The 57,082-nt window shown below is 45.0% G+C and carries 58 protein-coding genes, 9 tRNA genes and 1 other RNA gene (1 of these 68 cut by a window edge); 28 read left to right on the plus strand and 40 right to left on the minus strand.

From position 1 onward, the window contains the following. Window positions 1–73 precede the first annotated feature (73 nt). The 13 genes from AB4583_RS17580 to mutY all read right to left on the minus strand — a co-directional run bounded on the left by AB4583_RS17580 (window position 74) and on the right by mutY (window position 5,951). Window positions 74–149 (minus strand) — tRNA-Asn (locus tag AB4583_RS17580). A gap of 29 nt (window positions 150–178) precedes the next feature. Further along, window positions 179–254: transfer RNA gene (locus tag AB4583_RS17585), tRNA-Thr, on the minus strand. Window positions 255–290: 36 nt separating this feature from the next. Then, window positions 291–366: transfer RNA gene (locus AB4583_RS17590), tRNA-Asn, on the minus strand. Between the two features lie 24 nt (window positions 367–390). Continuing rightward, window positions 391–466, minus strand: a tRNA-Thr gene (locus tag AB4583_RS17595). 56 nt (window positions 467–522) lie between these two features. Then, window positions 523–598 (minus strand) — tRNA-Phe (locus AB4583_RS17600). 235 nt (window positions 599–833) lie between these two features. Next, window positions 834–2,459 carry a methyl-accepting chemotaxis protein gene (locus tag AB4583_RS17605; protein WP_372118557.1) on the minus strand — a complete coding sequence of 542 codons (1,626 nt, stop codon included), beginning with the start codon at window positions 2,457–2,459 and terminating at the stop codon, window positions 834–836. Window positions 2,460–2,841: 382 nt separating this feature from the next. Then, window positions 2,842–2,917, minus strand: a tRNA-Asn gene (locus AB4583_RS17610). A 56-nt stretch (window positions 2,918–2,973) separates the two neighbouring features. Further along, window positions 2,974–3,049 (minus strand) — tRNA-Phe (locus AB4583_RS17615). 7 nt (window positions 3,050–3,056) lie between these two features. Further along, a tRNA-Thr gene (locus tag AB4583_RS17620) sits at window positions 3,057–3,132 on the minus strand. 74 nt (window positions 3,133–3,206) lie between these two features. Then, window positions 3,207–3,282: transfer RNA gene (locus tag AB4583_RS17625), tRNA-Phe, on the minus strand. A 103-nt stretch (window positions 3,283–3,385) separates the two neighbouring features. Beyond that, window positions 3,386–4,519, minus strand: a complete 1,134-nt coding sequence (gene mltC, locus AB4583_RS17630) for a membrane-bound lytic murein transglycosylase MltC (RefSeq protein WP_017062252.1) — start codon at window positions 4,517–4,519, stop codon at window positions 3,386–3,388. 69 nt (window positions 4,520–4,588) lie between these two features. After that, window positions 4,589–4,861, minus strand: coding sequence for an oxidative damage protection protein (locus tag AB4583_RS17635; protein WP_010435637.1), 273 nt, complete (start codon window positions 4,859–4,861; stop codon window positions 4,589–4,591). Between the two features lie 28 nt (window positions 4,862–4,889). Then, window positions 4,890–5,951, minus strand: coding sequence for an A/G-specific adenine glycosylase (gene mutY, locus AB4583_RS17640; protein ID WP_372118560.1), 1,062 nt, complete (start codon window positions 5,949–5,951; stop codon window positions 4,890–4,892). A gap of 165 nt (window positions 5,952–6,116) precedes the next feature. Between mutY and trmB the strand changes: the two genes are divergently transcribed. Beyond that, on the plus strand, window positions 6,117–6,836 hold the full coding sequence (gene trmB / locus AB4583_RS17645; RefSeq protein ID WP_017062250.1) for a tRNA (guanosine(46)-N7)-methyltransferase TrmB: 720 nt from the start codon (window positions 6,117–6,119) through the stop codon (window positions 6,834–6,836). A gap of 349 nt (window positions 6,837–7,185) precedes the next feature. Beyond that, window positions 7,186–8,106 carry a glutaminase B gene (glsB, locus tag AB4583_RS17650; protein WP_017062249.1) on the plus strand — a complete coding sequence of 307 codons (921 nt, stop codon included), beginning with the start codon at window positions 7,186–7,188 and terminating at the stop codon, window positions 8,104–8,106. A gap of 145 nt (window positions 8,107–8,251) precedes the next feature. On the opposite strand, the gene hemW is transcribed toward glsB, so the two are convergent. The 7 genes from hemW to AB4583_RS17685 all read right to left on the minus strand — a co-directional run bounded on the left by hemW (window position 8,252) and on the right by AB4583_RS17685 (window position 13,083). After that, entirely contained in the window at window positions 8,252–9,439 is a 1,188-nt protein-coding gene (hemW, locus tag AB4583_RS17655; RefSeq protein WP_017062248.1) for a radical SAM family heme chaperone HemW, read from the minus strand. Then, window positions 9,439–10,038 carry an XTP/dITP diphosphatase gene (locus tag AB4583_RS17660; RefSeq protein ID WP_372051297.1) on the minus strand — a complete coding sequence of 200 codons (600 nt, stop codon included), beginning with the start codon at window positions 10,036–10,038 and terminating at the stop codon, window positions 9,439–9,441. The genes hemW and AB4583_RS17660 overlap by 1 nt, the downstream gene beginning before the upstream one ends. A 48-nt stretch (window positions 10,039–10,086) precedes the next feature. After that, complete coding sequence (locus AB4583_RS17665) at window positions 10,087–10,518, minus strand: DUF4426 domain-containing protein (RefSeq protein ID WP_171762404.1); 432 nt, start codon at window positions 10,516–10,518, stop codon at window positions 10,087–10,089. Window positions 10,519–10,546: 28 nt separating this feature from the next. After that, entirely contained in the window at window positions 10,547–10,837 is a 291-nt protein-coding gene (gene yggU, locus AB4583_RS17670; protein WP_372118564.1) for a DUF167 family protein YggU, read from the minus strand. Window positions 10,838–10,866: 29 nt separating this feature from the next. Further along, window positions 10,867–11,424, minus strand: coding sequence for a YggT family protein (locus tag AB4583_RS17675; RefSeq protein ID WP_017069592.1), 558 nt, complete (start codon window positions 11,422–11,424; stop codon window positions 10,867–10,869). 57 nt (window positions 11,425–11,481) lie between these two features. Further along, a complete protein-coding gene (proC, locus tag AB4583_RS17680) occupies window positions 11,482–12,300 on the minus strand; it encodes a pyrroline-5-carboxylate reductase (protein WP_372118566.1) in 819 nt (272 codons plus the stop codon). A 78-nt stretch (window positions 12,301–12,378) separates the two neighbouring features. Beyond that, window positions 12,379–13,083 carry a YggS family pyridoxal phosphate-dependent enzyme gene (locus tag AB4583_RS17685; protein ID WP_372118569.1) on the minus strand — a complete coding sequence of 235 codons (705 nt, stop codon included), beginning with the start codon at window positions 13,081–13,083 and terminating at the stop codon, window positions 12,379–12,381. Window positions 13,084–13,109: 26 nt separating this feature from the next. Between AB4583_RS17685 and AB4583_RS17690 the strand changes: the two genes are divergently transcribed. Next, a complete protein-coding gene (locus AB4583_RS17690) occupies window positions 13,110–14,147 on the plus strand; it encodes a type IV pilus twitching motility protein PilT (protein ID WP_017062242.1) in 1,038 nt (345 codons plus the stop codon). 14 nt (window positions 14,148–14,161) lie between these two features. Continuing rightward, a complete protein-coding gene (locus AB4583_RS17695; RefSeq protein ID WP_017062241.1) occupies window positions 14,162–15,271 on the plus strand; it encodes a PilT/PilU family type 4a pilus ATPase in 1,110 nt (369 codons plus the stop codon). Window positions 15,272–15,345: 74 nt separating this feature from the next. On the opposite strand, the gene AB4583_RS17700 is transcribed toward AB4583_RS17695, so the two are convergent. The 9 genes from AB4583_RS17700 to metK all read right to left on the minus strand — a co-directional run bounded on the left by AB4583_RS17700 (window position 15,346) and on the right by metK (window position 22,320). After that, window positions 15,346–15,483 (minus strand): hypothetical protein, encoded by a 138-nt coding sequence (locus tag AB4583_RS17700; protein ID WP_170791814.1) that lies wholly within the window; start codon window positions 15,481–15,483, stop codon window positions 15,346–15,348. Between the two features lie 99 nt (window positions 15,484–15,582). Continuing rightward, the gene (ruvX, locus tag AB4583_RS17705; RefSeq protein ID WP_017069590.1) at window positions 15,583–16,005 is read right to left on the minus strand and encodes a Holliday junction resolvase RuvX; all 423 of its coding nucleotides are present in this window, start codon (window positions 16,003–16,005) and stop codon (window positions 15,583–15,585) included. Window positions 16,006–16,065: 60 nt separating this feature from the next. Beyond that, entirely contained in the window at window positions 16,066–16,629 is a 564-nt protein-coding gene (locus AB4583_RS17710) for a YqgE/AlgH family protein (RefSeq protein ID WP_102394125.1), read from the minus strand. Between the two features lie 116 nt (window positions 16,630–16,745). Beyond that, on the minus strand, window positions 16,746–17,696 hold the full coding sequence (gshB, locus tag AB4583_RS17715) for a glutathione synthase (protein ID WP_004735482.1): 951 nt from the start codon (window positions 17,694–17,696) through the stop codon (window positions 16,746–16,748). A gap of 9 nt (window positions 17,697–17,705) precedes the next feature. Further along, on the minus strand, window positions 17,706–18,437 hold the full coding sequence (rsmE, locus tag AB4583_RS17720; RefSeq protein ID WP_017062238.1) for a 16S rRNA (uracil(1498)-N(3))-methyltransferase: 732 nt from the start codon (window positions 18,435–18,437) through the stop codon (window positions 17,706–17,708). A gap of 153 nt (window positions 18,438–18,590) precedes the next feature. Then, entirely contained in the window at window positions 18,591–19,322 is a 732-nt protein-coding gene (locus tag AB4583_RS17725; protein WP_017063198.1) for an endonuclease, read from the minus strand. Between the two features lie 96 nt (window positions 19,323–19,418). Next, on the minus strand, window positions 19,419–19,919 hold the full coding sequence (locus tag AB4583_RS17730) for a SprT family zinc-dependent metalloprotease (protein ID WP_017062236.1): 501 nt from the start codon (window positions 19,917–19,919) through the stop codon (window positions 19,419–19,421). Between the two features lie 80 nt (window positions 19,920–19,999). Further along, the gene (locus AB4583_RS17735; protein ID WP_017062235.1) at window positions 20,000–20,797 is read right to left on the minus strand and encodes a DUF2189 domain-containing protein; all 798 of its coding nucleotides are present in this window, start codon (window positions 20,795–20,797) and stop codon (window positions 20,000–20,002) included. Window positions 20,798–21,165: 368 nt separating this feature from the next. Then, entirely contained in the window at window positions 21,166–22,320 is a 1,155-nt protein-coding gene (gene metK, locus AB4583_RS17740; RefSeq protein ID WP_017062234.1) for a methionine adenosyltransferase, read from the minus strand. Between the two features lie 355 nt (window positions 22,321–22,675). On the opposite strand from metK, the gene tkt reads away from it, so the two are divergent. The 5 genes from tkt to mscS all read left to right on the plus strand — a co-directional run bounded on the left by tkt (window position 22,676) and on the right by mscS (window position 29,739). Further along, a complete protein-coding gene (tkt, locus tag AB4583_RS17745) occupies window positions 22,676–24,670 on the plus strand; it encodes a transketolase (RefSeq protein ID WP_102394120.1) in 1,995 nt (664 codons plus the stop codon). A gap of 213 nt (window positions 24,671–24,883) precedes the next feature. Beyond that, the gene (gene epd / locus AB4583_RS17750; RefSeq protein WP_032545627.1) at window positions 24,884–25,933 is read left to right on the plus strand and encodes an erythrose-4-phosphate dehydrogenase; all 1,050 of its coding nucleotides are present in this window, start codon (window positions 24,884–24,886) and stop codon (window positions 25,931–25,933) included. A gap of 166 nt (window positions 25,934–26,099) precedes the next feature. Further along, window positions 26,100–27,263 (plus strand): phosphoglycerate kinase, encoded by a 1,164-nt coding sequence (locus AB4583_RS17755; protein WP_017068708.1) that lies wholly within the window; start codon window positions 26,100–26,102, stop codon window positions 27,261–27,263. A gap of 155 nt (window positions 27,264–27,418) precedes the next feature. Then, window positions 27,419–28,495 (plus strand): class II fructose-bisphosphate aldolase, encoded by a 1,077-nt coding sequence (fbaA, locus tag AB4583_RS17760; RefSeq protein ID WP_010435694.1) that lies wholly within the window; start codon window positions 27,419–27,421, stop codon window positions 28,493–28,495. Window positions 28,496–28,872: 377 nt separating this feature from the next. Beyond that, window positions 28,873–29,739: a small-conductance mechanosensitive channel MscS gene (gene mscS / locus AB4583_RS17765; RefSeq protein WP_017063201.1), complete on the plus strand. Its 867-nt coding sequence runs from the start codon at window positions 28,873–28,875 to the stop codon at window positions 29,737–29,739. Window positions 29,740–29,835: 96 nt separating this feature from the next. Here mscS and AB4583_RS17770 read toward each other — a convergent pair whose 3' ends face one another. Next, the gene (locus AB4583_RS17770) at window positions 29,836–30,465 is read right to left on the minus strand and encodes a LysE/ArgO family amino acid transporter (RefSeq protein ID WP_017059061.1); all 630 of its coding nucleotides are present in this window, start codon (window positions 30,463–30,465) and stop codon (window positions 29,836–29,838) included. A gap of 142 nt (window positions 30,466–30,607) precedes the next feature. Here AB4583_RS17770 and AB4583_RS17775 point away from each other — a divergent pair, with 142 nt between their 5' ends. Further along, entirely contained in the window at window positions 30,608–31,504 is an 897-nt protein-coding gene (locus AB4583_RS17775; protein ID WP_372051299.1) for a LysR family transcriptional regulator ArgP, read from the plus strand. 111 nt (window positions 31,505–31,615) lie between these two features. Then, entirely contained in the window at window positions 31,616–32,329 is a 714-nt protein-coding gene (locus tag AB4583_RS17780) for an oxidative stress defense protein (RefSeq protein WP_017059059.1), read from the plus strand. Window positions 32,330–32,441: 112 nt separating this feature from the next. On the opposite strand, the gene serA is transcribed toward AB4583_RS17780, so the two are convergent. The 5 genes from serA to zapA form a co-directional block, all read right to left on the minus strand. Continuing rightward, window positions 32,442–33,671, minus strand: a complete 1,230-nt coding sequence (gene serA, locus AB4583_RS17785; RefSeq protein ID WP_017059058.1) for a phosphoglycerate dehydrogenase — start codon at window positions 33,669–33,671, stop codon at window positions 32,442–32,444. Between the two features lie 261 nt (window positions 33,672–33,932). Beyond that, window positions 33,933–34,589, minus strand: a complete 657-nt coding sequence (rpiA, locus tag AB4583_RS17790) for a ribose-5-phosphate isomerase RpiA (protein ID WP_017059057.1) — start codon at window positions 34,587–34,589, stop codon at window positions 33,933–33,935. A 102-nt stretch (window positions 34,590–34,691) separates the two neighbouring features. Then, complete coding sequence (locus AB4583_RS17795) at window positions 34,692–35,291, minus strand: 5-formyltetrahydrofolate cyclo-ligase (RefSeq protein WP_017059056.1); 600 nt, start codon at window positions 35,289–35,291, stop codon at window positions 34,692–34,694. A 6-nt stretch (window positions 35,292–35,297) separates the two neighbouring features. Further along, window positions 35,298–35,481: non-coding RNA, 6S RNA (gene ssrS / locus AB4583_RS17800), on the minus strand. Between the two features lie 11 nt (window positions 35,482–35,492). Next, entirely contained in the window at window positions 35,493–35,801 is a 309-nt protein-coding gene (gene zapA / locus AB4583_RS17805) for a cell division protein ZapA (RefSeq protein WP_004735366.1), read from the minus strand. Between the two features lie 308 nt (window positions 35,802–36,109). Between zapA and AB4583_RS17810 the strand changes: the two genes are divergently transcribed. Genes AB4583_RS17810 through AB4583_RS17820 form a run of 3 tightly spaced genes read left to right on the plus strand, consistent with a single transcriptional unit; the run spans window position 36,110 to window position 39,123 of the window. After that, the gene (locus AB4583_RS17810) at window positions 36,110–36,685 is read left to right on the plus strand and encodes a YecA family protein (RefSeq protein WP_017059055.1); all 576 of its coding nucleotides are present in this window, start codon (window positions 36,110–36,112) and stop codon (window positions 36,683–36,685) included. A gap of 24 nt (window positions 36,686–36,709) precedes the next feature. Next, window positions 36,710–37,888 carry a 2-octaprenyl-6-methoxyphenyl hydroxylase gene (ubiH, locus tag AB4583_RS17815; RefSeq protein ID WP_017059054.1) on the plus strand — a complete coding sequence of 393 codons (1,179 nt, stop codon included), beginning with the start codon at window positions 36,710–36,712 and terminating at the stop codon, window positions 37,886–37,888. Between the two features lie 11 nt (window positions 37,889–37,899). Then, window positions 37,900–39,123, plus strand: a complete 1,224-nt coding sequence (locus tag AB4583_RS17820; protein WP_017063203.1) for an FAD-dependent 2-octaprenylphenol hydroxylase — start codon at window positions 37,900–37,902, stop codon at window positions 39,121–39,123. A gap of 111 nt (window positions 39,124–39,234) precedes the next feature. On the opposite strand, the gene AB4583_RS17825 is transcribed toward AB4583_RS17820, so the two are convergent. The 3 genes from AB4583_RS17825 to ygfZ form a co-directional block, all read right to left on the minus strand. After that, entirely contained in the window at window positions 39,235–39,441 is a 207-nt protein-coding gene (locus AB4583_RS17825; RefSeq protein ID WP_009847660.1) for a DUF1107 domain-containing protein, read from the minus strand. 557 nt (window positions 39,442–39,998) lie between these two features. Beyond that, entirely contained in the window at window positions 39,999–40,460 is a 462-nt protein-coding gene (locus AB4583_RS17830) for an aminoacyl-tRNA deacylase (RefSeq protein WP_029235114.1), read from the minus strand. Window positions 40,461–40,464: 4 nt separating this feature from the next. Continuing rightward, window positions 40,465–41,436, minus strand: a complete 972-nt coding sequence (ygfZ, locus tag AB4583_RS17835; protein WP_017059051.1) for a tRNA-modifying protein YgfZ — start codon at window positions 41,434–41,436, stop codon at window positions 40,465–40,467. Between the two features lie 167 nt (window positions 41,437–41,603). Between ygfZ and AB4583_RS17840 the strand changes: the two genes are divergently transcribed. Beyond that, window positions 41,604–41,864 carry a succinate dehydrogenase assembly factor 2 gene (locus tag AB4583_RS17840; RefSeq protein ID WP_004735374.1) on the plus strand — a complete coding sequence of 87 codons (261 nt, stop codon included), beginning with the start codon at window positions 41,604–41,606 and terminating at the stop codon, window positions 41,862–41,864. Next, a complete protein-coding gene (locus tag AB4583_RS17845) occupies window positions 41,812–42,231 on the plus strand; it encodes a protein YgfX (protein ID WP_324295273.1) in 420 nt (139 codons plus the stop codon). Before AB4583_RS17840 ends, AB4583_RS17845 begins: the two co-directional genes overlap by 53 nt. Window positions 42,232–42,366: 135 nt before the next feature. Here AB4583_RS17845 and nadB read toward each other — a convergent pair whose 3' ends face one another. Beyond that, the gene (gene nadB / locus AB4583_RS17850; RefSeq protein WP_372118580.1) at window positions 42,367–43,983 is read right to left on the minus strand and encodes an L-aspartate oxidase; all 1,617 of its coding nucleotides are present in this window, start codon (window positions 43,981–43,983) and stop codon (window positions 42,367–42,369) included. 389 nt (window positions 43,984–44,372) lie between these two features. Between nadB and rpoE the strand changes: the two genes are divergently transcribed. From rpoE to acpS, 11 genes are all read left to right on the plus strand, one after another. Then, on the plus strand, window positions 44,373–44,951 hold the full coding sequence (rpoE, locus tag AB4583_RS17855) for an RNA polymerase sigma factor RpoE (RefSeq protein WP_008223963.1): 579 nt from the start codon (window positions 44,373–44,375) through the stop codon (window positions 44,949–44,951). Between the two features lie 26 nt (window positions 44,952–44,977). Then, a complete protein-coding gene (locus tag AB4583_RS17860) occupies window positions 44,978–45,601 on the plus strand; it encodes an RseA family anti-sigma factor (RefSeq protein WP_372118582.1) in 624 nt (207 codons plus the stop codon). Beyond that, a complete protein-coding gene (gene rseB / locus AB4583_RS17865) occupies window positions 45,598–46,560 on the plus strand; it encodes a sigma-E factor regulatory protein RseB (protein WP_017059047.1) in 963 nt (320 codons plus the stop codon). Before AB4583_RS17860 ends, rseB begins: the two co-directional genes overlap by 4 nt. Continuing rightward, window positions 46,557–47,027 carry a SoxR reducing system RseC family protein gene (locus AB4583_RS17870; RefSeq protein WP_017059046.1) on the plus strand — a complete coding sequence of 157 codons (471 nt, stop codon included), beginning with the start codon at window positions 46,557–46,559 and terminating at the stop codon, window positions 47,025–47,027. Before rseB ends, AB4583_RS17870 begins: the two co-directional genes overlap by 4 nt. A gap of 137 nt (window positions 47,028–47,164) precedes the next feature. Continuing rightward, entirely contained in the window at window positions 47,165–48,958 is a 1,794-nt protein-coding gene (gene lepA / locus AB4583_RS17875) for a translation elongation factor 4 (RefSeq protein ID WP_017059045.1), read from the plus strand. Between the two features lie 245 nt (window positions 48,959–49,203). Continuing rightward, a complete protein-coding gene (gene lepB / locus AB4583_RS17880) occupies window positions 49,204–50,100 on the plus strand; it encodes a signal peptidase I (protein ID WP_017068697.1) in 897 nt (298 codons plus the stop codon). A gap of 26 nt (window positions 50,101–50,126) precedes the next feature. Further along, window positions 50,127–50,804: a ribonuclease III gene (gene rnc, locus AB4583_RS17885; protein WP_017066012.1), complete on the plus strand. Its 678-nt coding sequence runs from the start codon at window positions 50,127–50,129 to the stop codon at window positions 50,802–50,804. Beyond that, the gene (era, locus tag AB4583_RS17890) at window positions 50,797–51,768 is read left to right on the plus strand and encodes a GTPase Era (RefSeq protein WP_017059042.1); all 972 of its coding nucleotides are present in this window, start codon (window positions 50,797–50,799) and stop codon (window positions 51,766–51,768) included. Before rnc ends, era begins: the two co-directional genes overlap by 8 nt. A gap of 116 nt (window positions 51,769–51,884) precedes the next feature. Then, a complete protein-coding gene (recO, locus tag AB4583_RS17895; RefSeq protein WP_019826299.1) occupies window positions 51,885–52,613 on the plus strand; it encodes a DNA repair protein RecO in 729 nt (242 codons plus the stop codon). Then, the gene (pdxJ, locus tag AB4583_RS17900) at window positions 52,610–53,347 is read left to right on the plus strand and encodes a pyridoxine 5'-phosphate synthase (protein WP_137001310.1); all 738 of its coding nucleotides are present in this window, start codon (window positions 52,610–52,612) and stop codon (window positions 53,345–53,347) included. The genes recO and pdxJ overlap by 4 nt, the downstream gene beginning before the upstream one ends. A 78-nt stretch (window positions 53,348–53,425) precedes the next feature. Next, complete coding sequence (acpS, locus tag AB4583_RS17905) at window positions 53,426–53,806, plus strand: holo-ACP synthase (protein WP_017059039.1); 381 nt, start codon at window positions 53,426–53,428, stop codon at window positions 53,804–53,806. A 125-nt stretch (window positions 53,807–53,931) separates the two neighbouring features. Here acpS and barA read toward each other — a convergent pair whose 3' ends face one another. Then, window positions 53,932–56,745 (minus strand): two-component sensor histidine kinase BarA, encoded by a 2,814-nt coding sequence (gene barA, locus AB4583_RS17910; RefSeq protein ID WP_372118587.1) that lies wholly within the window; start codon window positions 56,743–56,745, stop codon window positions 53,932–53,934. Window positions 56,746–56,910: 165 nt separating this feature from the next. On the opposite strand from barA, the gene rlmD reads away from it, so the two are divergent. Beyond that, window positions 56,911–57,082, plus strand: the 5' end (the start) of a protein-coding gene (gene rlmD / locus AB4583_RS17915) for a 23S rRNA (uracil(1939)-C(5))-methyltransferase RlmD (protein WP_372118590.1). It continues 1,148 nt past the right edge of the window; only the first 172 of its 1,320 coding nucleotides appear in the window; it begins with the start codon at window positions 56,911–56,913; its stop codon lies off the right edge, out of view.

Raw genomic sequence — 57,082 nt, forward strand, 5'->3', positions numbered from 1 at the left:
GGAATGCTCCGAAATATGCAGTTAGGATCTTTAGATGCAAAAAAGCCGCATCAATGATGCGGCTTCTTTTAATTGGCTCCCCTTGCAAGACTTGAACTTGCGACATACGGATTAACAGTCCGCCGTTCTACCAACTGAACTAAAGGGGAATTGATTGTTTAGTCTCTAATCAAGAGAATGGTGCCGACTACCGGAATCGAACTGGTGACCTACTGATTACAAGTCAGTTGCTCTACCTACTGAGCTAAGTCGGCATCATGAATCAAAAAGCTTATGCTTGATGATTAACTTGGCTCCCCTTGCAAGACTTGAACTTGCGACATACGGATTAACAGTCCGCCGTTCTACCAACTGAACTAAAGGGGAATTATTCTTAAAGCTTTAAAGAAATGGTGCCGACTACCGGAGTCGAACTGGTGACCTACTGATTACAAGTCAGTTGCTCTACCTACTGAGCTAAGTCGGCACATAATATTTCTTTGTGCTTTACTGTTGTTGTCTAAGACACCAACAAATAAATTGTGGTGCCCGGAGGCGGAATCGAACCACCGACACGAGGATTTTCAATCCTCTGCTCTACCGACTGAGCTATCCGGGCGACGAGGTGTATTAAACGTGTTTTCGCGTTCTGGGTCAACATTAAATTGCAAAAAAAGTATCGTTTGATGTTTTTCTATACTTAGTGGGTTGTTTTTGCTCATTTGGGGTGAAAAACCTAGGTCTAGCATGCCCTAAAAGATAGTAAAACTACGGTTAACTACACTGAATGGACGCCGAAATAAAAAAAGCACGTATGAAAACGTGCTTTTTTATTTGAAAATTTTCTAGGGAGTTTAGTGTTTTACTTCAAACCTATTAACCCAAGCTTCTAATTCGTTGGAAAGAGAGGCAAGAGTTTGGGTGCTGTTATGACTTTCTGTTACGACATTGCTCAGTTGGTTACCGCTCTCTTCGATCATATTGATACGCTTCGATATATCATCGCTCACCTGAGTCTGCTCAGCGGCCGCTGTTGCGATTTGATGGCTCATTGATGAAATGGACTCTAATGCGACAACAATCTGTTGTAGTGCTTCAGAGGCGTTTTGAGACTCTGTTACGGTGCTTTCACTGGTCGCGGCACACACTTCCATGGTTTGAATTGCGTTGCGAGATCCCTCTTGAAGGTTATTAATCATTAATTGGATTTCTTTTGTGCTCGATTGTGTTCTGCCTGCAAGGTTACGAACCTCATCTGCTACAACAGCAAATCCACGACCTTGTTCGCCAGCTCGAGCTGCTTCAATGGCTGCATTTAGTGCCAATAGGTTAGTTTGCTCCGCTATATCACCAATCACATCCAATACTTTTGCAATGTTGTTTACATCGTTATCTAGGTTAGCGACAGCTTCGCTTGCTGTGCCTAGTTGGCCTGCTAAGCCTTGAATGTTATCTACTGTGTTGTGAATGAGTTGTTGGGTATGCTGGCTCTGTTTGTCGGCGTCGTCGGTGTTGCGCGCGGTATCGCTAGCTGAAGCAGCTACGTTATTGGCTGAAGAGGCCATCTCGGTCATTGCTGTCGCGATCATCTCTGTTGATTGCTGTTGGGTGTCTGTCAGTTGACCAATTGACCCAGCGCGATCTTCTACGCGCTGCAGTTCGCCTCTTAATGCCAGCATTGAAGCGTCAAGGTTTGATACTAGCTCAGCCAATGACTTACTCATTTGTTGTACGGCGTGATAGATACTGCCGTCAATTGCCTGAGTTTCGAAAGAGGTTTGAATTCGACCTTGTGCTACGGCTTGTACTGCTTCTCGTACGTCTTTAGGTTCGCCGCCAAGAAGCGCTAGCATGCGTTTAATGGATACAATTAGGCTCGCCAGAATAAAACCAGCAATCACGACACAAAGGAATAGCTGCCATTGAGCAGTAGACCAAAAACGAGCGTTAACTTCATTGAACCCGATACCAGTGCCGACAACCCAACCCCAATGTGGCGTTTTCTCTGCAATAGACAGTTTTTCTTCAATCGTTCCATCTGGCAGTTTTTGTGTCCAGGTGTACTCAATGATCTCGCCAGTACGATTACCAAGTACTCTTTGGATTAGCTGCCCAACACTATTGCCGTCGCCATCTTTAAAGTCGTTAAAACTGGTTCCGTGCAGTTGAGGATCTAATGGTGTCGCGATAAACGTCATGTTCTCATCGGCTACGTAAACATATTCATTATCTTTATAGATGTTGTTGCGTAGAAGGCGAGTAGCTAGTTGCTTGGCTTGCTCTTCTTCTAGTGTGCCATCAATCGCCATTTTTTCGACTTCAGTAAGAATGCTGTATGCGCTCTTAAACAGCTCTGTTACGCGAGCTTTGTTGTCCATGTTGCTAGCAACTCTTAAGGTCCATAAGCCTGTAGCCGTCAGTGCTAGCAGGGCGATCAAGATGATGCCCGATAATAAGTAAGCTTGCGTTTTTAGTTTCATATTTCCCCGCGCAGCGATTCAATAATTAGTATTAGGTATAATTCATCGAATCTTAATCTAAGTGGTGTAAGGCAGATATTAGAAAGACATCAAAGTATGATAGGGATTAAATTTTCGAAGAAAAAAAAGTAACAGGACTTGGTTCTATTTGTTTTAATGTGAATATTAGCGGGTCATGAACTTTATAAGGCGTTGGTTCTGTTGTAGTGGATATGCTTTATAGAACTTAGAATCAACTGCTGTAGTAAGAGTACTAAAAGGAGATAACTCAATTTATCGAGACTGATTAAGAGTTAGTGAGGAGCTGATGTGTATATTGAATAGAGTTTGTTTTTGTTCACACGAAAAAAAGCCAAGTCTTTCGACTTGGCTTTCTTGAATGTGGCTCCCCTTGCAAGACTTGAACTTGCGACATACGGATTAACAGTCCGCCGTTCTACCAACTGAACTAAAGGGGAATTATTTGTGTCAACATCAGGTCTATAAAGACTATTATTTGTTAAGCACCAAATAATGGTGCCTCGAGGCGGAATCGAACCACCGACACGCGGATTTTCAATCCGCTGCTCTACCGACTGAGCTATCGAGGCAAAAGAATGGTGCCGACTACCGGAGTCGAACTGGTGACCTACTGATTACAAGTCAGTTGCTCTACCTACTGAGCTAAGTCGGCACACTAAATTCTTTATGCTTTTGTCCGTGTTGTTACTCCCTGTTAAAGAGTGTTGACACCAACAAATCAAATTGTGGTGCCCGGAGGCGGAATCGAACCACCGACACGAGGATTTTCAATCCTCTGCTCTACCGACTGAGCTATCCGGGCAACGGAGCGCTATTAAACGGATTTTCTGCATAACCGTCAACTCCTTTTTTGAAAATAATTTAAAAAACCGTTCGTTCGTTGTTTTTTTATTCAAAAGTGAGGGTTATGTTTTACCTTGGTTAAATTCTTTTTTGAATTGCGTTACTTTTTCGAGGTATCGGCGCGACTCTTTATTTGGATGCTTCTTGGTAAGCGCCCAGTAGGCTTGGCTCGGTTGCAGCGAGTTTAAGTCTTGCATTGCTCGCTTTCTGTCCTTACTGAAGGTATTGAGTACGCCACCAGTACCGCCGTTATAGGCTGAAATCATACTGTATTCAAGCGTTAATGGGTTTTTTACGTCTTTCAAATAACGATTTTTAAGGATGTAAAAGTATGCGGTGCCAGCATCAATGTTGTTTTCTGGATTGAATAAGTACTCAGGGCTTGGTTCACCAGGTTTCTTTTTGACGTGTTCAAATACATCTCGACCAGCGGTTTTAGGTACCACCTGCATAAGACCATAAGCATTAGCCCAGCTTACGGCGTACGGGTTGAAGCTACTCTCTGTCTTGATGATAGCGTAGATTAAATCTTCAGGGATGTCATAACGCTGAGACGCTCGTCGAACGATGTCGGCATATTGATAACTACGCTGGCTAGCGTGGTCGGCCACCATTGGGATTTCAACGTAGTAGGCTTTTTTAAAGTCGACTTCTTTGGTTTTTAGGTTATTCGCGATTAGGTAATCCGCAAACTGGTTCGCTCGCCAAGTCCATTGAATGGGCTTTTTTTCTTGGTCTACGACCTGATTATAGAGGAAAGGTTTGCCTTCTAGCTTGATGCTTTTAGAAGAGAATAGATCGACATGCGCCGGATCATCTGGCGTCAAAAGGGTCGTCATGATCGCATTTTTGAGATGTTTTTTCGGTTCGGTAGAGGAAACCGTTTCCACCGTTATCAGGCCTTGGCTAAAATTCACTTCTGAACGACTTAAGTAATTATCTATGTATTTCACATAGTTACTCTTACCTGCCATCTTGATTTCACTGCTACCCCAACGTTTTTGAATGTTGCCTGAAAAGCTATCTATTAATGAATCTAGCGCCCCGGTATCTTTTTCAAATTGTCCGGGTAGCTCAGCTAAATTCTTCACAAACCGGTTGGTTGGCTCGTAATTGACATCATAAATGCTTTCGACAAATTCACGGCTGCAGCCAGTTAATAACATGGCTGTTAGGAAGTAACTTAGCTTTTTCATAGTTCCTCATACAAAAATGACATCGCAGCGTTAACCATGATGTCATTAAAAATTGCTTAAATAAATGTCTTATTCGCTTGGTGGAGTATAGCCATCAATTACGACATCTTTACCTTCAAAAAGGAAGTTAACCATCTCAGTTTCAAGAAGTTTACGATGCTCAGGATCCATCATGTTTAGCTTCTTTTCATTGATAAGCATAGTTTGCTTGCTTTGCCATTGTCCCCAAGCTTCTTTAGACACGTTGTCAAAGATACGCTTACCTAAGTCACCTGGGTAAAGTTGAAAATCTAGGCCTTCAGCATCTTTTTGAAGGCGAGCACAAAATACAGTGCGGCTCATAGTGGTTCCTCTTATCGCGTTCGTTGATTCAAACGTCGTCGTTCAGTTCAAAGGGTAGGCTCTCAATAAGCTGCTTTACAGGAGCGGCTAGGCCAATTTCTTCCGGTTTTGATAAGTTATACCAGAGACCTTTAGCCCCTTCCATTATCAAATCTGGTTGTTTATCTAATTTCACTAATACTGGCGTGATATCTAAGTGGTAGTGGCTGAAAGTGTGTCTAAACGCAATCATGGTCTTGATCGAATTGGTTTGAGTGTCTTTGATCGAACGAAGATCTAGTTGATGTTCGATCTCTGCGTTTTCATTTTGAGGGAAACAAAACAATCCGCCCCAGATACCAGATTGAGGGCGCTGTTCGAGCCACACTTGGTTGTCGTGATACAGAATCACAAACCATGTGTCTTTTACTGGCTTTTCTTTCTTAGGCTTTTTGCCAGGGAAGTCGAGCTGTCTATCGAGCTTCTTGGCCTCACACATGCTTTCAATCGGGCACAAGGTGCACTTAGGCTTGCTACGGGTACAAACCATGGCACCCATGTCCATCATTGCTTGGTTGTACTTATCGACATCTTTGTTCGGAGTATGTGCTTCGGCGTGTTCCCAAAGCTGGTTTTCGACTTTCTTTTGCCCCGGCCAACCTTCAACGGCAAAACTTCTCGCAAGCGTTCGTTTTACATTGCCATCAAGAATCGCATGAGGAAGTTTATGAACCGATGATAAGACGGCTGCTGCTGTTGAGCGACCAATCCCCGGTAGCGCGTTCATCTCTTCGATAGACAGCGGAAATTCACCACCATATTGCTCAGCAACGATCTTGGCTGCTTTATGTAGATTGCGAGCTCGTGCGTAATAACCAAGCCCTGTCCATAAGTGGAGTACCTCATCTTGTTCGGCGTTCGCTAGGTCGATAACCGTTGGAAAGCGTTCTAAGAAGCGTTGGTAGTATGGAATCACCGTAGCAACCTGAGTCTGCTGAAGCATGATTTCAGATATCCAAACGGTGTAGGCGGTTTTGTTTTGTTGCCAAGGCAATTCTTTACGCCCGTAGGCGTCATACCACTTTAATATGGCGGTTGCGAAAGGAGTCACGACATGCTCTATGCTTTGCTATTATTAGAAGCGAAATTGCACCACACTTAACGTTGGATGTAAAACAGACAAATTGTGTGGGAATTTATCCACGGAAAGACTTGCACCGGAGGCAATTCTTTGGATAATCCCCGCTTTGATTAATCAATGTGCAGGCAAAAATCAATGAGTGAAGTGACCACTAACGAATATACTGAAGACGGCAAACTGGTTCGTAAGATCCGTAGCTTTGTTCGCCGCGAAGGCCGCTTAACAAAAGGCCAAGAGAACGCGATGAATGAATGTTGGCCAACAATGGGTATCGACTACAACCCAGAGCTTCTTAACTGGAAAGAAGTATTTGGCAACGATAACCCGGTTGTACTAGAGATTGGCTTCGGTATGGGTGCATCACTGGTTGAAATGGCAAAGAACGCACCTGAGAAAAACTTCTTAGGTATTGAAGTTCATAGCCCGGGTGTTGGTGCGTGTTTAGGTACAGCTCGCGATGCTGGCGTAACTAACCTGCGTGTAATGTGTCACGATGCTGTAGAAGTATTTGAACACATGATCCCAGATAGCAGCCTGCATACTCTGCAACTGTTCTTCCCTGACCCATGGCACAAAGCTCGTCACCATAAACGTCGTATCGTTAAGGCTGAGTTTGCAGAGATGGTTCGCGGCAAGCTTCAACTTGATACTGGTGTTTTCCACATGGCAACAGACTGGGAAAACTACGCAGAACATATGATTGAAGTGATGAACGTAGCTCCAGGCTTCGAAAACATCGCTGAAGATGGTGATTACATCCCTCGTCCGGATGAGCGCCCGCTAACTAAGTTTGAAGCGCGTGGCCACCGTTTAGGTCATGGTGTTTGGGACATTAAGTTCAAGCGTACTAAGTAACTTCGAATCAAATTAAGTGAAAGGTAATCCGACTTAGGGTTTAACCCCTACACTTTATGGGATTGATTAAAGCCAACATTATTGTAATGTTGGCTTTTTTGTCCTTAGGCTTTTATTTCAGTAAAGGCTTAACGACAGAAAGTAATACCAATCACAGTAAGTAAGTGATCAGAAATAGCGTAGGAAAAAGGCTTGAGAACAAGGCAGCATTTTTCGATAAGTAGTTACTCTACAATCAAAAATTCTAACGCAGTTATCGAGCATTTTAACAAGCTAGAGTGAGCAGTTATTTACTACGATTGGTATATGTTACACCCCTACAAAAATAACAATATAGAAGTAAGCGCACATGAAACCAACTCAAGCTATTTTGGCCGAGATCTTAGACGAAGTTCGTCCTTTAATTGGACAGGGAAAGGTCGCTGATTATATCCCTGCACTGGCTCGCGTATCGAACCAGAAACTGGCGATCGCGGTATACACCAATGAAGGTGAGGTGATTAAAGCAGGCGATGCTGAAGAAGCATTTTCTGTGCAATCTATTTCTAAAGCCTTGAGCCTGACGCTAGCTATGGTGCTATATAAGCCTGAAGAGATTTGGCAAAGAGTAGGCAAAGAGCCTTCTGGTCAAGCCTTTAACTCGATGATTCAGCTTGAGATGGAGTATGGTATTCCCCGCAACCCGTTCATCAATGCGGGGGCAATTGTCGTTGCAGACCTACTACAAAGCCGCTTGTCTGCGCCTAGGCACCGCTTGTTAGAGTTTGTGCGTCAGTTATCGGGTGATACTCATATTGTGTATGACAAGGTGGTAGCGGCTTCAGAAATGATGCACAGCGATCGTAATGCTGCCATTGCTTATTTGATGCGTTCATTTGGTAATTTTGAGAATGATGTTATCCCAGTTCTGAATAACTACTTCCACGCTTGTGCGCTTAAAATGACGTGTGTGGATTTGGCAAAAACCTTTAGCTATTTAGCAAACAAAGGCGTGTCGGTTCAAACCAAGAAAGAGATCATCACGCCAGTTCAAACCAAGCAGTTGAATGCTTTGCTTGCGACGTGTGGCTTGTACGATGGGGCTGGTGAGTTTGCCTACCGTGTTGGTATGCCAGGAAAATCGGGCGTTGGTGGCGGTATTATTGCTATCGTTCCTGGCGAAATGACGATTGCGGTGTGGTCTCCAGAGCTTGATCCTTCTGGCAACTCGCTCGCAGGTACTAAGGCTCTAGAGTTGCTTTCAGAGCGAATTGGTCGTTCTATTTTCTAAGAGAAAGATTCGAGCACGGACGTTGTCCTATAGAACGCTTCGCTCCGAGAGAGGGCTATAAAACAAAAAGGGTTGACCCTAAAGCCAACCCTTACGCAATGCTTCTCGAATCTCGAATCTCGAATCTCGAATCTCGAATCTCGAACTACTCGTCTTCTTCTGCCATAAAGGCTTCTAACAGATCATTGAGAAACAGCTTTCCTTTTTCAGTGATCTGCCAGTGAGTGTCGGTTTCCTTCAAGTAGCCTAGCTCTTTTGCCCATTCAATCGTTTTTTGAATCGAGTCAAAACCAAGCCCTGTCGTATCAATGAAATCCTGCTTTGGACATGCTTCCATTAACCTAAAGCGGTTCATGAAAAACTCAAAAGGGCGGTCTTCATTCGGCACTTCAAATTCATCTGATAGATAAGGTTTTACCATGTTTTGGTACGCAGCTAGATAGCCTCTAGGGTGCTTAACCTTAGTGGTACGAACAATGCGTCCATCTGTAAAGCTCAGCTTGCCATGAGAGCCACAGCCAATACCTAGATAGTCACCAAAGCGCCAGTAGTTGAGGTTATGTTGGCACTGATATCCCGGCTTGCTGTAGCCTGAAATTTCGTACTGCACATACCCTGCGTCTGCGAGCTTCTTATGGCCTAGGTCGAAGATATCCCAAAGGTCATCATCATCAGGCAGCGTTGGTGTTTTGTAATAGAACATGGTGTTAGGTTCTATTGTTAGCTGATACCAAGATAAGTGCGGAGGGTCGAGTTCTATCGCTTTATCCAAATCAGCCAACGCTTGTTCAATACTCTGATCGGGTAAGCCGTGCATTAAGTCTAAGTTGAAACTATTCAATCCAATCTTATGCGCTAAATGAGCGGCATTTACCGCTTCATCTTGACCATGAATACGCCCAAGTCTTTCCAGTTTCTCTTGCTCAAAACTTTGCACACCCACCGAGATTCGAGTAATGCCTGCCTTTTGGTAACCTGCAAAACGCTCAGCTTCGATAGTTCCCGGGTTGGCTTCCATGGTGATTTCTATTTCAGGTTTGAACGGGATGCGCTGTTCAATGCCTTGTAACAATCGGCCAATTCCTTCAGGAGAAAACAGGCTTGGGGTACCGCCACCAATAAAGATCGAATGCAGTGGGCGAGGCATACCATTGAGCTGATATTTTTCGATATCAGTATCGAGATCTTCAAGCAGTGCATCGATGTACTCTTTTTCAGGGATCTCGGCTTTCAGAGCGTGAGAGTTAAAATCACAATACGGACACTTTTGTACACACCATGGGATGTGTACATAGAGGCTAAGTGCGGGTGGTATTAGCGCTGCATTGTGCATTACAGAGCTTGCTCCTTGAGAGTCTTGAATAGTGACGCAAGCGCTTTACCACGGTGTGATAGTTGCTTCTTACGCGAAGATTCAAGCTCTGCTGAGGCGCAGTTATCTTCTGGTACAAAGAACACAGGATCGTAGCCAAAGCCATTCTCACCGTGTTCTTCAGTAAGAATACGACCTTCCCATTTACCGTGACACACTAGAGGTGTTGGATCATTCTCGTGACGCATTAGCACCAACACACAGTGGAAACGCGCAGTACGCTTTTCAGTTTCGACACCTTGCATCGCATCTAATAGTTTTTTGATGTTCTGCTTATCGGTTGCCCCTTCACCTGAGTAACGCGCTGAATAGATACCTGGCGCACCATTTAAGTAATCAACCTCTAAACCTGAGTCGTCAGCAATGGCTGGCAGCCCTGTTTCTTTCGCTGCGTGGCGAGCTTTGATGATGGCATTTTCAATGAAAGTTGTTCCTGTCTCAGCGACTTCTGAAACGTTAAACTCACTTTGTGCGACAACGTCAAAACCAAACTCAGACAGAATACCTGCCATCTCGCGAACTTTACCTTGGTTGCCTGTGGCTAAAACAATCTTACTCATGGGGATGTTGCTCTAATAAGTTGATGAACAGAAAAGTTAAGGCTGAACCTACTCTTCTATATAGAATTTTTGTGTGAATCGCAGTGGGCCTGTACCTTTCAAACCTGCGTTAACATCGATATCAAAAGTGATGTTTTCTTCATGTGTTACAGGGAACTCAGCTAGGTAATAAATCGCATCACCTTCCTTTATCTCGCGGAAGTTAAGTGTGCGAGTATTGCCCACAAGGTTCTTGGCTGTTCCCGTGATTTTAGCGGTTGTTGCTGGTTTGCCAAGGGAAGCTTTGTCTAGCACGCTGATGTTCAGAATCGCTGAGTAGCCATTTCGCTTAAGTTTATATTGCTTAGCGACTTGAGCAGTTAAAAATGTTGAGTTAAAAGCTGAGTAGTGAACCTCGACATCCTTAATGTTTTTAAATTGTCCTGCTGAGCTTGGTAGGGCAACAAGAGCGGTAAGTAGTGCTGTAATCCATAGACGCATAATGACTCCAATAAATAGCAAAAAGCCATCATAGGATGGCTTTGACTTCACTGGGGATTTGGCTTGGCGAGCATATTCGAACTTGTTTGTGCCGGCCGAGCTCTCCCTTTTCAATTTTAATTTGCCCTTTAGCGACCTTAAATTGTTTCGCAAGGTATTTCGCTAAGTGGGCATTGGCTTTGCCATCTACCGGGGGAGCGGTGATGGCAATTTTGAGTTCCTCACCATGCAAGCCAACAATTTTGTCTCGGCTTGCTTTGGGTTGGATATAGAGTCTAAGAAGAATATCGTCTCCCTCGACCCAAACCGCTTTTGGCATCGTCAAAGTACCTGATGTTCGTACTTGAATTATAGCTGATACCAAATAGGACCAATCATGTCACCCATTAGGAAGTTCGCAAACTGAAGAACAATGAACAGAACCAGAACGCTTAAGTCGAAGCCACCCATATCCGGTAGGATACGGCGGATAGGCATTAGCATTGGCTCAGTCAGTTGATGGAACACATACTCGATTGGGCTGCGACCTTGACTAACCCAGCTAAGGATTGCACGGATTAGTAGTACCCAGAAAATCAAACCACCCGCCGCTTTAATCAGAGATAGTCCGCCAAAGATTAGGAAGCTGATGTCGAACACAGCCGCGCCGCCAGAGATAATTAAGTTGAGAGCGACGAACTTGAGTACACATAGCACATAAGCGAAAACAACCGTTGCCAGATCTAGGCTGCCGATTGATGGAATAACTCGGCGTAGTGGAGCAACCACTGGTTGTGTCGCTTTTACGATGAATTGTGAGAACGGATTGTAGAAATCTGCACGTGATGCTTGTAGCCAGATACGCAAGATCACAACCATGATGTAAAGATCAAAAACGGTCGAGATCAGAAAGCTCATCGAGTTCATATTGTTTCCTTTTTCGGATTTACTTGCCGCTTAGATATCACATGAGCGACAAAATGCTTAAAACAGTTTTTCCATCTCTTCAGCTCGAGCAACTGCCGCTTGCATGGCTTTGGCTACAATGTCTGATAGTTGATGTTCATTAAACGTGCGCAGTGCTTCGGCGGTGGTACCACCTTTTGAAGTCACTTGCTCACGTAGTGTAGATAATTCTGTATCTGGATTCGCTACCACCATCTCTGCCGCGCCTAATGCAGACTGCTGCACTAATTTACGAGCGGTTTCTTGGTCGAAACCTTGATTGATTGCTTCCGCTTGCATCGCTTCCATAAACAGGAAGAAGTAAGCCGGAGCACTCCCCGCCGCCGCAATGATGTTGTTGATACCAGATTCTTGTTCAACCCAGCTCACTTCACCTACAGCTTGCATCAGCTGAGATGCAAAGTCTTTATCATTTTGGCTGACCGTTGAATCGGCATAAAGACCACTCATCCCTTTACCAAGCAGTGATGGCGTGTTTGGCATCACACGAACAAGGTTCAGTTGGCAGTTTAACATCTCATTAAGTCGATTCGCATTAATACCCGCGGCAATTGAGATAACCAGTTTGTTGCTGAAGTCGATATCTTGTAAGGGTTTACATACATCAGCCATCATTTGTGGCTTCACGGATAACACAACAACGTCTGCTTGCTCTGCTGCTGCAATATTATCGCTGGTGGTATTGATGCCGTATTCTTGTTCTAACGGCAGCCTTCTGGTTTCTGAAGGTGCTGTCGCAGTAATCTTTTGCGCTGGGTAACCACTAGCAACTAAGCCAGCTACAATTGAGCGAACCATGTTTCCCGCCCCAATAAAGGCGATGTTCTTATGTACCATATATAAAATCCTGAGCGTGTCGCTGCGCGGATAAGGCGAAGCGGTATCAATACTTGTACTTGTCGTTACTTACTACGGCTATTTCGCGTAATCACGAGCGCCGAAAATAGCTGTTCCAATACGAACCATTGTGCTGCCAGCCTCAACTGCTGCATCCATATCACCACTCATCCCCATCGAAAGGGTATCAATGTCTGAATACTTCGCGGCTAGCTTGTCTTTAAGCTCTGCCAGTTGACAAAATGCATTAAGCTGAGATTGATAGTCAGATACGTTTGCAGGAATCGACATCAATCCTCTTAAGGTGAGGTTGGGGAGCGATGAAATCAACTCCGCGAGTGCAAAAACTGTCTCTTCTGAGGTTCCAGATTTGGACTCTTCACCACTGGTGTTTACCTGAATCAACACTTGCAAAGGTGGAAGTTCGCTTGGTCGTTGATCATTAAGCCTTTGTGCGATCTTATCGCGATCGACGGAATGCACCCATTGAAAGCTTTCCGCGATTGGGCGGGTTTTATTGGATTGAATTGGACCAATAAAATGCCACTCTAAATTTAGGTTAGAATGTTGTTCTGAAAAGTGTTTTACTTTATCTACACCTTCTTGAACATAGTTTTCACCAAAGGCAACTTGGCCTCCGAGTGCGGCTTCTAGAATCGCATCAATAGGTTTAGTTTTGCTGACGGCTAAAAGTTGCACGGACTCTGGAGCTCGTCCGCACTTTTGCTCAGCACTACGAATCTGTGAGGTGATTTGTTCGATATTTTGTTGAATACTACTCATAGCTGACTTTACTTAAGGGAAAATAAATGGATATCACTGAGTTACTAGATTTTAGTGTAAAGCATAACGCGTCAGATCTACATCTTTCTGCGGGTGTATCTCCAATGGTACGTATAGATGGTGAAGTAAGGAAGCTTGGAATCCCAGCTTTGAGTCATGCTGATGTGCATCGTTTGGTTTTTGAGATCATGAGCGATTCACAACGCGGCGAGTTTGAAGAAAAACTGGAAGTCGACTTCTCTTTTGAATTACCCAATGTTGGTCGCTTTCGTGTTAATGCGTTTAACCAAGCCCGTGGCTGCTCAGCTGTCTTTCGAACTATCCCTGTCGAAATCCCGACTTTAGATCAGTTAGGTGCACCTGAGATCTTCGAAAGGATTGCTAACTACGAAAAAGGGTTAGTGCTCGTCACTGGTCCAACTGGCTCTGGTAAATCAACGACTCTTGCGGCGATGGTTGATTACGTAAATCGCAACCACAATAAGCATATTCTGACGATTGAAGACCCGATTGAATTCGTTCACACCAATAATAAATGCCTAGTCAACCAGCGTGAAGTTCACCGTGATACTCACAGTTTTAAAGCGGCACTGCGCAGTGCCTTACGTGAAGACCCAGACGTGATTCTGGTTGGTGAACTTCGTGACCAAGAGACGATTAGCTTAGCGTTAACCGCAGCAGAAACGGGTCATTTAGTGTTTGGTACTCTGCACACCAGTTCTGCGGCTAAAACGATCGACCGTATTATCGATGTGTTCCCAGGTAGTGATAAAGATATGGTTCGTTCGATGTTGTCTGAATCACTGCGCTCGGTGATAGCCCAGAAGCTGCTAAAGCGTGTTGGTGGTGGTCGTGTGGCGTGTCATGAAATCATGATGGCAACACCGGCGATCAGAAACTTGATTCGTGAAGATAAGGTCGCTCAGATGTACTCGATCATTCAAACGGGCGCAGCGCACGGCATGCAGACCATGGAACAAAATGCGAAGCAGCTGATGGCGCAGGGCTTGGTTGATTCGGAAGAGGTCGAGAAAAAGATCGAAATTGAAACCTCAATGTTTTAATCAAGGTGGACACAATGGAATTGAATCAAATCCTTGAGGGAATGCTTTCTCAAAAGGCATCGGATCTTTATATCACGGTTGATGCGCCAATCCTGTTTCGTGTGGATGGTGAATTACGCCCTCAAGGAGAGAAGCTGAATGCGGCACAGGTTGCTCAATTACTTGATGCGATGATGGAACAAGACCGACGTGATGAGTATCAGCAAACGCGTGAGGCTAATTTTGCCATCGTGCGTGACTTTGGTCGTTTTCGTGTCAGTGCATTCTTTCAGCGAGAGCTACCTGGAGCGGTCATTCGACGTATCGAGACTAACATCCCAACCTTTGAGCAACTAAAGCTTCCTGATGTACTACAGGACCTATCAATAGCTAAGCGCGGACTTGTGCTGGTGGTTGGTGCGACAGGCTCTGGTAAATCGACCTCAATGGCTGCAATGACAGGCTATCGCAACACCAATCGCTCGGGACATATCTTGACGGTTGAAGACCCTATTGAATTTGTGCACGAACATAAAAAGTGCATCGTGACGCAGCGTGAGGTCGGGCTCGACACCGAGAGTTACGAAGTCGCGCTTAAGAACTCGCTACGCCAAGCACCAGACATGATCTTGATTGGCGAAATCCGTAGCCGTGAGACCATGGAATACGCGATGACCTTTGCTGAAACGGGTCACTTGTGTATGGCAACCTTGCACGCCAATAACGCTAACCAAGCGCTAGAGCGTATTCTTCATTTGGTGCCGAAAGAGCAGAAAGAACAGTTCTTGTTTGACCTATCGATGAACCTGCGTGGTGTCGTCGCTCAGCAACTCATTCGCGACAAGAATGGCAGCGGGCGTCATGGTGTATTCGAGATTCTGCTGAATAGCCCTCGTGTTTCTGACTTGATTCGTCGTGGTGAACTACACGAACTGAAAGCAACCATGGCTAAATCGAAAGAGATAGGTATGCAGACCTTTGACCAAGCTTTGTATGATTTAGTGATAGCAGGCAAGATCAGCGAAGAGGATGCGTTCCACAGTGCCGATTCTGCTAATGACTTGCGCTTAATGCTCAAAACTAGACGTGGTGATGACGACTACGGAACTGGGGCGTTGGCTGGTGTGAAGATAGATATGGGGTGATAAAAAACGCCTGATTTGATTCTAGGTTAAAATCAGGCGTTCATCATATTCATCGTTCGACTGCGTCTGTATTATCAACGCTTCTTGTTCTTAGGCTCGCTGATTACGTCTGCGTCAGTCGAAGTATGATTCATATAACCTGCATTATTGGAGCTTGTCGAACTGCATGCTGATATTGCTAGAGCTACGAAGATTGCTAGAAAAATTTTCATGTGAACTCCCACTTACCTAATAATGAATTGCTTCGACATTACGCCGTAATATCATTATAGGATCACAAAGGAGTTTAATCTTTGAGCTCTTAATTTTCGTTATGAATATTGTGCTTCAAACCAGCTCTCTAAAATGACGACTGCAGACTGGTTATCGACATTGCCTTTGCTTAGCGCTTTATAGCCGCCTATTTCAAAAAGGTCGGCTCTTGCTTCTGTGGTCGAGAGTCTTTCATCATGTAGTTCAACATCGACACCAAATCGTCCTTTAAGGCGGTTAGCGAACTTCTTCGCTCTAGGTGTAATGGTTGCTAAGTCTTTACCATGAAGGTCGGTAGGAAGGCCGACTACAATCAGGTTCGGCTGCCACTCCTTAATTTGTTTTTCGATATCGTCCCAATTTGGGATGCCATCTTTGGCTTTAAAAGCTTTTAGAGGGCTTGCGGTGCCCGTGATTTCTTGTCCTATCGCACTGCCGATACTTTTTGTACCGTAGTCAAATGCCATAATTGTTCGTGACATGGGGTTTCCAAATTTATCTGTGTTTGAGAGTGTCTGTTTATTTTATTTAGCTGATTTGAACTAGGCGTGGCCAGCGTCTGCTGAAAGCTGAGCCGCATTTATTCCTAACATCTGCACGGCGACTTTCCAGCGGTCAGAAATCGGTGTATCGAAGATGACCTTCGGATCGGCTTCAACGGTTAACCATGAGTTCTCGGTCAGTTCGGTTTCCAGTTGTCCCGGTTCCCATCCTGCATACCCAAGTGCGACTAAATAATTCATCGGCTCATCTTCTGTGCCCAACACCATCAAGATATCTTTTGAAGTCGTCACCGAGATTTGATCTGTCATGTTGATGCTGGATTGATAGCTGCCTTTAGGTTTGTGCAAAATAAATCCACGGTCTTCTGCGACCGGCCCACCGTTCAATACTGGCTTATCAAGACTTGCTTGGTTGGATTTCGGCTGCTCAGAATCAACCTTAACTTGTTTAAGCATGCTACCGACAGTGACATCAATAGGGGCGTTGATCATCAAACCCATCGCGCCTTCGTCATTGTGCTCACAAAGGTAAATCACCGAATTTTGAAAGTATGGGTCTTTCATTCCGGGCATAGCAACCAGAAAGTGGTTCGTTAAATTCATAGAGCCTCCTGCCAGTGTGTTCCCAGTAAAGGAAAAAGAGCGGCGTAAAGCCGCTCATTGTTCTTTGCCTAGATATTTCTGTGTTTTCGAATAGCTAAGGCTTTCTTTAGTTTAGGCTATTTAGCGTTAACGCGACGCTCAATTGCATCCATTAATTTACCTGTAACTGAAATATCAAAAGCGGCTTCAATTTCACGGATACAAGTAGGGCTAGTCACGTTAATTTCAGTCAGCTTGTCGCCGATAACATCAAGCCCAACAAAGATTAAGCCTTTCTCTTTCAGTGCTGGAGCAACTGCTCTTGCGATAGCCCAGTCTGTTTCACTTAGAGGACGAGCTTCACCTGTACCGCCAGCAGCAAGGTTACCTCGAGTTTCCCCTTTTGCAGGAATACGCGCTAGACAGTAAGGCATTGGCTCACCGTCAACCACAAGAATACGCTTATCACCATTGCTGATGTCTGGAACAAAAGTTTGTGCCATTGCGTAGTTCTGACCGTGGTTGGTCAAGGTTTCAATAATAACTGATACGTTTGGATCGCCTTCTTTCACACGGAAGATAGACGCGCCGCCCATGCCATCAAGTGGTTTTAGAATCACGTCGCCGTGTTCTTCTCGGAACGCTTTAATTTTTTCAGCTTTACGAGTCACGATGGTGGTCGGTGTCAGTTCAGGGAACCATGCCGTGAACAACTTCTCGTTACAGTCACGTAGGCTTTGTGGTTTGTTGACGATCAGTGCGCCGTTCTCTTCAGCACGCTCAAGAATGTAAGTTGCGTAGATGTACTCAGTATCAAACGGAGGATCTTTACGCATTAGTACCGCATCTAAATCGGATAGCGCGATAGTCTGTTCTGATTTGAACTCGTACCAACCGTTTGGATCTTCTTTTAGTTCAACAACCTTAGTGTCAGCAATGGCTACGCCTTGATCTAAATGTAGATCATCCATTTCCATGTAATGGATTTCGTAACCACGACGCTGAGCTTCAAGCATCATGGCAAAGCTAGAGTCTTTTTTGATGTTAATGGATGAAATTGGATCCATTACGATGCCAAGTTTGATCATTTTTTTCTCCTAGCCTAGATCGCCAAAACGGACTTGTAAGGCAGTAATTGCGGTTAGAGCTGCTGTTTCGGTACGAAGTACACGTGGGCCGAGTAGCGTCTCTTCAAATTTGTATTGTTCTGTCATGCCGATTTCTTCAGCCGACAAGCCACCTTCAGGGCCGATCAATAGGCGTACCTTACTGATAGGTTCTGGAAGGGTATTAATTGAGTATTTTGCACGAGGATGTAAGTTCAGCTTTAATGCTTCACTCGGTTCGCTACACCACTCTTCAAGTTGCATGATAGGGCGAATGACTGGAACCGTATTGCGGCCACACTGTTCACACGCCGCGATAGCAATCTTTTGCCACTGTGCGAGTTTTTTCTCGAAGCGTTTTGTATCAAGCTTAACGCCACAGCGCTCTGAAATTAAAGGGGTAATGGTGTTCACACCAAGCTCAACCGATTTCTGAATCGTGAACTCCATTTTGTCGCCACGTGAAATCACTTGGCCTAAATGTAAGTCTAACGGAGATTCGCTGCTGCGTTCGATGCGTTCAGAAACATTAACGGTGACATTTTTCTTTGATACTTCGGCTATCGTCGCAGGGAATTCAGCGCCACTGCCATCAAATAGAAGGACTTCTTGGCCTTCTTTCATGCGAAGGACACGACCAACATGACCCGCGGCATCTTCGCCTAAAGCGAGTGAACCTAACTGATGAATGCGTTCTGGGTGATGAATACGAGGGATTCTCATGCTGGTAAACCTATAAATATGTTCATTTGGGTATTTTGTCTCTGCTTAACATGGATGCTTTTAGTTGAAAAAACAAGGGTAGAGCAAGAGTTTCAGGGGCAATTCTGAAACTCTTGTTTGAGATAGTTAGGAATGTTGATTGTACGAGCGACGTTATTTACAAGCAGGGTAAACAAATGGGTTGTGATTACCTTGGATGGCATAGATTCGCTCATCACGAGTACATTCCCACTTGTCGACAGGAAATTGCTTGTTCCACGCCATCATTAGGTTGGTTTGTTGCTTAGATAGTTTGAAACCATACTCTTGGCTCATGTAAAGGTAAGTACGCGCGATAGAGCCTTTTGCTCTGTCTGGCGGCATAACTTTACGCTGCTTGAAGTTGACCTGCATTTCACACTGACCATAGCTCACACCATCCATGCCATTCCACTGACTGAAGTTGTAGTTGGAGCGATCACCGTTAACCTCGCCAATGGCCGGAGTTAGGTTGTGAAGGTCGGCTTCCATGGATTTGAATATTTTGTCATTGCGAGTGCAGTTCTTGCGCCCACCATCTTGCCAACACTGACGCTGGTGGCCAAATTGCCAAGCTGGAACCACGTGTTCCCACTCAATTCGACTCGCCCGCTTTTGTTGTTTTCGGACTTGATAGCCACAGCCATCAAGGTCGGGAATGCCTTTCTTTTTGTCCTTCCATGTAATGTCACAGCCGCAATAAAATGAAGTCGGATGGTCGAGGTAAATCTTCACCGCTTCTCTTTTTGCTTTGGAAAATGAGCTCGGTGGTGCGGCGAGAACGCTTTGGGTTACCAGCAGGCCAAATACTATTGTTAAGTAAAAAGATACAGGTAGGCCAAATGCTTTGAAGGTGAGTTTTTGCATAGAAAAAGACTGATAAAAGTATGATAAACATCAGTCTAGCACTCAAATGTTAGATCTCTCTATTAGATTTGTTCTACCGAGTAAATCAACCTGTCACTAGCTTAGTTGAGTTCCCGTGAAAGCTAAGGTTTGCTGGCACAATTGGCAGCGGTAGGTCGATTGATTCCGAAGTACTTTGTTGTGTCGTCTGATTGATAATGGGTAAGTGGTGCACTCACATCGATATTCAAAGGTTTTCCCTTGAACTGACGCGATTTCAAAGCTGTGAGTTGTTCTGGCTGGCACGTTGAATACTTTTTCCATCACGTATTTCCACTCGTTTCCGTGAGGCCTAACACGTCCGAAAACCTGATGCGTGATCAGGTGTGCGAGTTCATGTGGCACAACCTCATTGATGAAGGCATCTTCATTTTCAGAAAATAGTACGTGGTTGAGCTTAATTTCGTTGAGCTGAAGGTAGGCCTTTCCCGCCGCTTTGCCTCTTAACTTGAAGGTGATAGTTGGGTGTGGAAATTCACGAGAGAAATGTTGATTTGCGATAGCTAGGCATTCGGCCAATTTCTTATTTGCTCGGTGTTGTTGCGGGGTGTAAGACAAACGTTGTTAACTCCAAATAAAAGGCCTCAGCGTTTAAACCAAGGCCTAATCATAACATTGCTTGTTGATCTAGCGATGCTTTACACGTGATGTTTTTTCTTAATGATCTCGTGATAAGCGTGCCATGTAGCATAGCCAAGTAGCGGCATGGTGACGATCATTCCGATGCCGTAGGTGGCAAAACCCACCAAAATACCGGCACAAATAATACTCGCCCAAACCACCATTGCAGGGATGTTCGATTTCACGGCATTAAAGCTAGTGAAAATCGCACTCATCACATCAACGCGTCTCTCCATCATTAACGGAATTGAAAATGCTGAGATGCTAAATATGAGGCTTGCGATAACAAAACCAATCACAGAACCCGTAATTAAGAAGGGAGCGAACTCAGCCAGTGGTGCGCCTTGCACTGAAGGATAGAGCGCGTGCAATAACGCAGCGATACGCATCCAGAATATCATCGCAACCATCAATACGATCGCAAAGGCCCATTGGTGGGTGGAGTTGCGAGTGATGGCTTTCATCGAGTGCAGTAGGCTTGCGTTGTGGCCTTTTTCTCTTTCCCAAGCTGCGTCATACAAGCCCAGAGCAAGAAACGGCCCTATTAGCATGTACACGATCAGGCTTGGCATTACGACCAAGTGTGTTCCTTGCCATTGGACAAGCTGAACAATGGCGATTGCCGCTCCCATAAAGCACAAACCGTAGAATGCGCTGATTAATGGCATTCTTACTAAGTCATGCAGAGCAAGCGACAACCAATGAAAGGGTGCGGAAATACTGATTTGGTTACAAGGAATGGTGCGAGCGTAATCCTTATCGCTGACCTTGTGTTTTTTATCGTTCAGTTCGGATGGGTGCGCGGTACGAGGCATAGATCCCCCTAGTTAAATAACGTCCTAGTTATAATTCCATAAGGCTCATCGATGTGGCTTGTGTGAGAGTTATGGTGTTGAGCTAAATTGCTCTTTGTCATCCCAGTTTTTGTTCTAGCGTGCATTTAACGAGCGTTATCAGGCTGAATTAATTTAAGTTAAATGTGAGCTTGATCTCTTAGGAGTTACCTTAACTATTGTCAGTAGTGTTAGAAAACACAAATTATCAGCGGTTTTTTATACTAAGTGGTTAACGGTAAAGAAGGGCATTAGAGAAGAGAATGGCGAGTGAAAGTAAGGTAAGTACATAAAAATAAAGCCCTTACTAAGAAGTAAGGGCTTTAAAGAAACAAATCGCAGTGGCTAAATTATTTTAGGCCAGCGAAGTCCGCAAGGATTGCTGCTTTGTCAGTCGCTTCCCAAGGGAACTCTTCACGACCGAAGTGGCCGTATGCAGCAGTCTGCTTGTAGATAGGCTGAAGAAGGTTCAACATCTCTTGAAGACCGTATGGACGTAGGTCGAAGTTTTGACGAACTGCTTCAATGATAATTTCGTGAGCTACTTTTTCAGTACCAAACGTTTCAACCATGATAGATGTTGGATCAGCAACACCGATAGCGTAAGACAGTTGAATCTCACAACGGTCAGCCATGCCAGCAGCAACGATGTTTTTCGCAACGTAACGAGCCGCGTAAGCTGCAGAACGGTCAACTTTTGATGGATCTTTACCAGAGAATGCACCGCCACCGTGACGAGCTGCGCCGCCGTAGGTATCAACGATGATCTTACGACCTGTTAGACCACAGTCACCCATTGGGCCACCGATTACGAAACGGCCTGTTGGGTTGATGAAGAAGTTAGTGTCTTTGTTGATCCACTCAGCAGGAAGTACTGGTTTGATGATCTCTTCCATTACTGCTTCACGTAGATCCGGTGTTGTTACTGAATCGCAGTGTTGAGTCGAAAGAACAACAGCGTCGATACCAACGATTTTACCTTGGTCGTATTGGAACGTAACTTGAGATTTCGCATCAGGGCGAAGGAAGTCAAGTTTACCGCTCTTACGTACTTCAGCTTGCTTCTTAACAAGAAGGTGAGAGTAAGTAATTGGAGCCGGCATTAGGATTGGTGTTTCGTTAGTCGCGTAACCAAACATGATGCCTTGGTCGCCTGCGCCTTGCTCTTTAGGGTCTTCTTTATCAACACCTTGGTTGATGTCTGGAGACTGCTTACCAATTGTGTTTAGAACAGCACAAGAGTCAGCGTCAAAGCCCATATCAGAATGAACGTAACCAATTTCACGTACTGTTTCACGAGTGATTTCTTCGATATCAACCCATGCAGACGTTGTTACTTCACCGCCAACCATAACCATGCCGGTTTTAACGTAAGTCTCACAAGCAACACGTGCTTTTGGATCTTGTTCCAAGATGGCATCAAGAACAGCATCAGAGATTTGGTCTGCAATTTTATCTGGATGGCCTTCTGAAACAGATTCAGAAGTGAATAGGTGCTTAGCCATGAGAGCTCCACTTTTAGTTTTTGGTGTAAATAGTTTATGGCGTCGCAAGCTAGGAAGCGCGCCATTAAATACAGTATATTTTGTAGGTGTTTCTACATCTAGACGGCTATTCTAAATTCCAGCGGTCGAATTACAAGCTCTTTTTTATGATATGTCATAACTAATCGTTTGCGTATCGATTGAGATAAGCCACTGCCAAGTGATGTAAATGTTCGAAAATTGCGAAAAATGACCGTTAAAATGCCAGTAAAACGTTTGCAGTCGCAATAGTCGTTTGAGAGAATACCCGCGCTAATTAAAATGAAAACATTAGCACTATCTCTTTTTTAAATCGCTTATGTATCCAGGAGCAGACATGCCTTCTCGTAAAGATCTAGCCAATGCAATCCGCGCACTTAGCATGGACGGTGTTCAACAAGCAAATTCAGGCCACCCAGGCGCACCTATGGGTATGGCTGACATCGCTGAAGTTCTTTGGCGTGGCCACTTGAACCACAACCCAGCAAACCCAGAGTGGGCTGACCGCGACCGTTTTATCCTGTCTAACGGCCATGGTTCAATGTTGATTTACTCTCTGCTTCACCTTGCAGGCTACGAGCTTTCAATTGAAGATCTGAAAAACTTCCGTCAACTGCACTCTAAGACTCCTGGTCACCCAGAGTACGGTTACGCTCCTGGTATCGAGACAACGACGGGTCCTCTAGGTCAAGGCATCACTAACGCTGTTGGTATGGCAATGGCAGAGAAAGCACTGGCTGCACAGTTCAACAAAGAAGGCCACGACATCGTAGACCACTACACTTATGCATTCATGGGTGATGGCTGTCTGATGGAAGGTATCTCTCACGAAGCATGTTCACTAGCTGGTACGCTAGGTCTTGGTAAGCTAGTTGCTTTCTGGGATGACAACGGTATCTCTATCGATGGTGAAGTGGAAGGTTGGTTCTCTGACGATACTCCTAAGCGTTTTGAAGCATACGGCTGGCACGTAATCCCAGCAGTAGACGGTCACGATCCGGAAGCAATCAATGCAGCTATCGAAGCAGCTAAAGCAGACCCTCGTCCAACGCTTATCTGTACTAAAACTATCATCGGTTTTGGTTCTCCAAACAAAGCTGGTACGCACGACTGCCATGGCGCTCCACTAGGTGCTGATGAAATTACAGCAACTAAAGCAGCACTTGGTTGGGAACACGGTCCTTTCGAAATCCCAGCAGATATCGCAGCTGAGTGGAATGCGAAAGAAGCGGGCGCAGCAAAAGAAGCGGCGTGGAATGCTAAGTTTGACGCATACGCAGCGGCTTACCCAGAGCTAGCAGCAGAATTCAAACGTCGTACTAACGGTGAACTTCCAGCACAATGGGAAGAGAAAGCAAACGCAATCATTGCTGATCTTCAAGCTAACCCAGCAAACATCGCTTCACGTAAAGCATCTCAAAACGCATTAGAAGCGTTTGGTCAAATGCTTCCAGAATTCATGGGTGGCTCTGCTGACCTAGCGCCTTCTAACCTAACTATGTGGTCTGGTTCTAAGTCTCTTGAAGCAACTGACTTCTCTGGTAACTACATCCACTACGGTGTACGTGAATTCGGTATGACGGCTATCATGAACGGCATCGCTCTGCACGGTGGTTTCGTACCATACGGCGCAACGTTCCTAATGTTCATGGAATACGCGCGTAACGCAATGCGTATGGCTGCTCTGATGAAAGTTCAGAACATCCAAGTTTACACGCACGACTCTATCGGCTTAGGCGAAGATGGTCCTACTCACCAACCGGTTGAACAGATCGCTTCTCTACGTCTAACGCCAAACATGAGCACATGGCGCCCATGTGACCAAGTTGAGTCTGCTGTTGCTTGGAAACTGGCTATTGAGCGTAAAGATGGTCCTTCATCTTTAATCTTCTCTCGTCAAAACCTTGCACAACAAGATCGTAATGCTGAGCAAGTAGCTAACATCGCTAAGGGTGGTTACATCCTGAAAGATTGTGAAGGCAAGCCTGAGCTAATCATCATTGCAACAGGTTCTGAAGTTGAGCTTGCTGTTGAAGCTGCTGCACAGTTAACCGCTGAAGGTAAAGCAGTACGCGTAGTATCTATGCCTGCAACTGACGCGTTCGACAAGCAAGATGCTGAATACCGTGAGTCTGTACTTCCATCTGACGTTACTGCTCGTATCGCAGTAGAAGCTGGCATCGCTGACTTCTGGTACAAGTACGTTGGTTTCGGTGGCAAGATCATCGGTATGACAACGTTCGGCGAATCTGCACCAGCAGGCGAGCTATTCAAGATGTTCGGTTTCACTACTGAAAACGTAGTAAACACCGCGAAAGAGCTTCTTGCTTAATCATTGATTGCTAGCTTAGTGCTAACAATGAAATGAATAAAAAAACCGAGCGCTGAGCTCGGTTTTTTGTCTCTGGGATTTGTTTCTCCTAGACTCATCTCTATAAGCAACAGATCAATCTGTCATGAACAAGCTGAGTTATTCAAGTAATGCCTTTTGGGTAGGATTCAGTTATCATCTGTTGCACGAAATTTTGGTTAGATGTACGGAACTATGCTAAAAGTCGCGATAAATGGATTTGGACGAATAGGGCGTAATGTATTGCGCGCTGTCTATGAAAGTGGCAAAAGCCAACAAATCAAAGTAGTAGCGGTCAATGAGCTTGCTCAGCCTGACGCTATGGCTCACCTATTGCAGTACGACACCAGTCACGGCCGCTTCGGTAAGAAAATCTCTAACGATCAAGAGCACATTTATGTCCATCATGGCATTGGTGCTGAAGACAAGGGTGAGTTTGATACCATTCGTATCTTACATCTTGCTGATATTGAGCTGTTGCCTTGGCGTGACCTTGAGGTGGATATCGTTCTCGATTGTACCGGTGTTTATGGTTGCCGAGATGACGGCCTCGCGCACATTGCTGCAGGGGCGAAAAAGGTACTGTTTTCTCACCCCGGTGCCAATGACCTCGATAACACCATTATCTATGGTGTGAACCACGATACCATCGAAGCGGACCACCAAATCGTTTCCAATGGTTCGTGCACCACCAACTGTATTGTCCCTATCATTAAGGTTCTTGATGACGCCTTTGGTATCGAGTCCGGTACGATTACGACTATTCACTCTTCAATGAATGATCAACAAGTTATCGATGCGTACCACAGCGATTTGCGTCGTACTCGAGCAGCAAGCCAATCGATCATTCCTGTCGATACCAAGTTGCATAAAGGTATTGAAAGAATCTTCCCGAAATTTTCCAACAAATTTGAAGCTATATCTGTGCGTGTGCCGACGGTAAACGTAACAGCGATGGATTTAAGTGTCACAATTAATGCAAATGTGAAAGTTAATGACGTAAATCAAACCATTGTTAATGCATCCCAGTGTACATTACACAATATAGTTGACTATACTGAAGCGCCGCTCGTTTCCATCGACTTTAATCACGATCCCCATAGCGCAATCGTTGATGGTTCACAAACGCGAGTGAGCAACGGCCACTTAGTTAAAATGCTAGTGTGGTGTGATAATGAATGGGGCTTTGCGAACCGAATGCTGGATACGGTTCTTGCAATGCAAGCTTCTGAAGGCAAGAAGTAAGACCTAGAAGCAAATGTGCGGATTATTTATTTTTTAGCTTGAAATAAATACTAAGAGTCCACATATTATTAGTAGTGAAAGAATTACCAGTTGAATAATTTATAGGCTTAGCAGGGTTGCTGAGTTTCCAAAACTTTATTTTTATTTAAATTTGAGAGGACAAATCATGTCTGTGATCAAGATGACTGACCTGGAACTTGCAGGTAAACGCGTATTTATCCGTGCTGACCTAAACGTACCAGTAAAAGACGGTAAAGTAACTTCAGATGCACGTATCCTAGCATCTCTACCAACTATCAAGCTTTGCCTAGAAGCTGGTGCAAAAGTAATGGTTACTTCTCACCTTGGTCGTCCTACTGAAGGCGAATACAACGAAGAGTTCTCTCTAGCTCCTGTAGTTAACTACCTAAACGACGCACTAGATTGCGAAGTTAAACTAGCTAAAGATTACCTAAACGGCCTAGAGCTAAACGCTGGTGAGCTAGTTGTTCTTGAAAACGTTCGTTTCAACGAAGGTGAGAAGAAGAACGAAGAAGCACTTTCTAAGCAGTACGCTGCGCTATGTGACATCTTCGTGATGGACGCATTCGGTACAGCTCACCGTGCACAAGCATCTACTCACGGTGTTGGTACTCACGCTCCTGTAGCATGTGCTGGTCCTCTTCTTGCTGCTGAGCTTGAAGCTCTTGGCAAAGCAATGGACAACCCAGAGCGTCCGCTAGTTGCTATCGTTGGTGGTTCTAAAGTATCGACTAAGCTAACAGTTCTTGAGTCTCTATCTAAAATCGCTGACCAACTTGTTGTTGGTGGTGGTATCGCGAACACATTCATCGCTGCTGAAGGCCACAACGTAGGTAAGTCTCTATACGAAGCTGACCTAGTTGAAACGGCTCAAAAGCTAATGAAAGAGTGTGCTATCCCAGTAGCAACTGACGTTGCATGTGCTAAAGCATTCGACGAAAACGCAGAAGCTGAAATCAAGCACGTTTCTGAAGTTCAAGACGACGACATGATCTTCGACCTTGGTCCAGATTCAACTGCGGCACTAGCTGAAATCATCGGCAACGCGAAAACAATCCTTTGGAACGGCCCTGTAGGCGTATTCGAATTCAAGAACTTCGAAGCGGGTACAGCTGGTATCTCTAAAGCAATCGCTGAGTCTGCAGGTTTCTCTGTAGCAGGTGGTGGTGACACGCTAGCAGCTATCGATAAGTTCGGTATCAAAGCTGACGTTTCTTACATCTCTACTGGCGGTGGCGCTTTCCTTGAATTCGTTGAAGGTAAAGTACTTCCTGCAGTAGCAATGCTTGAAGAGCGTGCTAAAGCATAATTGATTTAGAAAGGCGAGATGTGAATCTCGCCTTTTAACGTTTGCTGCATATCACACTTTTTTGCTAGAATGGCATAAGTTGTGAGCAAACGATTGCAAGTTTTTAAACTTAAGTTTTTTAATCTTAAAACGATAGAATAAATAGGACTATTTCCATGTCTAAGATCTTCGATTTTGTAAAACCTGGTGTGATTTCTGGCGATGACGTACAGAAAGTATTTGAAGTAGCAAAAGAAAACAAATTTGCTCTTCCTGCTGTAAACGTTGTTGGTACTGACTCTGTAAACGCAGTACTAGAAGCAGCTGCTAAAGTTAAAGCTCCAGTAGTTGTTCAGTTCTCTAACGGCGGCGCTGCATTCTTCGCAGGTAAAGGCGTTAAACTTGAAGGTCAAGGCGCACAAGTTCTTGGCGCTGTAGCTGGTGCAAAATACGTACACGCTGTAGCTGAAGCTTACGGTGTTCCAGTTATCCTGCACACTGACCACGCTGCTAAGAAACTTCTTCCATGGATCGACGGTCTACTAGACGCTGGTGAAGAGTTCTTCGCACAAACTGGTAAGCCTCTATTCTCTTCTCACATGCTAGACCTTTCTGAAGAGTCGCTAGAAGAGAACATCGAAACATGTGCTAAGTACCTAGAGCGCATGGCTAAAATGAACATGACAATCGAGATCGAACTTGGTTGTACTGGTGGTGAAGAAGACGGCGTTGATAACTCTGATATGGACGCATCTGAGCTTTACACTTCTCCAGAAGACGTAGCATACGCTTACGAGAAACTAATGGCTGTTAGCCCACGTTTCACTATCGCTGCATCTTTCGGTAACGTACACGGTGTTTACCAAGCTGGTAACGTTGTACTTACTCCAACTATCCTACGTGACTCTCAAGCATACTGTGCAGAGAAGTTCGGTATCGCACCTAACGCTCTAAACTTCGTATTCCACGGTGGTTCTGGTTCTTCTGAAGCAGAAATCCAAGAGTCTATCGGCTACGGTGTTATCAAAATGAACATCGATACTGATACACAGTGGGCAACTTGGGACGGTATCCGTCAGTACTCTGCTGACAACTTCGATTTCCTACAAGGTCAAATCGGCAACCCAACTGGCGAAGCTGCTCCAAACAAGAAGTACTACGATCCACGCGTATGGCTACGTGCTGGTCAAGCTTCAATGGTTGCTCGTCTAGAGAAAGCATTTGCTGACCTTAACGCTGTAGACGTACTTTAATTCTTTGAATTAAGTACTCTTTAAGTTTTAAAAACCCGCTCATTGAGCGGGTTTTTTTATATCTGATAAAAACTTGTACTAAATATGTGAAAAACCTAGCGTGCGGTGAATAAATTTCGTAGTCTTTTAGTTATCGGTATTTGTGTTTATCGGTAAGTTTTAATAATTCAAAAGCTTACATAAATATGACTTTGCAATCTGTCAAAGATAGGATATCGTGCCGAAAAACTGAACTTGGTTCAGTTTATAAAAAGGACTTGGCTTTAATTTACTTTTAACACAATGACTTAACGGTAATTACACTGTTTATTATATTGCAGAGTAAATGAGGCTTAAGGCAGTTTAGCCCATAGCATATTATATAGAGGATGCACATTATGGCTGATAGTTCGACAGCGATTGAGACTCCACTTGTGGATGGTTTGTCTCAAGCAGAGCAGTGGTTAACAAATAATTCAGATTTATTTATCCAATATGGCGTAAATATCATTTCAGCACTGATAATTCTATTTATTGGTAACCTTATTGTTAAAGCAGTAGCGAATAGCGTGTCTAAGGTTCTTCAGAAGAAGAAAATGGACCGAGCAGTTGTGGAGTTCGTCCATGGTTTAGTTCGTTACTTGTTGTTTGTGATTGTTTTAATTGCTGCACTTGGTCGTTTAGGTGTTCAAACGGCATCTGTAGTTGCTGTTATTGGTGCGGCTGGTTTAGCCGTTGGTCTTGCACTACAAGGCTCACTATCTAACTTTGCTGCTGGTGTACTTATCGTTGCATTCCGTCCATTTAAGTCTGGTGACTATGTGGAAATTGGTGGTGTGGCAGGTTCAGTTGATTCTATTCAAATCTTCCAAACGGTTCTAACAACGCCAGACAACAAAATGGTTGTAGTACCTAACGGTAGCGTTATCGGCAGCCCAATCACAAACTATTCTCGTCATGCGACGCGCCGTATTGATCTAATGATTGGTGTTTCTTACAACGCTGATCTTCAGAAGACAAAAGCGCTACTGACTAAGATCTGTGAATCTGATGAGCGTGTACTGAAAGAACCTGGCGTTCAAGTTGGTGTTCATACGCTTGCTGATTCTTCAGTTAACTTCGTTGTTCGTCCATGGGTTAGCACTGCTGACTACTGGAATGTTTATTTCGACCTGATGCAAGCAATCAAAGAAGGCTTGGATAACGAGGGTATCGAAATTCCATTCCCGCAAATGGATGTACACATGAATAAAGTAGAAGCTTAATTCCTAGTTAGTTTTTATAACTATAAGCTTTTATAAGGAAAGGCGGATAACTTAGGTTATCCGCCTTTTTTGTTGGTTTCATGAAGCTAAATAGATTTACCAGTATTGCTCAATAAGTCCATCGGTAAGCACCGTTGCTATGGCGAACATCATGGTTGCGACTGCGATATCAATGCCTTTCTTAACCTTAGGTTTAGATAGCGTCGGGCCTAGTTTTGCAGCGCCTAATGACAAAGAATAGAACCAGACGAACGAAGCCAATATAGTCCCCATAGCAAATGCAATTCTGTCGTTGCCTTCAAATTGCCCACCAATGGATCCAAGAATTACCACGGTATCCAAATAGAGATGTGGGTTTAATACTGTCACTGCCAATGCCCCTAAAATAACGGTGCGCTTGCCACGCGCTAATATCTCACCTTTCGACTCATCACTGGTGCGCACTTTGAATGCACTGCGTAGTGAGAGCAAACCATACACAGTCAGAAAAGCGATGCCACCTAGTGTCACTGAGGTAAGCAGTAATTCATTTTGCGACAAGATCGCTCCGCCGCCAAAAATGCCTAATGAGATAAACAGAGTATCGAGCAGGCTACAAATCGTTGCTGTCGTTAAATGATGATTGCGTTTTATCCCTTGATTTAGGACGTACGCATTCTGAGCGCCAATAGGGATAATCATACTTGCCCCTAGACCAAAACCTTGTAATAAAACCCAAAAACTCATTTTAACCTCCACTTATTTAACGATATTTACGTGCTATATGGCGAAGATACTCTGACCCTTTAAATAAGTATAATTAATGATTTTAATCCATTATTAGAGTTGCTAATGTGGTGATGAGTTAGCTTAAAAAGGAAGCAAATTGATGCGCGGATTGGATTATAAATGGATTGAAGCACTGGATGCTGTAGTAAAACAACGTAGTTTCGAAAGGGCTGCTGAGCAGTTATATATCTCCCAGTCGGCGGTATCTCAACGCATCAAACAGCTGGAAAAGTGGTTGGCTCAGCCAGTCTTGGTGAGAGAAAGCCCGCCTAGGCCAACGCCTGCGGGTAAAAAACTACTGGGCTTATATCGCCGTGTTCGTTTGTTAGAGCACGAGCTTGTGCCTGAGTTGATGAATGAAGAGGGTAATCAACCACTATCGATATCCATAGCCACCAACGCTGATAGTTTGGCGACATGGTTGCTACCAGCTTTGTCGGATGTGATTAAGTCTCGCCAAGTCGAGTTGAACCTCGCGATTCATGGTGAGTCGAGAACCATTGAAAAGATTAAAAGTGGCGAGGTGGCCGGTGCAATCAGTTTGGAGTCTCAAGCGATTCCTGGCTGCAGTGCTGACTATCTCGGTAGGATGGATTATGTGTGCGTGGCTAGCCCTGACTTTCATCAGCGTTACTTTGCAGAGGGCGTAAACTACGCCACCTTAAGCAAAGCACCTGCGGTTTCCTATGATCAATACGATGATCTGCATAAGAAGTTTCTGCATGATCATTTTAACGTCCCGAGAGACAGTGTGATCAATCATACAGTCGGCAGTTCAGAAGCATTTGTGCGCTTGGCATTATCGGGTGTAGCCTATTGCTTGATCCCCCGATTACAGATTATCGATGAGCTCGAGTCTGGTGCTCTGATTGATATTACCCCTGGCTTTCTGCTCTCTTATCGCATCTATTGGCACCATTGGCAGCTTGAGAGCGGAGTATTAAAAGAGGTATCCCAAGCAATATTGAGTTTTGCTCACAATCACTTACCTCAGTAAACTGTTGGTTTTTTCAGCGTCAAAGTTCTGTTAGAAGTGTGTGCTCTGGATTGGCTAAACGATAAATTGCTCTATGATGAAAGGACATTTGTTTAGCATAGGTCATACCTAATGAAGCTTGTACCAAAGATGTTAGCAACGTCTCTTACTCTTACTGCGGCGTTGAGTGCTGTGAGTTTTCCATCATTGGCTGACTCTCCATCCTTTCCTCATATTTCAACGACAGGCTATGGTGAAGTGATCGCTACACCTGATATGGCGACATTCTCTGTGAGAGTCGTGGAATCGACGATGACTGCTGAACAGGCTAAAAATACCGTTGATAAAGTCGTGACAGGCTTTCTAAACAAGCTGCATCAAGCTGGTGTTGATGAGGCGAGTGTACACAGCTCTAACCTGTATTTATCTCCTCAATATCATTACCCGAAAGATGGCAAACCGGAACTGGTTGGCTACCGCGCCTCACGTAATGTGACCGTTCAAGTGACTGAGCTAGCTAATCTTAATGAGTACATGGATATTGCGATTGGAGAAGGCATTAATCAGATCGACAACATCCAACTGCAAGTTCGCGACCAAGCTAAGTATCAAGAGCAAGCGCGCTTAGAAGCCATTAAAGATGCGACATCAAAAGCTAAATCATTGGCGAGTGGTTTTGAGCGCGAGTTAGGTGATGTATGGCGCGTGGATTACAACGCCCAATCTTCTCAGCCAGTACTCATGCGTTCAATGGCGATGGATGCAAGAACAGAATCGAACTCTTATGAAGACTCAACGATCACCATTCGTGATCGCGTGAATGTGATCTACCAGATCGAAGAGTAATGACAGTGCTATAGAAGGTTTTGGATCATGACGACCTAATTACCTACGATAGGCCAAATGCTAAAAAGGCTCTCATGATGAGAGCCTTTTTTATGCATTTTGAGTGCGATGATTAGTGAAGAAGACGAGCACGGATTGTGCCTTCGATCTCTTTCAGTTTAAGCAGTGCTTCTTCAGAGCGATCGGCTTCTACATCGATAACGACATAACCCATATCAGCCGCAGTCTGTAGGTATTGACCCGCGATGTTGATCCCTTCCTCAGCGAAGATGGTGTTGATCTGAGTTAGGATGCCTGGGCGGTTTTCGTGAATGTGTAATAAACGAGACGTTCCAGTATGCAGTGGTAGTGATACCTCAGGGAAGTTAACACTTGATAGCGTAGAGCCGTTATCAGAGTATTTCGCTAGCTTACCAGCAACTTCAACACCAATGTTCTCTTGTGCTTCTTGAGTTGAACCACCCACGTGAGGCGTTAGGATCACGTTATCGAACTGCATTAATGGAGACTCAAACGGGTCTGCATTGGTTTTTGGTTCTGTTGGGAAAACATCAATAGCCGCACCTGCAAGGTGTCCAGACTCCAGAGCGCCACACAGAGCAGGAATATCGACTACCGTGCCACGAGCTGCGTTGATAAAGATAGAACCAGGCTTCATGCGCTCGAACTCTTCTTTACCCATCATGTCTTTTGTTTCGTTGGTTTCAGGTACATGCAAAGAGATTACGTCACACTTGTTCAGTAATTCCGTCATGGTATGAACTTGCGTTGCGTTACCCAGAGACAGTTTGTTTTCAATGTCGTAGAAGTAAACACGCATGCCAAGGTTTTCAGCAATAATACCCAGTTGAGTACCGATGTGACCGTAGCCAATAATACCTAAACGCTTACCACGGGCTTCGTAAGAGTTGTCGGCACTCTTTTTCCAGATGCCACGGTGTGCAAGCGCGTTCTTTTCTGGAATGCCACGTAGTAGCAATAGAACCTGACCAAGAACGAGCTCAGCAACGCTTCGAGTGTTTGAGAACGGTGCGTTGAACACAGGGATACCGCGTTTTGCTGCTGCTTGAAGGTTGACTTGGTTAGTACCAATACAGAAACAACCGACGGCAACCAGCTTTTCAGCTGCATCAATAACTTCTTGGGAGATATTAGTGCGAGAACGAATACCAATGAAATGAGCATCTTTTACTGCTTCAAGAAGTTCATCTTCCGGTAGCGAGCCTTTGTGGTACTCAATGTTTGTGTAACCAGCGGCTTGCAGTACTTCTACAGAAGAAGGGTGAAGACCTTCTAGAAGTAGAATTTTAATTTTTTCTTTTTCCAGTGAAACTTTGGCCATTGTTCTCGTCCTTAAAATGGAAAGGTTGGGCAAATGCGGCGCACGTGCTACAAAATGGCTGAAAGGGGAACAAATTCACCACTTTGTTAGGAGACAAACGTTTTCCCTGTGCGTCTTCTGAACAATAAAGTAACAAAAAAAAAATGTTTTGGGTAAGAAAATTACGGAATAAGACATAATTTTACAGCAATAAAGCAAAAAAAACGGCGCCCTAGGGCACCGTATGTAATGAAGTAACAGAAAAACTCAATCTTCTATTATTTATTCTTCGATTTTTGCACCTTCAGGCGTGCCGGTGATAACCACATCAGCACCACGGTGAGCGAACAGACCAACCGTCACCACACCAGCTATACCATTGATGATATCTTCTAGTTGTTTCGGGTTTTCGATCGCCATGCCGTACACATCTAGGATCACGTTGCCGTTATCGGTTGTGCAGCCTTCGCGGTAAACTGGGTCACCACCAAGCTTAACCAACTCACGTGCCACGTATGAACGTGCCATTGGGATTACTTCAACAGGCAGTGGGAATTTACCCAACACATCAACTGCTTTAGTACCGTCAACAATACACACAAACTTATCAGAGATAGCCGCTACGATTTTTTCACGAGTCAAAGCAGCGCCGCCGCCTTTGATCATATCGCGAGTTGGGTTGATTTCATCTGCGCCATCAACATAGATGTCTAGCTTAGCGACATCGTTACACTCATACACTTTGATCTCTAGCTCTTCTAGTCGCTGCGTTGAAGCAACAGAGCTTGAAACCGCACCTTTGATTTTGTCTTTCATTGTGCCTAGTGCGTCGATGAAGTGATTTACTGTAGAGCCAGTACCTACACCTACAATGCTGCCTTCTTCAACATATTGAAGTGCTGCCCAGCCAGCTGCTTTTTTCATTTCATCTTGAGTCATGCCATTCTCCTGAATAAGGTCTTGCGCTTTGAATTAATCGTTCGCGTATTGAAGTTAACGTTTATATATCGAGGTTAACGTTTGCGGCGCGATTATAGCGCTTTAATGGTTGTTTTCCCATTGCCAAGTTTTACTCGGAGTCACGATTTTAGGTAACGGAATGTCCCATTCTTCAATCGGTAGCGTATCAACATGTTGGCAATCATGAGCCAAACCAATAGGAGCTGCACCTTCGCCCGTCTCGAACCACTTTGCCAAGGTGCGATCGTAATATCCGCCGCCCATACCTAAACGATGGCCATGGGAGTCAAAGCCGACAAGGGGCGTAAGAATAAGGTCGAGTTGCTGACAAGGTTTAACCAGCATTTGATTGAGCTGAGGTTCGACAATACCGTACTTATTCAAGACCGTCGGTGTGGTTGGCGAGTAGTGTAAAAACAGCAGGTGCCCGGCAGAGAAGGGGTGCAATACTGGTAAATAAGTTTGCTTACCTTGCGCCCATAACCATTCGATTAAAGGCTGAGTATCGAGTTCGCCATCGATAGAGATATAGAGGGCAATATGCTGAGCAGACTGAATTTCATCAAGCTGCATGCACTGCTTAACTAAGTCGATACCGGATTGAGTTTGTTGGTCGCCAGATAAGGCATTGCGTTTGATACGGATCTGTTTGCGAAATTCGCTGCGTGTGAGCGTCTTCATAAGAAGGGATACCCCAAAGTGCCGTTGAGAATAGATGGCCCTTGAACCAGCGAGTTCAAGGCGGATCAGCAATGATTACCGTAGGCTTCTCGGTCGGGCCGAGCATGCTCAATAGCACTCAAGTACTAACCCTTAGGGATTGCTTATCGGCTCGGGGACGTGAATCCTCTGACAAACACTCCAGGGTAAATTTTGTGTACGCTATTGCTGTCCGTGCTTAACTTTACTGAGGACATCTGAAAGTGATGTCGTGAGCTGTTCCATTCGCTCGGTCAGTGCGTTTTGTTCATCATTTGCTTCAAACTTCTTGGTTTGTAATTCGTAGCAAATATTCAGAGCTGCGATAGTCAGCAGCTTCACTTCATTGGTTACCTTAGTACGTTCAGCCATCTCTTTCAATCGATTATCAAGATCGGCCGCCGCTGCAATCAATGACTCTTCTTGCCCTGGTGGACAATTCACTCGAGTCAGTTTTCCTAATATTTCAACGTCTACCGCTTGATTACTCATGATGGATGAACTCTTTAACGCGCTATTTTAAGGCTGTTGCCCTTCGCCATTTTTTGAGAAAGAAAAAGTGCAAGTACCGATGAGGAAGCAATCTCCTCTGAGGGAGAAACTATAGGTAAACCGCTATTAAGATTCAAGCTTTTCAGAGTGACTGTTTGTAAATGAGAGCTTGAGCACACAGTAATTCAGCAAATTGAACAATTGGTAGTCAGTCATCCTTCAATTGCTGGGGATCGATGCTTACCAGAATTGGGGTGAAGTGGTACGATTATACTATCGATATAAAGAATAACTGAGCGAGCTATCTGATGAGCGAAACTACTTTACCTGACTACCTAACGGTTGCGACTGAACTTCAATCGGCAAGTCTAGCCGTAACCCCTGCTGAGATGCACGGTTTATTAACGGGTATGTTAAGCGGAGGCTTAAGCCTTGCAGATAAAAGCTGGCAACCACTGATCTTCGATTACACCAATGAAGGCATGGGTTGGCCAGATCGCGCATTAACGCTAGCGGAAGCGACACTGAAAGTAACGACCAGTGAAATCACAGGTTCGGGTATGGAATTGTCTATGTTGCTGCCTGACGAAGACGCAAGCGCAAGCCTATTTGACTTGGCTGATGGTGTGTCTGATTGGATTAACCATTTCATTACTGGTCTAGGCTTGGTTGGCGCTCAATTGAACAAAGCGTCTGACAGTACAAAAGAAGCATTAGCTGATCTAGAAGAGATGGCTAAGCTAGGCATTGACGAAGAAGATGATCTGGAAGAGCAAGCGCAGCTTCTAGAGCACGTTATTGAGCACGTAAAAGCGTGTGCACTAACGATTCATGCTGAATTTGGTGCTCGCCCATCTGAAGATGCGGCGCCTACCATTCATTAATTCGTTGGCTGGTTTGAGGTTATGATGGCTCAGTATGATGTTGTAATTGCTGGTGGCGCAATGGCAGGGGCAACCTTAGCCCTTGCTTTGAATCACCTAAGCCAAGGTTCACTGTCGATTGCGGTAGTGGAGCCTTATCAGGTTGATCATCAAGCTCACCCTGGGTTTGATTCTCGTTCGATTGCTTTGTCCTATGGCACGGTGCAGATCCTGGATTCTTTGCGCTTATGGCAATCTATCGCTCCGGTCGCGACCCCGATTAAAGATATCCATGTTTCGGATCGCGGGCATGCCGGAATGACAGACATCTACAGTGAAGAGCTTGCTGTAGATGCGCTTGGCTACGTGGTCGAGTTAGCAGATGTGGGTCGAATCTATCAGCAGAAACTTGAATCAGAAGCGGCAATTACCATGCTTTGTCCTGAGTCTGTTAGTAAAGTTGAACGTGAAGAAGCGTTGACGACGATTGAACTGACAAGTGGGCAAACAGTAACCACTAAGTTACTGGTTGCTGCTGACGGTGCAATCTCAACCTGTTGCCAACAGCTCAATATCTCATTGAGTGAGCACGACTTTGAGCAAGTCGCTGTGATTGCCAATATTGTGGCGAGTGAACCTCACCAAGGTCGCGCATTTGAGCGTTTTACCCATCATGGGCCAGTTGCTCTATTACCGATGAGTGACAACCGTTTATCGTTGGTTTGGTGTTTAACACCAGAGCAAGCACAAAAAGTGATGACGCTAAACGACAATGAATTTCTTGAGCAATTGCAGAATGACTTTGGCTGGCGACTTGGCCGATTAGAGAAGGTCGGCAAGCGCGCGAGTTACCCTCTGATTCTTCGTCACCGACAGCAAAATATCTCTCATCGATTTGCCATTGTTGGTAATGCTGCTCAAACGCTTCACCCAATTGCGGGGCAAGGCTTTAACCTAGGCATCCGAGATGTGGCTTCCTTGGCAGAAGAGTTGTGTACCCAGTTAGATGATGTAGGTCGTTACCGTGGTCTTGTTAACTTTAGAAAGCGTAGAGAACAAGACCGAGACGCAACGATCACGTTGACTTCAAGCCTAGTTCACCTGTTCTCAAACGATTATATGACCGCTCGCATTGGGCGTAATCTTGGGTTAGCCGTAATAGATAACCTTCCACCACTTAAAGGTCCACTTTTGCGTCATACGCTTGGCCTAGTAGAAAGATAAGGTAATAAATAATGATGCAAAGTGTTGATATCGCGATTGTTGGTGGTGGCATGGTTGGCCTAGCGCTTGCTGCTGCCCTAAAAGACAGTGACCTAAGAATCGCTGTCATTGAAGGCAGAGCGCCTAGTGAAGGGCTGAGTGAGCTGCCTGATGTGCGTGTATCCGCGTTGAGTCGTTCTAGTGAAGTGATTCTTCGTAACCTAGGTGCATGGCAAGGTATCGAACAAAGACGCGCTGCACCGTATCAAGCGATGGAAGTGTGGGAACAAGACAGTTTCGCTCGTATTGAGTTTGACTCGACACGCTTGGCTCAGCCTAATCTTGGTCATATCGTTGAAAACCGTGTGATTCAATTAGCGCTGCTTGATCAGGTTAAGAAACAAGACAACGTCAGCCTGTATATGCCCGCAACGTGTAAAACGATGGCGATTGGTGAAAGTGAAGCTTGGTTAACATTGGACAATGGTCAAGCACTGACAGCTAAGTTAGTTGTTGGAGCAGACGGCGCAAACTCTTGGGTTCGTAAGCAGCAAGATATCCCATTAACACATTGGGATTACGGACACAGTGCGATTGTCGCGAACATCAAAACCACAGAGCCGCACCACAGCGTTGCTCGTCAAATCTTCACGCCTCAAGGCCCATTGGCATTCCTACCAATGCAACCAAGCAACATGAGCTCGATTGTTTGGTCTACGGAACCAAATCGTGCCGAGAACCTCGTATCAATGTCGGATGCTGAATTCAACAAGCAGTTAACAGCTGAGTTCGATGCAAAGCTGGGCTTATGTGAAGTGGTTGGTGACCGTTTTGCCTTCCCACTGCGCATGCGTTATGCGCGTGACTTTGCGGTAGAGCGTGTGGCTTTGGTTGGTGATGCTGCTCATACCATTCACCCATTAGCAGGGCAGGGCGTGAACCTTGGCCTATTAGACGCAGCAAGCCTAGCGCAAGAGCTGTTAAAGCTATGGTCTGCGGGTGAAGACATTGGCACCAAGCGTAATCTTCGCGGCTACGAGCGCTGGAGAAAAGCAGAGGCGGCGAAAATGATTGCTTCAATGCAGGGCTTTAAAGATCTGTTTGAAGGCGATAACCCAGCTAAGAAGCTGATTCGTGGCATTGGTATGAAGCTTGCGGGCCAATTACCGGGTGCGAAAGATGAGATCATGAAGCGCGCACTGGGTTTGTCTGGCAATCTTCCTGACTTAGCTAAGCGTCCAGTGACTCATCGATAATGACATAGTGTTCTGGTGGTATATCGAATCATCATTGATACGAAAATTGGTACGAAAAAAGGGTTGGCATAATGCCAACCCTTTTTGTTTTTAATTCTGTAGATAATCAGGTCATGCGTACGCGCAGCGCAGTTTCATGATTTCACTATTTATTTCTTTCACTGTTTGAAAGTGACGTTTTTCTGCTCGGTCTGGTAGCACTAGCTTACCGTTATCAAACTCAAATTTTCCTACGCCGTAAATGTAGATTCGTCCTTTGAAAAGTCGACTTACATGTTTAGCAATCATACTCGGTGTATAGCGCTTAAACAGTCTCATTCTTAATTATCCTTATATTTACCTAGCCTGCATATTATAGAAAAACTCCGAGATAATAATTGTGATAAGCATGGAGTTATATGCAGTAGCGTTGACGTTAATTAGATATTTGTGCTGTTCTAAGCACTTTCTTCAGTAAATATCTATTTTTACGTGAGCTCCTCCCCAAAATAATACTGAGTAGTGAACTGCCGTGAACTTTTCTGTTCAGTATTAAGCAGTGATAATGTTACAAGTATAAGAATAGGCGGGATTTTTTTGTTTGTGTAATCAAATTGTAAATTTCGGACAAAAAAAAGCCCGTCTAAAACGGGCGAATAGTCACAGATGCATTACACAAAAGTGGATACTGATGTTACTCAGTGGATTCACTTGCACTGATTTGCTTAATAGCTAGTCAGTAAATTTACAATAACGCAAATTTAACTTCGTGACTACTTATGCTTTTATTTTGAGTAACTATTTATTAATGGTGTGTTCTTCTTATGACGAGGTTCACACTAAAAATGTACTCAATGAAATATTAAAATGAAGTTTGCGAAGCATGATCTAAACGATCATCGACTGATGTCCGCGACGGTCGGTGCACATAGCGCCATAAGATCATTGAGATCCAGCGCAACGCCAGCCATTCGGTCGCCGGAGCTAATGGTTACGGTCGAGTTGTTTTGAATGGAAGGATCAAAAATGATCGGCATGTGTCTCTTGAGAGCGAGCGGACCAACACAACCCACTTTAAAACCGGTGATCGCTTCAACATCAGCGAGCGACACGCAGGTCATTCGACGGCAATTCAGTACCGAGCGTACTTTCTTGGGGTCGACAGAGCGATCGCCAGCAGTACAGGCTAACGCATACTGGTTGCCCATATCCTTGAGCAGGATGCACTTCACCATTTGAGAGGCGTCGATGCCTCGCTCTTGTGCAGTTTCTTCAATGCTGGTGGTTGGCTTGCTTTGCATCAGCAGGCGATAATTCACCTGCTGTTGATCCAGCCATTGTGTAATCTGCGTTTCCACGTGGTTACTCGTCGTCAAGGCTGTACGGCAGTGGCAGGATATTCCATGTTTGATCAGGCTGCGCGGTCAGTCGCAGCTGAACATCGTCATCAAGGTTGTTTGGCAGTACCATCAAACCAATCGCTCGGTTATCAGCAAATTGATAGACGTTTAATAGTCGGCCTGCGCCACGCCAGTTCTCACCCACACTACGTTCCAGTTCAATAGGGTTTTCTAACGACAGCACGTCCGCAGTTGTGCCCGACACAATGCGCATCTCACGCTTGTTCATGCCACGGTACTTAGCACGAGCAACCGTTTCTTGACCTGTGTAACAGCCTTTTGAAAAGCTGATACCGCCAATCGCTTGCAGGTTAAGCGCTTGAGGGATGTGCTCGTTTTGCTCTGCTTTCGATAGGTTAGGCTGAGCATCAAGAATTTCATGATATTGCCAAAGTGTTTCTGATACTTTCTCCGCAGCGCTGTTTGATACCAAGGCTTCAGCGGCTTCTTCTGTCACAAGTAGAGCCCAGCGATTGTCTGAGACTTTAACCGCTGTGCCACCAGAGATAGCACGCACGTTACCTTGGCCTTCTGAAATTGAATCAATATATTGATCCGCAGACGCGCCCATCACACCGATAACAACATCTGTCGTTTGCTCGATATCAACCTTAGAGAACACGGCGTATTTTTTGATTTCGACCAGCTCTACTTCAATCGCAGATTTAGGCTGCATGAGTGCGTAACCGCCATTGTGATGGAACAGGCGGAAGATGCTCCATACCTTTCCTTTTGCATCACAGTGCGCGCCTAACGTGGATTCATCATTAGGAAGAGTGACGACATCGCACGTTACTTGACCCTGTAGGTACGACTTTTTGTCATCGCCTATCATGGTGATTGCGCTCCAGTCTGACACGTGTGTCATCATCAGTTCTGGAAGCGATTCATTTTGCGTATGAGCGAGTGGCTGAAATGTGTTTTTCCAATCCATTTTATCTTTCCTAAGAATTTTATTTGGCTCTATGTTAATCCGGTTCTGTTTCTTTGTCAGCCTAGGTTTTTTTGTGAGCTTAGATAGGGACTGTGACTCACATAGTAGTTACAGGGCGTATGACTTGTTACACTCCGAGAAAGAAAAATTATAGGTGAGGATAGCCAATGTACACTGCAGAGCAGAAAGCACGAATTAAATGGGGTTGCCGTCGCGGCATGTTAGAACTTGATGTAGTCATCATGCCATTTTTCGAAGAGTGTTTTGATTCATTGCAAGAGCAGGAACAGCGCGAGTTTGTTTCTCTATTAGAGTGTGATGACCCAGATTTGTTTACTTGGGTGATGGGACACGGACGCAGTGAAAACCTAGGCCATGCATCAATGGTTGATAAAATTGTCGCACACAACCTCAGCAAGGTTCGTTAAGCTCCAGCTTAACCCTTCATATTCCGCATTATTTGCAAAAGGCACTATTTTTGGGTGCCTTTTGTTTTTCATCGTCCTGTCTTCTATTCCACTTGCCGCCAGCCTTTATTGCTTAGCTTTAATGATCCGCTTGTTCAGAAACAATCATGTGATTCTAAATAGTGTCTATGGGCGTTTTGATTACAGAGAGGATGGTGATATTCGACTCAATGACCGAACTTACCGACTCAAGTCCGTTGATAAGATCTGGGCGCAGTTCTTCGTTAAATTGCAGTTTGAATGTGGGCACTCGGTACTGCTTTGGCGGGACAGCTGTTGCGAGCGAGAATATCGCCATTTTCTGGCGAACTTACAACGAGCGCGCTAGAGAAGCCAAACTATTCGATGAAAGAAAGTATTAGATAAAAGAAAGCGTTAGACAAAAGAAAAGGGAGCACTCGGCTCCCTTTCGTTTAATCATTTTCCGCTGACGGCTAATTCGCTAAGCACGTTTAACCAATTATTATGATTGGCGTTTCTCTGGCGTCAGAATCGTTGGGCCACTGTCTTCTGCAAGTTCAGGGTAATCCAACGTGTAGTGGAGGCCGCGGCTCTCTTTACGTTGCATTGCACAACGAACCATTAGCTCTGCCACTTGTAGCAAGTTACGCAGTTCTAATAGGTTATTCGAAACCTTGAAGTAGCTGTAGTACTCATGAGTTTCTTGTTGCAGCATCTGAATGCGACGCAATGCTCGCTCTAGTCGTTTATCCGTTCGAACAATGCCCATGTAATCCCACATGAATAGGCGCAGTTCGTGCCAGTTGTGTTGAATGATAACTTCTTCATCACTGTTGGTGACTTGGCTTTCATCCCATGCTGGCAGTTCAGCGCACAGTTGAGATTGGTCGATGTTCTCAACGATATCTTTTGCTGCTGCCCATGCGTAAACCACACACTCAAGCAGTGAGTTAGAAGCCATTCGGTTTGCACCGTGTAAGCCGGTGTAGCTCACTTCGCCAATCGCATACAAGTTCGTTAGGTCGGTTTGACCCTGCTTATTCACCATGACACCACCACACGTGTAGTGAGCGGCTGGTACGATAGGGATCGGCTCTTTGGTCATGTCGATGCCCAAGTCCATCAAGCGAGTATGGATCATCGGGAAGTGCGATGTGATGAATTCTTCAGGCTTGTGGCTGATATCAACATACATACAGTCGGCACCTAAGCGCTTCATTTCGAAGTCAATTGCACGAGCAACCACATCACGTGGCGCCAGTTCACCGCGCTCATCGAAGTCCTTCATAAAGCGAGAACCATCTGGACGACGCAAGTAAGCACCTTCACCACGCAGTGCTTCCGTTAGTAGGAAGTTACGCGCTTCTGGGTGGAATAAACAAGTTGGGTGGAACTGGTTGAACTCAAGGTTTGCCACACGACAACCCGCACGCCAAGCGATAGCAATACCATCACCTGAAGAAACATCTGGGTTAGAGGTGTATTGGTAAACCTTTGAAGCGCCGCCTGTTGCTAATACAACAAACTTAGCGCGCACGGTTTCAACATGTTCTTGGTTACGGTTCCAAATGTAGGCACCGATCACCTTGTCTTTTGAACCACCAATCTTATCTTCCGTGATCAAATCCAGCGCATTGTGGCGCTCGAAGATCTCGATATTTGGGTGGTTGTTGACGTTATCTTGTAGTGAGGTTTGCATCGCCATGCCAGTTGCATCGGCAGCGTGCAGAATTCTGCGGTGACTGTGGCCACCCTCACGAGTGAGGTGATATTTTGGTTGGCCTTCTGTGCTGTTCTCATCTTTATCAAATGGAACACCACCATCAATCAGCCATTGCACACACTCTTTCGCATTTTCAGCAATGAATTGAACTGTATCTTCTTCGCATAACCCAGCCCCAGCGATTTGAGTATCCTCTACATGAGACTCAATACTGTCCGACTCATCGAACACCGCGGCGATACCACCTTGTGCGTAATACGTCGATCCTTCGCTGCGTGGTCCTTTGCTTAATACAATTACTTTTGCATGTTCTGCTACGCGTAAGGCTAATGACAAGCCTGCCGCACCACTTCCTACCACTAATACATCACACTGATGTTCACGGTTTGCGTTCATAAAACTTATTAAATCCCGGGCTATAGTCGAGTTGTCCACTCTCAATTGACTTTGTCTTGTTTTAGGAGTTTGGCTAAGACTGTTATAATCTCTCCAGAGTCATCCTTAAACGCTATGCAAAATCAATATATAGACAGCTATCTAGAAATATTTAATTGCTCAATACCATTGCTTTTGCTCAAGTTTCCCCAAATTGATAGGGATAGCTATTTTTATTACATCACATTGTGAAACAATAATGGCAAATAATTTTAAGAAAGTTGGAACTTTCGGTATTTGGCTCAGTCACAATAGTGCTCTTGTAGACGGTGGTGTCAATACTACATTTCGCATAATTAGTCCCCATATCTGTGAAGGTGAGGGTTATAACAATAGGAGTACCCGCTCGAATGAACGAGCAGCTAACCGATCAAGTGTTGATTGAGCGAGTTCAGAGTGGAGATAAGCAGGCATTTAACTTACTAGTGGTTAAGTATCAAAACAAAGTTTGTAATCTTATCTCTCGATACGTGAATAATTCCGGTGATGTACCTGATGTAGCACAAGAAGCTTTTATTAAAGCTTACCGCGCGATACCTAACTTTCGTGGCGAGAGTGCCTTCTATACATGGTTATACCGAATTGCCGTGAACACCGCTAAAAATCATATCGTTGCCCAAAGCCGTAGGCCGCCAGCAACCGATGTAGATGCAGAAGATGCAGAATATTACGAAACAGGCAGCGCGTTAAAAGAAATATCGAACCCTGAGAACTTAACGCTGTCTAAAGAATTGAAACAAGTTGTTTTTGGAGCGATTGAAGCGCTACCAGAAGACTTAAAAACTGCAATGACGTTGCGAGAGCTCGAAGGTTTGAGCTACGAAGAGATTGCAGAAGTAATGGATTGCCCTGTAGGAACCGTACGTTCGCGTATTTTCCGAGCTCGTGAAGCGGTGGAAAAGAAAATCAAACCTCTTTTGCAACGCTAGAACTTGTAATAATTATGGTGAAAATAATGGCTGATAAAGAAAAGCTTTCGGCACTCATGGATGGTGAAACGATCGATAAAGCTCTCATTGTAGATCTAGAATCTGATCAAGAAAGCATAGATACTTGGCAGAGTTACCATTTAATTGGTGATGTTATGCGTGGGGATTCGCCAGAAACTCCAGAGTGGAACATTGCTAATAGTGTAGCGGCAGCGCTTGAGAACGAGCCTGCACATGGTTCAATGTCGAACCTGCACCAAGTGAATGTTGAACCTACTGTTGCTCCAATTGAAGAGCAACCTAAACCTCAGCAAGCGAAGCGTCAGCTTCCGGCGTGGTTACAACAGTTTGGACAAGTTGCCGTGGCAGCGTGTGTTTCATTAGCCGTTGTATTAGGTGTTCAACAATATGGTGGTAGCGACCCTGCAGCACCAGAGCAGTTGCCTGTACTCCAGACGATTCCATTTGCCGGTTCTGCGGAACCAGTAAGTTTAACGCGTGACTCTGTTGAGAAACCAGCATCTGAAGCTAACTTGCAAGAGCAGCGCAAACGCGTTCATGCATTGTTAGAAGATTATGAGCTGCAGCTAAGATTAAACAGTGATGCATCGCCAATGCAAGATGCACATCTAGAATCGGACATTGAATGAAGAAAATCCTGGTCAGTGCACTGACACTGTTCAGCTTGATGTCTCCAACAGCCTTTGCAGAGGAAACCACTGCAAAGGCCTTGTTGCATCAAATGAACGAGGCCAGTCAGCATCTAAATTACGAACTCTCCTACATTTTGATAAAGAAGAGCAGTATTGAGCCTCTTGTTTATCGCCATGCGGTTAACGACGACCAACAACTTGCACACCTTGTTTATCTAAGCGGCCCTGTTCGTGAAGTCATTCGACGTGGCAACGAAGTTAGCTACATCGAGCCGGGTACAGAGCCATTTACGATTCAGTCAGGCAGCATGGTTGCGCCTGTTATTCCGATGATTAATCGAGATATCGAATCTCTGAATCAGTACTACGACTTTGTGAAAGTTGGTCGCTCTCGTGAAGCAGGTAGCACCACTCAAGTGCTGCGTGTCGTGCCGAAAGATGGCCTTCGCTACTCTTACGTGGTTTGGGTAGACGAAAAAACGAATCTTCCTTTGCGTGCCGACCTTTTGGATCGTGATGGCGAAGTGCTTGAACAGTACCGCACTATCTCTTACGTGGTGAACGATAAGATTGCTGAGGCTATGGGTGGCTTGAGCCAAGCTCAATTGCCGAAAGTTTTATCATTACCGGAAGGCTTAGTGAGTGAAACTAACTGGCAAGCGTCGTGGATTCCTGAAGGGTTTAAATCAAAAGAGCTTAGCCGCTATCAAATGGCTGCGACCGATAAAATGGTTGAAAGTCAGCTTTTCAGTGATGGACTGTTTAACTTTTCGGTTTATATCGCGGAAAAAGATGAGCATTCATTGAAAGGGCAGCTGGTGCGTCAAGGGCGTAGAACCTTGCACAGCTTAGTGATTGGCGATAAAGAGATCTCTGTGGTTGGTGACATTCCGCCGGCAACTGCAAAACGTATTGCTCAGTCAGTTACATTTAATAAATCGGTACAAGCGCAATGATGACCGCGCTGGCGACCGTTAGCTCGGTTGAACAAAAAGGTAAGCAATACTTTGTTCAATTGAGCTGCGAACAACAAACCAGTTGTAGCAGCTGTTCTTCTCAAAAAAACTGCGGTACGGGTATTGTGACCAAGGCTGTTGGCAATAAATCTTTGTTTTGGCAGCTTAAAACCAAAAGCTTAGTCAAAGCTGGACAAATCGTAGAAATTGGCTTTCCAGAAAAAAGCCTACTTCAGTCGGCGGCGATTGTTTATCTCATCCCACTTTTCATGTTGATGATTGGTGCTGGTTTTGGGCAACTCTTGTTACAACCCTTACTCCAGGGGGGCGAGGGCATTGTTATCTTAAGTGCAGCACTGTTTACTGCTGGTGGGATTGCCTTAGCGAAGCGGTTAGCCAAACCCATGGAAGACAAATCCAAGCAAGAAGTCGTCTTGATTCGAATCCTAGGTGAGTCTCTCGTCTAATTTATGATGCTTCTTGCCCTTAAATTGGGTAGAATCTGCCAACTTGATTGAAATGCCGCCACCAATGCTGACTGTAGATTGGGCGCGTCGCGGCTTTCTTATTATCCCTATTCAAAGAGTTTAGTCACACCAAGCCTATGAAGCACATTCGTAATTTTTCGATTATCGCCCACATCGACCACGGTAAGTCGACCCTTTCTGACCGCTTAATCCAAGTTTGTGGAGGATTAAGTGAACGTGAGATGGCAGCTCAAGTCCTCGATTCTATGGATATAGAACGCGAGCGTGGTATTACAATTAAAGCGCAGAGTGTGACTTTAGATTACAAAGCTAAAGATGGTGAAACTTACCAACTTAACTTTATCGACACTCCTGGACACGTAGACTTCTCTTACGAAGTATCTCGTTCTCTAGCGGCTTGTGAAGGCGCACTACTTGTAGTGGATGCTGGCCAAGGTGTTGAAGCACAAACTCTAGCAAACTGTTACACAGCAATCGAAATGGAACTGGAAGTAGTGCCAATCTTGAACAAGATTGACCTACCAGCTGCTGAACCAGAACGTGTTGCTGAAGAAATCGAAGAGATCGTTGGCATCGATGCGATGGAAGCGACTCGCTGTTCTGCGAAAACAGGTTTGGGTGTTGATGATGTTCTAGAAAACATCGTGACGGCAATCCCGCCACCGGAAGGTGATCCTGAAGCGCCTCTACAAGCGTTGATCATTGACTCTTGGTTCGATAACTACCTTGGCGTAGTTTCTTTGGTTCGTATCAAAAACGGTAAGCTGAAGAAGAACGATAAGATCAAAGTAATGTCGACAGACCAAGTATGGGGTGTTGACCGTCTAGGTATCTTCACGCCTAAGCAAATCGATACTACAGAGCTAAATACTGGCGAAGTAGGTTGGGTTGTTTGTGGTATTAAAGACATCCTAGGTGCACCGGTTGGTGATACGTTGACGCTTGCAAAAGGCGGCAGCACTGAACGTCTACCTGGTTTCCAAAAAGTGAAGCCTCAGGTATACGCTGGTCTATTCCCTGTATCATCTGATGACTACGAAAACTTCCGTGACGCGTTAGGCAAATTAAGCCTGAACGATGCATCACTGTTCTTTGAACCAGAAAGTTCAGCAGCACTTGGTTTTGGTTTCCGTTGTGGCTTCTTAGGAATGCTTCACATGGAGATCATCCAAGAGCGTCTAGAGCGTGAATACGACCTAGACCTAATCACAACTGCTCCAACAGTAGTGTATGAAGTTGTAAAAACAGATAAAACGGTTCTTTACGTTGATAGCCCGGCTAAACTGCCAGCGGTTAATGACCTAGAAGAAATTCGTGAGCCAATTGCACGCTGTAATATTCTGGTACCTTCGGATTACCTAGGTAACGTAATCACACTGTGTGTTGAGAAGCGTGGCGTACAAGTAGACATGGTCTACCACGGTAACCAAGTTGCTGTGACGTACGATCTTCCTATGGCAGAAGTAGTTCTAGACTTCTTCGACCGTCTGAAGTCAACGTCTCGCGGCTATGCATCATTGGATTACAACTTCCAACGTTACGAGCCATCAAACATGGTACGTGTAGACGTACTGCTGAATGGCGAAACAGTTGATGCACTAGCTATCATTACGCACAAAGATATTGCTCAGTCTCGTGGTCGTCTACTGGTAGAGAAGATGAAAGAATTCATCCCTCGTCAGATGTTCGATATCGCGATTCAAGCAGCGATTGGTAACCACATCATTGCTCGTTCTACAGTGAAACAACTGCGTAAGAACGTAATCGCAAAATGTTACGGTGGTGATATCAGTCGTAAGAAGAAACTTCTTAAGAAACAAAAAGAAGGTAAGAAGCGTATGAAGCAGATCGGTAACGTTGAACTGCCTCAAGAAGCTTTCCTTGCAATCCTTCATGTTGGCAAAGACTAGGTATCAATCGCACTAACTATCTGCTGAACATTACTGGTTAAAATCGTTTATTTCTTTGTTGCAAAGATTGCAATTAGGCCCACTAGTCACTGCACTTTGCGCCTCGAACTAAACGATTTTTCCTTCGTAATCTTCCCAGTATTTAGTCAGCATGATTGATACAAATTAGAAATATTAAGCAGAGTGAAAGAGTTATGCTCTTTCACTTTCGTTATTTTTAAAGAAATGAAATTTAAGGGATATCAATGGCTAATACATTTTCGCTTATCTTAGTGATCGTAACTCTAGTGACCGGCATTGTATGGGCGTTGGAAAAGTTTGTGTGGGCGAAGAAGCGCCAGCAAAAGCTTGCTGACGTTGAAGCACAATCGAATGGCCTAGACGCTGAAACTAGCGCAAAAGTTACGGCTCAACCTTGGTGGGTTGAGAACAGTGTGTCCATTTTCCCGGTAATTGCATTTGTTTTGGTTCTGCGTTCATTTATTTATGAACCGTTTCAAATCCCTTCTGGCTCGATGATGCCAACGCTTTTGGTTGGTGACTTCATCTTGGTAGAGAAGTACGCGTACGGTCTAAAAGACCCAGTATGGCGCACTCAACTGGTAGAAACGGGCAAGCCAGAGCGTGGTGATTCAATCGTATTTAAGTACCCACCTCAGCCTAACATCGACTACATCAAGCGTGTTGTTGGTATGCCAGGTGACACCATTCGCTACAGCAGTCGTAAAGAGATCTGCATTCAGGCGAAGGGTACAAGTAGCTGTGAACCAGTGAAACTAAGTAATGTTGAAGAGAGCCAATTTATTCAAGATGGTGTGCCTCTGATTCAGCTGAACGAACAGCTTGGAGACGTAGAACACCAGATTTTAGTTAACCCATTGCGCCGCGATCGTGTACAAGCATATCAGCCTCGCAATGGTGTTAACGAATGGGTCGTTCCAGAAGGCCAGTACTTTGTGATGGGTGATAACCGTGACAACAGTGCCGATAGCCGTTACTGGGGCTTTGTCCCTGAAGCAAACCTTGTTGGTAAGGCCGTTGCTATTTGGATCAGCTTCGAATTCGAACGCGGTTCAGACAGTGTACTTCCAACATGGATTCCTACTGGTGTGCGTTTTAATCGCATCGGTGGGATTCATTAATCGATCACATAACACATCGAGAGAGCATGAATTCTCCAATTGATAAACTAGAGAGAAAGATTGGCTATCAGTTTAATGATGCCGATCTTATCCACTTGGCGCTGACTCACCGCAGCGCCGCAGGTAAACATAACGAACGTCTTGAGTTTCTGGGCGATTCAATTTTAAGTTTTGTTATCGCTGATGATCTTTACCACCGTTTTCCTAAGGTAAACGAAGGTGATATGAGCCGCATGCGCGCAACATTAGTACGTGGTCATACATTGGCAGAACTAGGTCGTGAATTCGAACTAGGAGATTACTTAAAATTAGGTCCAGGTGAGTTGAAGAGTGGCGGTTTCCGTCGTGATTCTATTCTAGCGGATGCGGTTGAAGCGGTCATCGGCGCTGTCTATTTAGATAGTGATACCGAGACGGTTCGCGGCATTATTTTAAGCTGGTACCAATCTCGCCTAGATGCTATTCAGCCTGGAGTATCTCAAAAAGATCCGAAAACTCGCCTACAAGAGTTTTTGCAAGGTCGAAGAAATCCTCTACCTGTCTACACAGTGACTAATATTAAAGGTGAAGCACACAACCAAGAGTTTACGGTTGAGTGTGAAGTGGCAGGTGTGGATAAACCTGTTATCGGTAAAGGCACTAGCCGCCGCAAGGCAGAACAAGCGGCTGCTGAAACAGCATTAGAGCAACTAAGCAATGTCTGATAACAACCAAGATTTCGATATCGATGCATTCTTTTCATCTGATAGCAAAAAAACAGGCCTACCGGAAAACCAACACTGTGGCTTCATCGCTATTGTCGGTCGCCCAAATGTAGGTAAGTCGACGCTTCTGAACCATATTCTGGGTCAGAAGATTTCTATTACATCACGTAAACCACAGACGACACGTCACCGTATTATGGGTGTTGAAACTGAGGGTGATTACCAAGCGATCTTTGTTGATACTCCTGGACTTCATATTGAAGAAAAGCGTGCCATCAACCGCTTGATGAACCGTGCGGCGAACAGCTCATTGAGTGATGTAAACCTAGTATTCTTCCTTGTCGATGGTACTCACTGGACTGACGACGATGAGATGGTTCTGAACAAACTGAAGAAGACTGACTTCCCAGTTGTACTTTGCATCAACAAAGTAGATAACGTTCAAGACCGTACTAACGTGATGCAGCACATGATGGAAGTCTCTAAGAAGATGGACTTCATTGATGTAGTGCCAATCTCAGCGAAGCAAGGTAAAAATATTGATGTACTGCGTAAGCACGTACGTGAACATTTACCTAAAGCGACACACCACTTCCCTGAAGAATACGTGACTGATCGCTCGCAACGTTTTATGGCCTCTGAAATTATCCGTGAAAAGCTGATGCGCTTTACGGGTGACGAGCTACCTTACTCGGTAACGGTTGAAATCGAACGTTTCGATTACAACCCAGATAACGATGGCTTCCACATCAATGCACTGATTCTTGTTGAGCGTACAGGCCAGAAGAAAATGGTGATTGGTAAAGCGGGCGAGAAGATCAAAACGATTGGTCGTGAAGCGCGTATCGATATGGAAGAGCTATTCGGCCGTAAGGTTTACCTAGAGACTTGGGTCAAGGTTAAATCTGGCTGGGCTGATGATGAGCGTGCACTTCGCTCGTTAGGCTACATCGACGATCTATAATATATTGAACGTCACTTTCTGATAGTAAGAATTAAGAAGTAAGAAAGTTGAACTGAAGATAAATCCAAGAGAGAGTGCGAACTCTCTCTTTTTGTATCTGTAATAAGGGTAAGTGATTGAGCGAAGGGTTACAGCGATGCTTTGTGTTGCACCGTCGACCATACAGTGAGTCGAGCCTGATCTTGGACGTCTTCAGCGAAGAGTTCGGTCGGGTGACGTTGATGTCTAAAGGCGCTCGCAGCAAGCGTTCCAATTTGAAAGGTGCATTACAACCTTTTACGCCGCTATTGCTTAAGTGGTCTGGTAATGGTTCGATGAAAACCTTACGCCAAGCTGAACCCATCAGCTTGGGGCTCCCTCTCGCCGGTATTAATCTGTATTCAGGCATGTACGTGAACGAGCTTATCGGTCGGGTATTGATGGCGGAAGTACCGATGCCTGCACTTTTTCACGACTATCTTCATGCTTTAACAGAGCTGGCGCATAATGATAATCCTGAGCCAGCACTGCGTCGCTTTGAGCTGGCTCTATTATCTGCTATGGGTTACGGCGTCGACTTTTTACACTGCGCGGGCACTGGCGAAGCGATTGATCCGAGCATGACTTATCGCTATCGAGAGCAGAAAGGTTTCATCGCTTCAGTACGTCGAGATAACCTGACTTTTATGGGCGATGAACTTATTGCAATCAGCGAACGTAGGTTTATCACTAAAGAGCAGTTAAAAGCGGCAAAACGCTTTACACGCATAGCCTTAAAGCCGTATCTTGGCGGCAAACCATTAAAAAGTAGAGAGCTATTTATGCCAACAATAGCCCTCTCCAGAGCACGGAGTATTGGAAAATGAGCTCAATCCTTTTAGGCGTTAATATCGACCATATTGCAACACTACGTAATGCACGTGGTACTAAATACCCAGATCCAGTACACGCAGCTGAAATCGCTGAACGTGCTGGTGCAGATGGCATTACTATTCACCTGCGTGAAGACCGTCGTCACATCGTTGATCGCGATGTGCGTATTCTGGCTGAAACACTTCAAACTCGCATGAACTTGGAGATGGCCGTAACGGACGAGATGGTTCAAATTGCACTCGATACTAATCCTGAGTTTGTTTGTCTGGTTCCTGAAAAACGTGAAGAGCTAACCACTGAAGGTGGCTTGGACGTGGTTGGTCAACTAGAGAAGATCAAAGCGGCGACACAAAAACTGTCTGCAGCAGGTATCAAGGTATCTCTGTTTATCGATGCTGACCGTGAGCAAATCGATGCTGCAAAAGCGTGTGGCGCACCGTTCATTGAACTGCACACGGGTCACTATGCTGATGCTAAGACAGAAGAAGATCAACAAGACGAGCTTAAGAAGATCGCAGCAGGCGCAAGCTATGCAGATGACTTAGGTATCACAGTCAATGCGGGTCATGGTCTGACTTACCACAACGTAGCCCCAATTGCGGCTCTTCCTGAGATCTACGAGCTGAACATCGGTCACTCGATCATGGGACGTGCAGTGTTTGATGGTTTGAACAAAGCCGTTGCAGACATGAAAACCGTGATGGAAACAGCACGCAACAACGCTTAATTTTCTAAACAGTAAGCGTTAAGTCGTAAGCGACGAATTAGTAGAGTTAATAGATAGAAGTTTGTTAGTAGGGTAAGCATGGCTGTTGTTGGATTGGGTACAGATATCGCAGAAATTGAACGTGTTGAAAAGGCATTGTCACGAAGTGGTGACGCTTTTGCTCAGCGTATTTTGACTGATTCTGAATTTGAAGTATTCCAGCAACTCAAGCAAAAAGGGCGTTACCTTGCAAAACGTTTTGCTGCCAAAGAAGCGGCATCTAAGGCGTTAGGTACGGGTATCGCGCTGGGTGTGACCTTCCACGACTTTGAGATTTCAAATGATGAGCATGGCAAGCCAGTTCTGAGCTTGCATAAAAAAGCGCGTGAAATCGCAGAGGCGAATGGCACAACATCGATTCATCTGACTATCTCGGATGAGCGTCACTACGCTGTGGCAACGGTGTTACTCGAATCGTAAACAGATTATCGCGACTTTATATCTAGTGCTCTTGGCTCTAGACAGAAAAAAGCAGAGCTCATGAGCTCTGCTTTTTTATTGGCGGGTAAACCCTCTAAAGAATACTAGTGAGTAACAAGTACCCGCTAGGCCTTCGCCTGTTTCAAGTAGTGAATCGCGGTTGCTTGAACCTTATCTAATTCATCCTGAAGCTCGAAAAGCTCAGGTTCAATGTCTTCAACAGAAGTACCTGAACGCAGCTCTTTCTCTATTGTCGCACATACCGATTTTAGCCTTGGTACGCCGCTGTACGAGCTGCTGCCATGCATCTTGTGAATGATGTGTATCAGCTCTTCAACTGGATAGTCACTGTCTTCTATCGCTTTGTCTGCTGCCTCATACACCTCTGGAATAAAGTCGACGAGCATTTGCAGCATATCGCGTGCGAGGTCTTCTTTATTGGCGGCTTGTTTCATCGCAGCTTGCCAATCAATGATGATGTTTGTGTGCACGCTGGCTTCAGTTTCTGACACCGGACCGTTGTCGACTTCAGCAGAGACCGCTGGGTGGTCTGGATCTATTTTTTCGATGAGCTCAACCTCAGAGGTCGAGCTCCAATGAATCAGAACCTGCTGTAAAACATGCTCTTCAATAGGTTTGGTTAGGTAGTCATCCATGCCCGCTTCAAGCAGTCGATCTCGTTCGCCAATCATTGCATGTGCGGTCACGGCAATTACAGGTGTATTCGCATTGTTCGCCAGTTTTTTGATGTTCTGACAAGCGGTTACACCGTCCATCTGTGGCATTTGAATATCCATGAAGATGATATCAAATGGCGTCTCTGTCGCTTTGTCTATAGCCTGCTGACCACTGGTACAACTGATGACGGTTTCTACACGCTCTTTAAGCAGCGCGGTAATCAACTTAAGGTTGGCTGGGTTGTCGTCTACTGCCATCACAGTAAGCGGTAACTTCTCTTCAGAATGCGTTTCAATCGCTGGTGCAATCAAGGTAGGTGCCTGATTCGATACCAGAGTTTGCAGCAACTTCTTACGAGAAAGAGGCTTAGTGATGCACTGAACATCGACCTCTTTCATTAGTTGCTCACCCAACGCTAGCTCGGTACTTGGTGTACCAATAATCACGTTTTGAGCAATCTTCTTCGCACCGATCGCCCAACCACTCACAGTATCAAATTGATACTCTTGGTTGGCGGCTAGGTTAAGCAGAACGTAGTCATACGAGGTCGTCTCATCTGGCATCACCGAACGATACGTTACCACTAAGCCTTCTTGGGTTAGGATTTGCTGAGTAATCGATGCCGCTTGCATGTTTGGCTCGATAAGCAGCAGTTGTTTGTCTTGCAGACACTGCGTCTCAATCAGCTCTGTCATCGGCATATCAGTCGTTGATAGTCTCAAGGTGAACCAGAAGGTAGAGCCTTGGTGAAGACGACTGGTTAGGCTGATCTCTCCGCCCATTTGGCTGACCAGTTTTTGGGTGATAACCAGACCTAAGCCTGTACCGCCGTAACGACGAGAGATACTTGCATCGGCTTGGCTGAAAGCTTGGAAAAGCTGAGCTTGTTGACGCTCAGAAATACCAATACCCGTATCGCGAACCATGAATTGCAGCTCGATGTTGTCTTCACTTTGTGAGCGAAGCTCAACGCTGATATCAATGTTGCCGCGTTCGGTAAACTTGATTGAGTTACCAACAAGGTTGGTTAGGATCTGCTGAATACGCAGTGGATCGCCCACCACACCTGGCGGTACTTTAGGGTCGATCTTCAGTGTCAGTTCTAGGCCTTTCTCATGAGCGTTGGTTGCTTGAAGGTTTACTACCTCTTCAAGGCTGGCTTGGAATTCAAATGGGATGTTCTCTAGGGCTAATTTACCGGCTTCAAGTTTCGAGAAGTCCAAGATATCGTTGATGATGCTAAGCAGGTTGTTTGCCGAGCGTTCAATGGTTTGTAGGTAATCGGTTTGACTGTTCGATAGGTGAGTCTTGAGCATTTGACGAGTAAAGCCAATCACACCGTTCAGCGGCGTTCTCAATTCGTGAGACATATTCGCTAAGAACTCAGACTTAACACGAGCCGCTTCTTGAGCGCGTTTCTTCGCGATGTCTAACTCAACGTTTTGAATCTCTAGCTGTTCAAGAGTTTCACGCAAATCTGATGTGGCCTGGTCGATACTGTGCTGCATCTCGACGTGATACTCTGATAGCGATACCGCCATCGCATTGATGCCGTTTTTCAGCGAGTCTAGCTCACCATGCATCTTACCTTCGATACGCACATCTAGGTGACCTCGACGAATTCGGTCGACCATGTTTTTCATGTGTGTGATCGGTTGAGTGACATCGTGCATTAAGCGGAACGCAAACACGCCCGATAAACCAAGCCCGAGAATCAACACTAAGAATGCAGAGAACACTTCTTGATATTGCTGCAATCGAAGTGATGAAAGATCTAATTCAATCGCAATGTAGCCGATCGCTTGATTAGCTTGAGACTGACCGTTGGCTGAATTGATGTACTGGCCTTCGGCGATGATAGGTGTCCGCAGAGTCAGCGTATTATCGAGAAGGTTCGATGAGCTTAAATGCGGGATCGGTTTATCTTTGGGGTAGGTCAGGCTTTCAAAATCGGGGTGGAAGTTTGAGGTTACAAACAACTCATGACGCTCATCAAACACCGCGATACTGCGCACTAGCTTAGAATTCTTTCGATGCGCATAGCTAATAAGCTGACGAACAGACTCTCGACTTTCGAGCTTCATGCCTGATTCACTCGCAATCGCAAGTGGCTCAATGATGCTAGTACCAGTGTTAACCACTTGACCTTCAAGGTCTTGATAGCGGTTAAATGAGAAAAATGCACTCAATAGCAACCCAATAATCAGGGTTGGAGCTAGAGTTAAGGTAATTACACGGGCTCTTAAGCCATATCTGGTCATGTTCTTTAATTACATCGAGGTCTGGATATGGGAAAATAACGCACACAATGGCGGTTAAGTGAACGGTAAGCTTAATCAAAGCCGTGACGTTCGACAATGATTCCAAGACATAATAGTGAGTCCTGGATACCAATTACTTATTAAAAGATACATTAGGCACAAGCAATGGCACGTTTTTTCCAACCAAAAAAGAAAACTCAACTCGAGACCAAGCATCAATCGGTTTTGGTTGAACGAATGGATCACAATGGCGCTGGCATCGCTTATCAAAAGAATAAACCGGTTTTCATTGATGGCGCATTGCCCGGTGAGCAGGTGGTTATTCAACTTACTGAGA

The organism is Vibrio sp. 10N.222.49.C12 (genome assembly GCF_041475025.1).
In the GTDB taxonomy this organism is placed as follows: domain Bacteria; phylum Pseudomonadota; class Gammaproteobacteria; order Enterobacterales; family Vibrionaceae; genus Vibrio; species Vibrio crassostreae_C.

Coding starts and splice junctions, on each gene's coding strand:
- AB4583_RS17870 (WP_017059046.1), top strand. CDS start 46,557: ATGATGACCGCGCTGGCGACCGTTAGCTCGGTTGAACAAAAAGGTAAG.
- AB4583_RS17795 (WP_017059056.1), bottom strand. CDS start 35,291: ATGAAGACGCTCACACGCAGCGAATTTCGCAAACAGATCCGTATCAAA.
- gshB (WP_004735482.1), bottom strand. CDS start 17,696: ATGATCAAACTTGGCATCGTAATGGATCCAATTTCATCCATTAACATC.
- AB4583_RS17770 (WP_017059061.1), bottom strand. CDS start 30,465: ATGAGTTTTTGGGTTTTATTACAAGGTTTTGGTCTAGGGGCAAGTATG.
- AB4583_RS17605 (WP_372118557.1), bottom strand. CDS start 2,459: ATGAAACTAAAAACGCAAGCTTACTTATTATCGGGCATCATCTTGATC.
- AB4583_RS17685 (WP_372118569.1), bottom strand. CDS start 13,083: ATGAGTAGTATTCAACAAAATATCGAACAAATCACCTCACAGATTCGT.
- AB4583_RS17810 (WP_017059055.1), top strand. CDS start 36,110: ATGAGCGAAACTACTTTACCTGACTACCTAACGGTTGCGACTGAACTT.
- era (WP_017059042.1), top strand. CDS start 50,797: ATGTCTGATAACAACCAAGATTTCGATATCGATGCATTCTTTTCATCT.
- mscS (WP_017063201.1), top strand. CDS start 28,873: ATGGCTGATAGTTCGACAGCGATTGAGACTCCACTTGTGGATGGTTTG.
- AB4583_RS17860 (WP_372118582.1), top strand. CDS start 44,978: ATGGCTGATAAAGAAAAGCTTTCGGCACTCATGGATGGTGAAACGATC.
- pdxJ (WP_137001310.1), top strand. CDS start 52,610: ATGAGCTCAATCCTTTTAGGCGTTAATATCGACCATATTGCAACACTA.
- serA (WP_017059058.1), bottom strand. CDS start 33,671: ATGGCCAAAGTTTCACTGGAAAAAGAAAAAATTAAAATTCTACTTCTA.
- AB4583_RS17660 (WP_372051297.1), bottom strand. CDS start 10,038: ATGAGTAAGATTGTTTTAGCCACAGGCAACCAAGGTAAAGTTCGCGAG.
- AB4583_RS17700 (WP_170791814.1), bottom strand. CDS start 15,483: ATGAAAATTTTTCTAGCAATCTTCGTAGCTCTAGCAATATCAGCATGC.
- glsB (WP_017062249.1), top strand. CDS start 7,186: ATGAAACCAACTCAAGCTATTTTGGCCGAGATCTTAGACGAAGTTCGT.
- mltC (WP_017062252.1), bottom strand. CDS start 4,519: ATGAAAAAGCTAAGTTACTTCCTAACAGCCATGTTATTAACTGGCTGC.
- AB4583_RS17635 (WP_010435637.1), bottom strand. CDS start 4,861: ATGAGCCGCACTGTATTTTGTGCTCGCCTTCAAAAAGATGCTGAAGGC.
- AB4583_RS17755 (WP_017068708.1), top strand. CDS start 26,100: ATGTCTGTGATCAAGATGACTGACCTGGAACTTGCAGGTAAACGCGTA.
- AB4583_RS17710 (WP_102394125.1), bottom strand. CDS start 16,629: ATGAATTTAACGAACCACTTTCTGGTTGCTATGCCCGGAATGAAAGAC.
- AB4583_RS17820 (WP_017063203.1), top strand. CDS start 37,900: ATGATGCAAAGTGTTGATATCGCGATTGTTGGTGGTGGCATGGTTGGC.
- ubiH (WP_017059054.1), top strand. CDS start 36,710: ATGGCTCAGTATGATGTTGTAATTGCTGGTGGCGCAATGGCAGGGGCA.
- rnc (WP_017066012.1), top strand. CDS start 50,127: ATGAATTCTCCAATTGATAAACTAGAGAGAAAGATTGGCTATCAGTTT.
- rseB (WP_017059047.1), top strand. CDS start 45,598: ATGAAGAAAATCCTGGTCAGTGCACTGACACTGTTCAGCTTGATGTCT.
- AB4583_RS17775 (WP_372051299.1), top strand. CDS start 30,608: ATGCGCGGATTGGATTATAAATGGATTGAAGCACTGGATGCTGTAGTA.
- AB4583_RS17725 (WP_017063198.1), bottom strand. CDS start 19,322: ATGCAAAAACTCACCTTCAAAGCATTTGGCCTACCTGTATCTTTTTAC.
- AB4583_RS17695 (WP_017062241.1), top strand. CDS start 14,162: ATGGAATTGAATCAAATCCTTGAGGGAATGCTTTCTCAAAAGGCATCG.
- AB4583_RS17780 (WP_017059059.1), top strand. CDS start 31,616: ATGAAGCTTGTACCAAAGATGTTAGCAACGTCTCTTACTCTTACTGCG.
- ruvX (WP_017069590.1), bottom strand. CDS start 16,005: ATGTCACGAACAATTATGGCATTTGACTACGGTACAAAAAGTATCGGC.
- lepB (WP_017068697.1), top strand. CDS start 49,204: ATGGCTAATACATTTTCGCTTATCTTAGTGATCGTAACTCTAGTGACC.
- rpiA (WP_017059057.1), bottom strand. CDS start 34,589: ATGACTCAAGATGAAATGAAAAAAGCAGCTGGCTGGGCAGCACTTCAA.
- tkt (WP_102394120.1), top strand. CDS start 22,676: ATGCCTTCTCGTAAAGATCTAGCCAATGCAATCCGCGCACTTAGCATG.
- AB4583_RS17675 (WP_017069592.1), bottom strand. CDS start 11,424: ATGAACTCGATGAGCTTTCTGATCTCGACCGTTTTTGATCTTTACATC.
- fbaA (WP_010435694.1), top strand. CDS start 27,419: ATGTCTAAGATCTTCGATTTTGTAAAACCTGGTGTGATTTCTGGCGAT.
- AB4583_RS17735 (WP_017062235.1), bottom strand. CDS start 20,797: ATGCCTCGTACCGCGCACCCATCCGAACTGAACGATAAAAAACACAAG.
- hemW (WP_017062248.1), bottom strand. CDS start 9,439: ATGCACAATGCAGCGCTAATACCACCCGCACTTAGCCTCTATGTACAC.
- lepA (WP_017059045.1), top strand. CDS start 47,165: ATGAAGCACATTCGTAATTTTTCGATTATCGCCCACATCGACCACGGT.
- proC (WP_372118566.1), bottom strand. CDS start 12,300: ATGGTACATAAGAACATCGCCTTTATTGGGGCGGGAAACATGGTTCGC.
- AB4583_RS17845 (WP_324295273.1), top strand. CDS start 41,812: ATGCATCAATGGTTGATAAAATTGTCGCACACAACCTCAGCAAGGTTC.
- nadB (WP_372118580.1), bottom strand. CDS start 43,983: ATGAACGCAAACCGTGAACATCAGTGTGATGTATTAGTGGTAGGAAGT.
- barA (WP_372118587.1), bottom strand. CDS start 56,745: ATGACCAGATATGGCTTAAGAGCCCGTGTAATTACCTTAACTCTAGCT.
- AB4583_RS17690 (WP_017062242.1), top strand. CDS start 13,110: ATGGATATCACTGAGTTACTAGATTTTAGTGTAAAGCATAACGCGTCA.
- rsmE (WP_017062238.1), bottom strand. CDS start 18,437: ATGAGAATCCCTCGTATTCATCACCCAGAACGCATTCATCAGTTAGGT.
- metK (WP_017062234.1), bottom strand. CDS start 22,320: ATGGCTAAGCACCTATTCACTTCTGAATCTGTTTCAGAAGGCCATCCA.
- ygfZ (WP_017059051.1), bottom strand. CDS start 41,436: ATGGATTGGAAAAACACATTTCAGCCACTCGCTCATACGCAAAATGAA.
- yggU (WP_372118564.1), bottom strand. CDS start 10,837: ATGCCAAAAGCGGTTTGGGTCGAGGGAGACGATATTCTTCTTAGACTC.
- trmB (WP_017062250.1), top strand. CDS start 6,117: ATGAGTGAAGTGACCACTAACGAATATACTGAAGACGGCAAACTGGTT.
- AB4583_RS17840 (WP_004735374.1), top strand. CDS start 41,604: ATGTACACTGCAGAGCAGAAAGCACGAATTAAATGGGGTTGCCGTCGC.
- zapA (WP_004735366.1), bottom strand. CDS start 35,801: ATGAGTAATCAAGCGGTAGACGTTGAAATATTAGGAAAACTGACTCGA.
- acpS (WP_017059039.1), top strand. CDS start 53,426: ATGGCTGTTGTTGGATTGGGTACAGATATCGCAGAAATTGAACGTGTT.
- rpoE (WP_008223963.1), top strand. CDS start 44,373: ATGAACGAGCAGCTAACCGATCAAGTGTTGATTGAGCGAGTTCAGAGT.
- epd (WP_032545627.1), top strand. CDS start 24,884: ATGCTAAAAGTCGCGATAAATGGATTTGGACGAATAGGGCGTAATGTA.
- AB4583_RS17825 (WP_009847660.1), bottom strand. CDS start 39,441: ATGAGACTGTTTAAGCGCTATACACCGAGTATGATTGCTAAACATGTA.
- AB4583_RS17665 (WP_171762404.1), bottom strand. CDS start 10,518: ATGCGTCTATGGATTACAGCACTACTTACCGCTCTTGTTGCCCTACCA.